Source organism: Pseudomonas sp. A25(2017) (assembly GCF_002001065.1).
Classification (GTDB): Bacteria; Pseudomonadota; Gammaproteobacteria; order Pseudomonadales; family Pseudomonadaceae; genus Aquipseudomonas; species Aquipseudomonas kilonensis.
In genome coordinates this window covers 1-55936 of record NZ_MUOA01000079.1, presented here as the reverse complement: position 1 = coordinate 55936, position 55936 = coordinate 1, and the positions used below count along the sequence as shown (strand labels likewise).

Below are 55936 nucleotides of genomic sequence, written 5' to 3'. Positions count from 1 at the left end.
CGGCAGGATCAGGTCATTGGTGGTCAGCACGTTTTCACGCACCAGCCGACGCGAGAACTCATCACGGCGGTTGCGACGCAGGCGGGTAGCAGGGAACAGACGATTGGCGGGGGTAAAGCTCACGGCAGACTCCTGAGCCCGTGCTGACGGGCGAGCGTGACAGTTATAAGCGCCCATTATGACGAAGACATTACAGTTATGTGCACCTGCGTCCTGTCGTCGCAGTTATTGTCATTGTAGGAATTGTTCACGTCGAGACACATTTCGATACTTTCCTGAATGTGCCTGAAGGGTTAGGCTGCGCGTTCATTTCGCCAGCACCCAGACAATGCTCCAACAATTTCTGCATGACTTCGGCTACTTGGCCCTGTTTATCGGCACGTTCTTCGAAGGCGAAACTATCCTCGTGCTCGCAGGTTTCCTGGCGTTCCGTGGCTACATGGACATCAACCTGGTAGTCGTCGTGGCGTTCTGCGGCAGCTACGCGGGCGATCAGCTGTGGTATTTCCTGGGGCGCAAGCACGGCCGCAAGCTCTTGGCGCGCAAGCCGCGCTGGCAGTTGATGGGGGATCGGGCGCTGGAGCACATTCGCCGGCATCCGGACATCTGGGTCCTGAGCTTTCGTTTCGTCTATGGCCTGCGCACGGTGATGCCGGTGGCGATCGGCCTGTCAGGCTATCCGCCGGGTCGTTACCTGTTGCTCAACGGCATCGGTGCGGCGATCTGGGCCACGGCGCTGGCCGCGGCCGCCTACCACTTCGGCGCAGTGCTCGAAGGTATGCTGGGCAGCATCAAGAAGTATGAATTGTGGGTACTCGGCGCACTGCTGGTGCTGGGCCTGGTCTTGTGGCTACGCCGACGCCTCAAGACTGCGCGCCTGGCCAGGAAAGTCCTCGAAGCCGAGCGCCTGGAGCAAGCCAGGTCCGGCGAACCTACGACGCCAACCGAGTAAACCGGGTACGGCAGCAATACAGCCCGATGCCGCTGAGCAGGCTGTAGCTGAGCAGCCCGGCCCAGGCCCCATGGCTCATCACAGCGCTGGCCGGCCACAACCCGGCCAGTGGCGCCAGCCATACCAGCGGCACGTTCGAGGCCAGTCGCAACAGCTCCAGCCGCAACGCCCACGGGCGATTCTCCAGGGCCACGCCCAACACGAACAGACCAAACGCCACCGCGCCCCAACCCAGCACCAAGGCGGCGACCGGCAGACTGGTTTCAAGGTTCATCAGATAACTGCCCAAGGCAATGTAGGCGCAGAACTGCAGCCCCACGTACCACTGCTGGCGCGGGTCCAACGGCACTTCGAACTTGCGGAACTGGCTCAGGTCCGGCTTGTTCAGCGGATGCTTGGCCGCGACGTCCGCCGGACGCCAACCGGTGGGCATGAACCATATCCGCAACTTGTCCCACCAGCGCTCGGCCCGCCGCGCATCGGCCCACAGCTGCGCATAGAACTGCAGGTTGGCCCACAGCGGATTCCAGCTCGCCAGCGGCGTGGTCACGCCAAAAATCACCGGATCGTTGGCGTCTTCTTCCTGAAAGGTACCAAACAGGCGGTCCCAAATAATGAACACCCCGCCGTAGTTGCGATCCATGTAGAGAGGGTTCTGTGCATGGTGGGCACGATGATTGGACGGCGTGACGAAGCACCACTCCAGCCAGCCGAGCTTGGGAATGTGCTGGGTGTGGACCCAGAACTGGTACAGCAGATTCAACGCCGCGACGCTGACGAAGACCACCAGCGGCACGCCCAGTACGGCGAGCGGGACGTAGAAGATCCAGCTCAGCAGGAACCCGGTGCTGGTCTGGCGCAACGCGGTGGAAAGGTTGTAGTCCTCGCTCTGGTGGTGCACCGAATGGGCGGCCCAGAGGATGTTGCGCTCATGGCCCATACGGTGCAGCCAGTAGTAACAGAAGTCGTAGAACACGAAAGCGAACACCCAGGTCCAGGCCTGGTCGGCGGGCCATTCAATCACCGCCAAGTGTTCGACTGCGAAGGCGTAGGTGACAAGCCCCACGCCCTTGGTCAGCAAACCGGTGGTGGTCGACAGCACGCCGGTGCTCAAGCTGTTGATCGCGTCTGCCACGCGGTAGTGGCTCACGCCGCGCCAGCGATCGGCCAGCAACTCGACGGCGATCAGCACGAAGAAGAACGGCACGGCATACAGGATGAAATTCATGACGCAACCCGGGCAGGCAAGGCAGGGAGATAGTCGGCAGATTAGGTGTAGCTGCCCGATCCCCCTATGGCAACGAGTGACAAATTAGTAGACATTTAACGCCATGAATCTGGAGAAAAGCCCATGAGCAAAAAAATTGCAGTGATCCTTTCCGGCTGTGGCGTGTATGACGGCGCCGAGATCCACGAAAGCGTGATCACCTTGCTGCGCCTCGATCAGCGTGGAGCACAGGTCCAGTGCTTCGCCCCCAACATTGCCCAACTGCATGTGATCAATCACCTGACCGGCGAGGAAATGCCCGAGAGCCGCAACGTGCTGGTGGAATCGGCACGGATCGCCCGCGGCAACGTGAAGGACTTGCGTGAAGCCAGCGCTGAGGATTTCGACGCCCTGATCGTACCCGGTGGTTTTGGCGCGGCGAAAAACCTCTCCAACTTTGCCGTCGAAGGCGCTGGCTGCACGGTCCAGCCAGAGCTCCTGGCACTGACCGAGGCCTTTGCCGAGGCCGGCAAACCGGTCGGGCTGATCTGCATCTCCCCGGCCCTGGCGGCGAAAATCTACGGCCCGGGTGTGGCCTGCACCATCGGCAACGATGTCGACACGGCCGCCGCCGTGACCAAAATGGGGGGTACTCACGAGGACTGCGCCGTCACCGACATCGTCGAAGACCGCGCGCGCAAACTGGTCAGTACCCCGGCCTACATGCTGGCGCAGAACATCAGCGAAGCGGCTTCAGGCATCAACAAGCTGGTGGACCGGGTGTTGGAGCTAACTCACGAGAACGACGTTTAACAGCAGCACCGCCAACCCAATGTGGGAGCGAGCCTGCTCGCGATAGCGACGGTTCAGCTGGCATAGCTGTTGACTGACACACCGCCATCGCGAGCAGGCTCGCTCCCACAGGGGTTATGCACAAGGCTTAAGCGATTCGGGTCAGGCGCGTCAGGATCCGATCCAGCGCATTGGCAAACCCCTGCTTGTCCCGCTCGCTGTACGCCGCCGGGCCGCCGCCCATGTGGCCCTGTTCGCGCAAATCGGTGAACAGGTTGCGCACCGCCAGTCGGTCGCCCATGTTCTGTGCATCGAACTCCTTGCCTCGCGGATCCAGCGCGGCAACGCCCTTCTTCACCAACCGGTCGGCCAAGGGCACGTCGCTACAGATCACCAATTCACCCGGTTCGGCGTGCTCCACCAGGTAATCGTCCGCCGCATCAGGGCCACTGGGCACCACGATCAGCTTCACACAGGCCAGCCCAGGCTTGATCTGCGGCTGACCGGCCACCAGCACCACCTCGAACCTGCGCTTCAAGGCGAACTTGACCACCAGTTCCTTCGCGGCCTTGGGGCAGGCGTCGGCGTCGATCCATACGCGCATTGAATGGTTTCCTCTAGATTAAAAGCATCGCGGGCAAGCCTTGCTCCCACACAAGCCTTGCTCCCACACAAGCCTTGCCCCCACACAAGCCTTGCCCCCACACAAGCCTTGCTCCCACAAGCCTTGCTCCCATAGCCTGTGGGAGAAAAGCTTGTGTGGGAGCAAGGCTTGCCCGCGATTATGAGCGCAGCGAATGCTTTTCAGGAAACCTGGACCCGACGTTTATCCGCCACCCAACTGCGCCCATACAGCACCACAATCGCCAGGATCGCCACCACTTGAGCGGCCAGCGAATAGGCATCGGCATGAATGCCCAGCCAGTCGAAGTCGAAGAACGCCACCGGATGGGTGCCGAAGATCCCGGCCTCCTGCAACGCCTTCACGCCGTGACCGGCAAATACCACCGACAGCGCGCACAGCAACGCGGCATTGATGCTGAAGAACAACGCCAGCGGCAATTTCGCCGAGCCGCGCAGGATCACCCAGGCCAGCCCCACCAGCAACACCAGCGCCGTCGCGCCACCGGCCAACACCGCGTTGTGCCCGGCGGGGCCCGCTTGCAGCCACAGGGTTTCGTAGAACAGGATCACTTCGAACAGTTCGCGATAGACCGAGAAGAACGCCAGGATCGCAAAACCAAAACGCCCACCGCCGCCCACCAGGCTGCTCTTGATGTAGTCCTGCCAGGCCGCTGCGTGGCGACGGTCGTGCATCCACACACCCAGCCACAGCACCATCACACTGGCGAACAACGCCGTCGCGCCTTCAAGCAGCTCGCGCTGGGCGCCGCTGACGTCGATCACATACGCCGCCAGCCCCCAGGTCGCCAGGCCAGCCAACAGCGCCAGGCCCCAACCAACGTTGACACTGCGCACCGCCGACTGCTGGCCGGTGTTACGCAGGAACGCCAGGATCGCCGCCAGCACTAGGATCGCTTCCAGCCCTTCGCGCAGCAGAATCAGCAACCCGGAAATGTAGCTCAGCGACCAGCTCAAGCCATCGCCGCCCAGCAAGCCGGCTGACTCCTTCAACTTGGCCTTGGCCGCGTCCAGGCGCTGTACCGCCTGCTCCACCGGCAAACCATCCTGCAACGACTGACGATAGGCCATCAGGGCCTTTTCGGTGTCCTTGCGCACGTTGGCATCGACGTTGTCCAGCGAGCTTTCCACCAGCTCGAAACCTTCCAGGTAAGCCGCTACCGACAGGTCGTAGGCCTGGTCATGGTCGCCTGCGCGATACGCCGCGATGCTTTTATCCAGGGTGGCGGCCGTGTAGTCGAGCAACTGCGCCGGGCCACGTTGCACCTGCGGCGGCTGGGCGCGCTGGGCACGGAATGTCGCCGCCGCTGCGGGGCCTTGCGCGGCGAGGACTTCGGCCGGGGTCTGGCGCGCCAGGTCAGCGAGGTTGAAGACCTGTTCACTTTTGGCGGCGGCCGGGTCGGCGCTGAAGCTGGCGATGTAGGTCGCCAGGTCCCAGCGTTGACGGTCGTCGAGCTGATCGGCGAAGGCCGGCATGTCGGTGCCTTCAATGCCCATGCCGACGGTGTTGTAGATCGCATAGAGACTCAGGCGGTCCAGGCGCTGGGCATCCCGCATGTTGGCGGGCGGCGGTTCCATGCCGACACCGGCTGGACCGTCGCCGGCACCGTTGGCCCCATGGCACACCGAGCAATTCTGGGCATACAGCGGCGCACCACGGGAGGGATCGGGGGTGATGACCGGCGCCTGGCTGACTTCATATGCCACCGCCAGCTTGGCCCCCAGTTGCCGCGCCAGGCGCGCGACATCGCCGCCCTCCTGGCGCTGGGTGATCGCACTGCGCAAGGTGCTGATGCCTTGGACCAGCTCAGTCTTTTCCGGCTTGGCCGGTAGCCCGGCGACCAACCCCTCCAGCACCTGGGTAAATTCCAGCTGCTCGCGATATTCCCCGTCGTCGATGACCTTGCCCGCCTCGACCGTCGCCGGGTAATCCGCCCCGATGTAATCCAGCAAATGCAGCGCCTGGGGGGCACTCTCGACGGTATCGGCCAGCAGCGAAGTGCTGCATAGCGCCAGCAATGGCAGCACAAGCCAGGCCAGGAAACGGAACGGCACAGTCATGAATGACTCTCGGTTGGTAATAAGAAGTAACACATTGTTCACTTCCAATGGCTTTGGCTCAAGGGCCGATGTGTTTCGGGGGCCGATTTTCATCGTATTTTCATGCTTTGGAGGTGATGTCACAAAAAAGGCATTTCGAGATTGAAAAGCCATTACATAGCCAAGCGCCATGTTTATAATCCCGCCGCCTTCTTATTATTAGACGGCATAAAAGCTCCTCTTTTTATGAGGAACCGGCAGCGTCCCGACGCTTGTCCGTGGGATCGCTCCAGCCCGACCCGCACACCCCGGCTGTTACTCAGGGAAGAAATGTTCATGGCATCCCGTGCCGTTTTTTCGGTCGCCCTCGGCGCGATCACCTTGTTGTCCGGCTGCTCGGCCTTTCGCAACTACGACAGCGAATTGGCCCAGACCAACCAGCAGTTGGCATCCGGCAACGTCGACGGCGCGCTGACCCTGCTGGAAAAGAACAACTCCAGCAAGGACAAAGACCTGCTGTACTACTTCGAGAAAGGTGAGTTGCTGCGCGCCAAGGGTGACTTGTCCGGCAGCCAGACAGCCTGGACCAGCGCCGACCAGCAGGTTGGCCAGTGGGAAGACGCGGTCAAGCTCGACACCGCCAAGTACCTGGCCCAGTTCGGCAGTTTCCTGGTCAACGATAAAGTCCGCCGCTACGAAGGCTACGACTACGAAAAGGTCATGCTGACCACGCAGATGGCCCTGAACCTGCTGGCGGTGAATGACTTCGACGGCGCGCGGACCCAGATCAAGAAGACCCACGAACGCGAAGCGGTGATCGCCGACCTGCGGGACAAGCAATACCTCAAGCGCGAGGAAGAAGCCGAGAAAGAAGGGGTCAAGACCGAATACAAGGACCTCCAGGGTTACCCGGTGGCCAGCCTCGACGCACCGGAAGTGGTCGGCCTCAAGAACAGTTACCAGAGCGCGTTCAGCCATTACCTGGCCGGCTTCGTCTACGAAGCCCTGGGTGAAAAAGACCTGGCCGCACCGGGTTATCGCAAGGCCGCCGAACTGCGTCCCAACACACCGTTGCTGGAGCAGGCCCTGCGCGACCTCGACAAACCCGCCAAGAGCGATGACAGCGACATCCTGATCGTGGTGCAGAGTGGCCTGGCACCGTCCCGGGACTCGATCCGCATTCCCCTGCCCTTGCCGATCAGCGGCAACCTGGTTATCACGCCGTTGTCGTTCCCGTTGATCAAGCCCGACACCTCCACTGCCACCTTCGGCCAGATCGGTGTGGACGGTCGTCAGTTGGACCTGACCCAGCTCAACAGCACCACTGCCATGTCCCGCCGGGCCCTGCGCGACGACATGCCGGGCATCATCCTGCGCACCACCGTGCGCGCCGTCAGCCGTGGCGTGGCACAAAAGCAGATCAACGAAACCAACCCCCTGGCCGGCCTGGCCGTGGGGCTCACCTCGGCGGTACTCGAAGGAGCCGACACCCGGACCTGGCGCACCCTGCCCGACTACACCCAGGTGGTGCGCCTGCGCCTGAAGAAAGGCGAGCATCAGGTCACCTTGCCAAGCTCGGTGGGCGGCTCGGTGGTCAAGGTCACCGTCGACCAGCGCTACCAGGTCATCACCCTGCGGGCGGTGGGTAACCAGGTGTTCGCCGGTGGCCTGGCTGCCCAGGTGATGCCAAGCGCCAACCCGACCGCCATTGCCCTCAAGCAACCTTAAGAACGGAGTCTTGTTCACATGCGTTTAAAACTGATCGCCATCGGCGCCCTGGCCTTGCTGGCCGGTTGCGCCACCCCGCCGCCACCGGAGCCGGGCAGCGCCGCCAGCAAGGTCGTGGCGATGGGCAAGACCAAGAACATCGTGGTCGGCGCCATGCGCGTGGCCCGGGAAAACGGCTACATGACCGTCAACGTGCAGCTGAGCAACACCAGCTACAACAACAAGACGATGTATTACCGCTTTGCCTGGCTGGGGTCGGAAGGCTTTCCGATCGCCGAGGAAGAAACCTGGAAAAGCCTGACGCTGTACGGCGAACAGACCAGCTTCCTGCCGGCCATCGCACCGACCTCCAAGGCGGTGGATTTCCGTTTGGAAATCAATACCCCTTGAGCCTGATCCCGGTCGGTCAAGCCAACACCAGACCTGTGGCGAGGGGATTTATCCCCGCTGGGCTGCGCAGCAGCCCTCAAACCGACGGACTCGGTATGTCAGGTAGATTTCATTCAGTTTTTTGGGGCTGCTACGCAGCCCAACGGGGATAAATCCCCTCGCCACAAAAACCCTTTATGCAGCAATTTGAGAGCACCCACATGTTTGTACGCATTTCCTCCCTCGCCCTCGCCGCCCTGCTGGTCAGCGGCTGTGCCAACAACTCGCCGGTCCTGGGCAACAAGAACATCAGCTACGGCGACACCAAGGCCGTGGAAACCGTGACCAACGAGTTCGGCTCCACCGACCTGCAAATGATCGCCGAGTCCATGACCCGCTCCCTGGCCCAGTCCGGCATCCTGCAGGGTCGCCCGGTGGTCCAGGTCTATGACGTGAAGAACAAGACCAGCGAATACATCGACACCCGTGAAATCACCACCAGCATCAAGACCCAACTGATGAAGACCGGCGCTGCCCGCTTCGCCAGCGACAACACCGCCATGGACAGCCAGGTCGACCAGCTCAAGTTGCAGAACCAGAGCGGCCTGTACAAGAAAAGCACCGTGGCCAAGACCGGTAACATGATTGCTGCCAAGTACCGTCTCGAAGGCTCCATCAGCTCGATCGTCAAGCGCAGCAGCGACTACAAGGACGTCTTCTACAAATTCAGCCTGCAATTGATCGACGTCGAAAGCGGTCTGGCCGAGTGGATGGACGAAAAAGAAATCCGCAAGACCACGGAGCGTTAAGCCATGCGCACATGGATAGGCATCATGGCCCTGGCCTGCGCATTTGGCGCGCAGGCGGCCCCGAAAGTCGCAGTGACCGACCTTGCGTACCAGGAGCGGGTGGAGGAATACATCCACACCGTTTCAGCGCAGAGCAACTTCCAGGCGAACCCCTACAGCGCCAGCGCCTCCTCGAGCTACGACGAGATGGAAGCCACCAGCAGCTACATCGAGCAGGGTGAACTGCGCAAGTTCACCGGCGACATCAAGGGCGAGATCCTGCGCAGCGGGATGTTCCAGCTGACCCAAGGCACGCCCTACACAGCGGCGTCCAAGGGCGACGTCTATGACGTGATCAAGCGCATCAAGGCCGGTAACTTCAAGGGTGCCGACTACGTGCTGTTCGGCACGGTGTCGGACATCGACTTCACCCGCGACATCAACGAGCTGGCCAATACCGACAGCTACTCGGCTGTGCTGGCGTTGACCCTGGTGGCGGACTTCAGCCTGATCAACACCAAGACCTACGAAATCACCTCGGCCTTTACGGCCATGGGCGAAGGCCAGGACACCAAGTTGATGAACCACCGGGACGTACGCATCAGCCTCAATCGTCCACGGGTGGTGCGCGAAGTGTCCAAGGCCCTGGGGGAAGACGTGGCGCGGCAACTGAGCGAACAGCTCGGCGGCCCGAGCTACCAACAACCCAGCGAACCGGTACAGCGCAATAACCTGCCTCGGGATACGGCGCCGGTGATTTTGCGCTGAATAGCTGAGCGAATGCTTGTGGGAGCAAGGCTTGCCCGCGATACAGGCGATGAGATCTTCCAGAAATCGAGTCGCCTGCATCGCGGGCAAGCCTTGCTCCCACAAAGTAACCTCGCCACAGGTTTTGCTTTACACCGCAGCCTTGCGAATCGTCGCAAGCAGCCCCGCCGCACCAATGAACATACCCGCAAAGGCACGGTTCATTCGCCGTTGCTGTTTCGGGGTGCGCAACAGCCGCAGGACTTTGGACGCCAGCCCGGTGTACCCGGCCATGACGATGAGATCGACGACGATCATGGTCACGCCCAGGATCAGGTATTGCTGGATCAACGGCGCATGGGGATTGATGAACTGCGGCAACACCGCCAGCATGAACACCAGCGCCTTGGGGTTGCTGACATTGACCAGAAAGCCGCGAAACACCAGCGCCAAGGGCTTGCCGATGGGCCGCGGGGCCGCGTCGTCAGTCATGTCAGCGGGAATTGCTCGCCACTGTTTGACACCCAGGTAGACCAGGTAGGCCACGCCGAACCACTTGATCGCATAGAACGCGGTGGCCGACGCCGTGAGAATCGCGCCAACCCCGGCGGCGACGACCACGATTTGCAACGCCAGGCCCAATTGCAGGCCCAAGGCGTTCCAGTAACCACGCCAGAAGCCGTATCGCAGCCCGCTGGACATCGATGCAATCGCGCCGGCACCCGGCGAAAGACTGATCACCCAGCACGCAGCGAAAAACGCCAGCCATGTTTCCAGCATCATTGCACTCCCCGGCCCGGATTCGTCGAAACGACTAAGCTAATGCGCCGCCAGGCCGTTGACCACCGTTTTTTGCACAAGCACTTAAGCCGGTATGAACCGTGGCGAGGGAGCTTGCTCCCGCTGGGCCGCATAGCGGCCCTATGCGTTATTCGACGAAACCACCCACCGGAAACGCCTCGCTGCCGCGCCAACGCCGCACCGAGCGCTGGAAGAACAGGCTGTTGGGCACTTGCACCATGGCGCTGCCGGTGCCGAGTTCCTCGGGTTCGATCAGCGTGGTGTACAGCAGGTTGATCGCTACCACGCGCCCCTTGATGCCGGGCTTGTCGGTGGTGTCCACCAACTCGACCACATCCCCCAGGCGAAACGGTCCGACGGTGTAGATCAAAACGGCGCAGAGCAGGTTCGACAGCACGCTCCAGATGGCAAAGAACGCCACCGCTGCCACCGCAACGAAGCCTGACAGTGCAGTCCACAGCACCGTGGCCGAGACGCCCAGGCGTTCGAGCACCACCAGCACGGCGCTGCCCATGATCAGCCAGCGCAGCACACCCCGCAGGATAATGACCAGTTGGGGTGGGAACGGGTAACGCTCACCCAGGCCGGTAAGGGTCCGCGCCACGACACGTTGCGCGACATAACCGGCCAGCAGGATCAGCAGGATTTGCACGCCCAGCCAGATCGGCTCGATCCACATGACGGGTATAGGCAACGCCAACGCTTCCATCAGGACAACGCCTCCAGCTCCGCTTGCAGATTTTCCAGCAGTTCCAGCGCTTGCATCCACGCCTCCTCGAGTTCCGCTTCCCGAACCTTCAGCTTGGCCTGCTCGGCCAACAGGTCGCGCAACTCATCCTTGCGCGCTGCCTCGTAGAGACCACTGTCGCCAAGGCTGGTTTCGATCTTTTGCAGTTTTTCATGCAGCTTGCCCAGCTCGGCTTCGAGCTTGTCGGCCTCACGCTTGTGCGGTGCCAGTTGCTGGCGCAATGCGGCGGCGGCCTGGCGCTGGGCTTTCTTGTCGGTCTTGTCCGGGTTGACCGGCGTGCTGCTGACCGGCGCGTTGCGCTGACGGTATTCCACCAGCCAACGGGCGTAGTCTTCCAGGTCGCCGTCGAACTCCTCGACCTTGCCGTCAGCCACCAGGAAGAAATTATCCGTGGTGCTCTTGAGCAAATGCCGATCGTGGGACACCACCAGCACCGCGCCACTGAATTCCTGCAAGGCCATGGTCAGGGCCAGGCGCATCTCCAGGTCCAGGTGGTTGGTCGGCTCGTCGAGCAGCAACAGGTTCGGCCGGCCCCAGGCGATCAACGCCAGCGCGAGGCGCGCCTTTTCGCCACCGGAGAAATTCAACACCGGTTCGTCGATGCGCGCCCCGCGGAAATCGAAACCGCCGAGGAAATCGCGCAGGACCTGCTCACGCTCGGTCGGTGCCAGGCGCTGCAGGTGCAACAGCGGGCTGGCCTTGGAATCCAGGGAGTCGAGCTGATGCTGGGCGAAATAGCCGACCACCGTGTTCTCGCCCCGGGTCAGGCGCCCGGCCAGAGGTTCGAGTTCGCCGGAAAGGTTCTTGATCAGGGTCGACTTACCGGCACCGTTGGGGCCCAGCAGACCGATCCGCGCACCCGGGGTCAGTTGCAGCTTGACCTTCTCCAGCACGGTCGTGTCGCCGTAGCCCAGGCGCGCGTCGGACAGGTCGATCAACGGGCTGGAAATCTTGGTCGATTCACGGAAGACAAAATCGAACGGCGAATCGACGTGGGCCGCCGACAACTCTTCCATCCGCTCCAGCGCCTTGATCCGGCTCTGGGCCTGGCGGGCCTTGGTGGCCTGGGCCTTGAAGCGGGCGATGTAGCTTTCCATGTGCGCACGTTGCGCCTGTTGCTTCTCGTAGGCCTGCTGTTGCTGGGCCAGGCGTTCGGCACGCGCGCGCTCGAAGGCGCTGTAGCCGCCGCGGTACAAGGTGAGCTTGCGCTGATCGACATGGGCCACGTGATCCACCACCGCGTCGAGGAAATCACGGTCGTGGGAAATCAGCAGCAGCGTGCCCGGGTAACTCTTGAGCCAGTCTTCGAGCCAGATGATGGCGTCGAGGTCCAAGTGGTTGGTCGGTTCATCGAGCAACAGCAGATCCGAAGGGCACATCAAGGCCTGGGCCAGGTTCAGGCGCATCCGCCAGCCACCGGAGAAGTCCCCGACCTGGCGATCCATCTGCTCATTGGTAAAGCCCAGGCCGGCGAGCAATTTGCGCGCACGGGCATCGGCGGTGTAGCCATCGGCACTGTCGAGTTCCGCGTGCAAGCGGGCCTGTGCGGCACCGTCATGGGCCGCTTCGGCCGCAGCCAGGTCACGTTGCACCTGGCGCAGGCGCAGGTCGCCATCAAGCACGTAGTCCACCGCCAGGCGCTCGAGGGTGTCGACCTCCTGGCGCATGTGGGCGATGCGCCAATCAGCCGGCAACAGGCAATCACCCGAGTCCGGGTGCAGCTCGCCTCGCAGCAAGGCGAACAGGCTCGATTTGCCGGCGCCGTTGGCACCGATGAGGCCGGCTTTGTGGCCGGCGTGCAGGGTCAGCTCGGCGTCTTCTAGCAGACGTTGCGGGCCACGCTGTAAAGTCAGGTTCTGAAGTCGGATCATAATGGCGGCGGAGTCTACCAGCTTCGCTCGCAACTGGCGCGAGTAGCACGATGTCCCCAGACCTGTGGAGCTTTTCCCTCGACCTCTATGCCAAGCCTGGCGTGGAGCCTGCCTGCCTGGCGTCACAAGACGCCGGCGCCAACGTCTGCCTGCTGCTGTGCGGCCTGTGGCTGGCGCAGCGCGGCGTGGCCTGCAATGAACACCGGCTGCAGCAGCTTCGACGATTGGCCGAGCCTTGGGATGCCGAGGTGGTGCGGCCACTGCGCACGCTTCGCCGCCAATGGAAAACCAGCGCCCTCCAGGACACGGCACTCGATAGCCTGCGCGAGCAGGTCAAGCAACTGGAGTTGGCCGCCGAACGGCAATTGCTGGAGCGATTGGAAGCGCTGGCCAAGGATTGGCCCGGGACACAACAGAACGATTCAGCGCAATGGCTGCAAGGGCTGGCGGCGAATGCCGGACCAGCGAGCCGCGACGCGCTGCATCAGCTGCGCGTCGCGGTGTCCGGCACTTAGGAAGCGCTGGTTGGGGTGCTGCTGCTCGGCGCAACGGCGGCGGATGGGCTGGTCGCCGCGGCCGGAGTGCTGGCGGTTGGAGCCGGTGCCGCGGTCGGAGCCGGTGTCGCTGGCTTGGCGGCTGGCGCAGTCGCAGGTTTTGCGGCGGCTGGCTTTTTCACGGCCGGTTTCGCTGCGGGCTTGGCGGCTGGTTTGGCGGCGGCAGGTTTGGCAGCCGTTGGCTTCGCAGCAGCAGGCTTGGCCGCAGCCGGTTTAGCAGCGGGTTTAGCCGCCGCTTTGGCAGCAACTGGCTTGGCAGCCGTTTTCGCAGCGGGCTTGGCCGCAGCCGTTTTGGTTGCCGCAGGCTTCGCTGCTGGTTTGGCAGCAGCAGGTTTAGCAGTGGCTTTTACCGCCGCTTTGGCAGCCGGTTTTGCGGCAGCGGTTTTCGTCGCGGCAGGTTTTGCAGCGGCGGGTTTAGCGGCAGGTTTGGCGACAGCTTTTGCCGCAGGTTTAGCAGCAGCTTTTACAGCGGGCTTGGCGGCAGCAGGTTTAGCGGCCGCCGTTTTTGCGGCAGGCTTGGCCGCCGCTTTGACGACTGGTTTTTTTGCCGCAGGTTTTGCAGCACTGGCAGCGACCGGTTTGGCAGCAGACTTGCTGGCAGTTTTGGCCGGTGCTTTCGCCGCAGGCTTGGCAGCGACTTTGGCCGCAGCTTTTGCCGCGACGGGTTTAGCCGCCGGCTTCTTGGCCGATACAGCGGCAGGCTTGGCAGCACGAAGCGTCAGCGCCTTGCCTGCGGCTTCTTGAACACGACCGACACCCTGGGCCAGTTTCAGGCTTTCCTGGGCATCACGCTTGAGTTGCAGAATGTAGGTGCGGGTCTCGGACTGACGATCCTTCAAGGCATCGAGCAGGTCTTCGAGTTCTTTCACGACCTCTTTGGCCTTGGCTTGTGCCTTGGCCTTGCCAGCGGTGGCTGCGTCTTGCAATTTGGTGCGCGACTTGTGCAGTTTTTCCTGCGCTTTGCCGCGTTGCTTTTCCAGTTTGGCGAGCAGTTTTTCAGCATCAGCCAGGGCTTGGGAGCAGGCATTTTCCAGATGTTCGAGCAAGCTGCCCGAGAGTTGTTGGAGCAAGTGCAACGGAGTGTTTACAGGCTTCTTGGTGGCCGACATGGTTTACCTCCTGACTGACGTGAGTGCGGCTCATACTAGACCTCTGCTTCAACCGCCGCTAGGGCATGTTGACAGTACACAAGACGTTGCGTTGCAAGGGACGAAAAATCTTCTGCGCCAGTGCCTTGGCAATCCACCTCTACAGAGATCGGCACTGGCATAATTCCTCGATTCGAGGCCGGAGAGCACACATGTCGCGTCACCTGTTTTTATTCCTGTGCATGGTTTGCTCCACGGTCCAGGCCGTTGAAAAAACCAGCGCAAACGATGCCCACGATTTGGCTTACAGCCTGGGCGCAAGCCTTGGCGAACGCCTGCGCCAGGACGTGCCGGACCTGCAGATCAAAGCCTTGGTCGAAGGTTTGCAGCAGGCCTACCTGGGCAAGCCGCTGGCCCTTGAGGACAAACGCATCGAACAGATCCTGGCCGAACACCAGGCGCAACTGAACTCGCAATCGACAACGCCGCAGATCGAAGCCGCATTGAAAACGGAGCAGAAATTTCTCAACGAAGAAAAGAACCGGCCCGGCGTCCAGCAACTCGCAGACGGCATCCTGCTGACCGAAATCAAGCCAGGCCATGGCGCGAAGGCCGGTCCTCACGGCAAGGTCCAGGTGCTGTACATCGGTCGATTGCCGGACGGCACCGTATTCGATTCCAACCACCAGGCGCAGTGGTTCAACCTCGACAGCGTGATTGACGGCTGGCGCAGTGCATTGCCGCAAATGCCGGTAGGCGCAAAATGGCGGCTGGTGATTCCATCGACCCTGGCCTATGGCGCCGAAGGGGCGGGAGATGTGATCCCGCCGTTCACGCCGCTGGTGTTTGAAATCGAGTTGCTGGGCGCGACGACCTGACGCCGACCCAATAAAAAACGGTGCGCAATGCGCACCGTTTTTTCATGACCGCGAAACCCTCAGGCCTGGACCGCGGCTTCTTCCTTGTGAGCGTTGTGCAGCACTTCGATCAGGCAGTCTTCCAGTTCGAAACGTTCGTGCAGCAAGCCGCCCAGCTCCTTGAATTTTTCCGCTACGCACTTGCCTTCATCGCACAGGTCGTTGAACGCCAGCAGCTTTTCGGTGATGACATCGATGCGCGGGTAGATCTGCTCGGCGAGCTCCAGGCCGCGCTTGTCGTTGAAGGCCTTGGCCTCGCCCGTCAGTTGTTCGTAGATCTCGAAATGACCGGCAGACACATAATCGACCAGCACACCGCAGAACTCCTGCAAGGGTTTGCGGCTTTCGCTCAGCGCTTCAGGCTTATCGCCGAGGGCATCATAGGCCCGAACCAGTTCGTGACGCTCCTGCAACCAGCGATCGATCAGCAGATGCACCCCACCCCAGCGTTCCTGAGCATTCTGACAACTTTCGAGCATGGTGATTTCTTCCCTTGTGAGTCATGCCACTCGCAGCCTGTGCACGCCTGATGACCAGGGACAAGCCAGACACAACATGATCGAGCGACACAATTCCAATAACACGTGCGGGCCAGATTATGCCCGCACGACAATGGCTTCAAGGTACGCAGGAGATAATGTTCATACAAGTGTTTAATCCACGGCCCGGAGCATCTGCGACGTATCGCCGCTGAGCGGTCGTACCAGAGCACTCCAGGCAAGGCGCAGTAGCAGATAGGTCATCGCGCTGGACACCGCGAGAAAAAACAACAGGCTCCATTCGGGGATACTCAGGTCGAACAGTGTCCAGGTGATATTCGCGCAATCGATGGCGCCGTCGAGGACACGATGCAACGCGCACCACCACGATTCCATCAGCTTGGGCTGGGCAATACAATCAGGAAACGGCTCGAACGAATGGCTTTGCATCAAGACCTGACGCCATGCCAGGGTCATTCCCCCCGCCGCAAAAACCAACCCTGCCGCACCATAGAAGAGACTGCCTCTTTGCCCTGGACCGTGTACGCATGCCACAAGGCTGTTCGCCAGGAACAGCATCAGGCACAACCGCTGCAAGACACACAGGCTGCAAGGTGTCAGGCCGACCGAATATTCCAGATAAGTACTGATGCCCAACGCCAGGGCTGCGGCGATGGAAGCCATGAGAAACAAGAAGCGTGAGCTGGCCAAAGACATGGCGGTTCCGTAACAGAAGAGACAAGCAGTTACGGTAGAGGAAAGCCCTCGGGCCTTTCAAGGCGGGCCAGCGCAGACACTTCACCGGGGGTGTAGGGAATTCCCGACAGGCCAAAGAGGATTCAGCGCGATGGGCTGTAGGACTTTACTGAGGCCATGACCAAAGCCCCAAAAACAAACGGGTATCACCAGTGGGAGCAAGGCTTGCCCGCGATGAAGACGACGCGGTCTTTCAGAAACCGAGGCGCCTGTTTCGCGAGCAAGCTTTGCTCCCACTCATGCAGGCGCGCCACAATAACTCATCTCAAGTGGACAACACCTGAGCCGGAACCGGCAACGGCGCGGCCAGCAAACGCTCATCCAACAGCCCCAGCCCCTCCTGGAACAACTGGTTGCTGCGCTCGGCATCGCCCAGTTGCGCCAGCAATCGCGCCAGTTCGGCACAGGCTTCGGGGTTGCGTTGGACGCGCAAGCTGCTTTCCAGATAGTCCCGCGCCTTGCCCCACAAACTGTTCTGCAGGCATAGGCGCCCCAGGGTCAGCAGCAGGCTTGGATCGGCCGGGTGGTCCTTGAGCCAACCTTCGGCCGCTTGCAACTGGCGGATCGGATCATTGCCACGCACCAATCCGTACAAGCGCGCCAGATGGCTGTCGTAGTGACGCTTGAGCGCACTTCGCAGTACCTCTTCGGCTTCGACCTGGGCCCCCAACTGACGCAATTGCTCGGCATAGGCCAGCACCAGCGCCGGCTCCTGGCGCTGCGCGGAGGTCAGTTGTTGCCAGGCGCGATTGAGCGACTGCAAGCCGACGCTGCCGTCCTCCTCGCGGTGGGCTGCCAGGCTGAGGTTTTCGCCCCAAGCGCGACGCTCCAGTTCAGCCAGTTCAGCCGGCGGCAGAACCTTGTCCTTGCGCAGTTCCGGCAACAGCCGGATGACCGCCGACCAGTCGCCGCGCTGCTGATGCAGTCGCTGCAGTTGGCGCAGGACCTGGACGTTATGGGGATGACGCTCATGCATGGCCTGCAGCGTGGTCAACGCGCCGTCGGTGTCGCCTCGGTCCGTCTGCAGTTGCGCGTGCGTCAGGGCAATGGCCAGTTCCGCCTGGGGCTGACGCTCCAGGGCGCGCTCGAGCAAACTGTCACTTTGTTCGTAAAGACCCTGTTCGTTGGCCGCGCGGGCGGCACCCATGTAATACAGCAGCGGCTGGCGCTCGGCTTCGGCGGCACGATGCAGGTGTCGCTGGGCACTGGCCCAGCGACCTTCGGCCAGGTCCAACTGGCCGTGTTCGATTGCCACTTGCACCCGCCGGCTGCGGTTGCGCCGCGACCACGGGTTGACCACGCCGCTGGACGTAGTCACCAGCCCGATCAGCGCCCGCAGGCCTCGCCACACCAGCCAGAGCACCACCACCAGCGCCAGGGTGACCCACAGGCCCGCTTCATAACGGAAGTTCTTGTACGCCACCAGCACGTAACCCGAATGCTCGGCAATCGCCACGCCCAGCAAGGCAGCGGCAGCGATGACCACGAACAGAATCACGTAGAGACGCTTCATGGCGTGGCCTCCTGCGCGCCAGGCGCGGGCAGCGGCTTGACCGATTCCTGGGCATTGAGGTTGCGGCGCTCAAGGTAAGCCTGGACGCTGCTCAGCGTGCCCGTCAGGTCCGGGGTGACCACCGTCACCGGCTGCTTGGACAGCTCACCCACGCGTTCGAGCATGATCTTGCTTTGCGGATTGTCCTGGTTGAAGTTGTTCTTCAACACGTCTCGGGCTTCAGTCAGCGCCTGGGTGTACACCGGCGCCTGACCATTGAGAGCGGCCCATTGCGCCTGCTCCAGCGCCAGGCTCAAGGCCAGGCGCACTTGCACAAGGCTTTGCCCGGCCAGCAGCGGACGAACATTTTCATCGGCGTTGAAGTCGATACGGATATAGCGCGAGATCTGGTCCCACCACTGTGCCCAACGACTGGCACCATCGCCATCGGCGGTCAGGCCCAAAAGCGACTCTCCACGGTCCTTGTACTCGGGCGCCAGCTCGGTCAGTTCCAGGACCTGGTCACGCAAGGCGCCCAGTTGCAGGAACAGCCCCGTGCGATCCGGTTGTTCGGTGCTGCGTAACGCGGCGAGGGTCTTGGCCAGTTGCTCGCGGGCGGCGAACGAACCGGGGTCGTTCTGCTCGCGCAGGATTTCATCAGCGCCCTGCACCAGCGCCTGGGCACTGTTGATGTCTTGCAGGGCGGAAAGACGCAGGCTGGCCAGGCGCAACAAGTGCTCGGCCTCCGCCAGGCGCCAATCCTTGCGGCTGGCACCGAGCACGGTCTCCAGGCGCTGGTTCAGATGCTGCTGGTCACTTTGCAACTGGGCCACCAGGCGCCGCCGCTCCTCCAGCTCTTCGGCCGGGGGCAATTGCGCCAGGCGCTCGCTCAGGCGTTGCTCGTTGAGCTTGAGGCTCTGGGCCTGGTCATTCAGTGCCTGGACCTGGGCGGACTGCTGCTGGTTATTGGTTTGCAGGTGACGCACCTGCCAAACGCCCCAACCGCCTACGGCGACACCGGCGGCGCCGAGCAGCAAGGCAACAACGGCCAGCCCGTTGCCGCGACGCGGCACCACTGGGGGCGGGGTTTCAACCGGCGCATCGATCGCTGGCTGGTCTAGATCTTCTTTTGGCAAGGCTGTTTCGCTCACGTATCCATCCTTTGCATTAGAAAACGGCACGGAGTGTTCCCGTAACGCCGCCAGCAAAGCCGCAGCATTGGCACCACGGCAATCCACAACTGTTCGGGCCCCGGCGGCACGGGCCATCTCGGCAACCCTTGGGCTTGGAACAAACAACGGTAACCGCGCCAGGGCCGGCCACGCATCGCCGGCCAGCCGCTGCAGATGCTCGAAGCCCTGCCCACTGCTGACCACCAGTGCGTTCAAGCGTTCCGCTTCGACTTTCGCCGGCAACACCCCTTCGCCGTAATCAGGCAAGTGGCGGCGGTACAATTCCAGATAATCGACACTAGCACCTTGCTCGCGCAAACGCTCTGCCAGCAAGCCACGCCCGCCTGCACCCCGAACGATCAACACCTTGGGGTCGGGCCGCGCAACAGCCTGGCGCAAGACCAAGTGCTCCAGCAAGGCTTCGCTGTCATCGCCGTTATCGGGATAAAACACCGTGAGGCCGGCATCGCTGAGAATCTGTCCGGTGGCCGCACCCACGCTGAACCAGGGTTGGTCTGGAGGCTGGGGCCAGTATTGGCGCAACAACTCGACGCACAGGCGTGCGGCAGGTTTGCTGACGACGATCACGGCAGAGTATTGGTCCAGCGCCTGGAATATCGCCCGCCCGGCATCGGACAGCGGGACCGGCTCGATATCCAGCAAGGGCAGGCTGCTGCTGTAGACCCCCGCTTCGGCCAGGACAGCCGCCAGCGCCGAGGACTCGTCCGCCGGCCGGGTGAGCAGCAGCCGCCAGCCCGTCACGCGTGGCCGGCCTCGCCGTAGACGGCCTTGAGGATGTCGGCAGCACCCTGGCTCAGCAGGTCCTCGGCCACCCGCACGCCCAACGCCTCGGCATCGTGGCGCGGTGCCCGGGCCTCGGCGCTGAGCAGCCGACCACCGTTGGGATCCCCCACCAGGCCGCGCAACCAGACCTTTTCGCCTTCCAGCACGGCGTAACAGGCGATCGGCACTTGGCAACCGCCATTGAGGTGTTTGTTGAGGGCGCGCTCGGCGAATACCCGCGTAGCGGTGTCTTCATGGTGCAGCGGCGCCAGCAAGGCGTGGATGTCGCTGTCGGCGCTGCGGCACTCGATACCCACCGCCCCTTGCCCACCGGCCGGCAGGCTGTCGTCAACGCTGATGGCCGAGGTGATGCGATCTTCGAAGCCCAGCCGGATCAGGCCGGCGGCGGCGAGGATGATCGCGTCGTACTCACCGGCATCGAGCTTGGCCAGGCGCGTATTGACGTTACCGCGCAGGAAACGGATTTGCAGGTCCGGGCGGCGAGTCAGCAACTGTGCCTGGCGACGCAGGCTGGAAGTGCCGACCACGCTCCCGGCAGGCAGTGCTTCAAGACTGGAAAACGTGTTGGAGACGAACGCATCGCGTGGGTCTTCCCGCTCGCAGATGCAGAACAGGCCCAGGCCTTCGGGGAAGTCCATGGGCACGTCTTTCATCGAATGCACGGCGATGTCGGCTTCGTTGTCCAGCAACGCGGTTTCCAGCTCCTTGACGAACAGGCCCTTGCCGCCGATCTTCGACAGCGGCGAGTCCAGCAGCTTGTCACCGCGACTGACCATGGGCACCAGGGTCACGATCAGGCCTGGATGGGCCGCTTCCAGGCGGGCTTTGACGTATTCGGCCTGCCAGAGGGCCAGGGCACTTTTACGGGTGGCGATGCGGATCTCGCGAGGGGACATGGATCAATCCGTACTTAAAAGATACGGCAGATAATAACAGCTCAGCCAAAACCGCTTTGATTTGAATCACGACCCCAAGGCCTCCCTGGCCGCCAACTCCTCGAAATGAAACGTATGGAACGCCTTGGACCCGCCGCGCTAAAGCTGCTGCATCATCTTGCGCACGCCGGCCACGTGCCGCCGGCTGACAATCAGCGCATCGCCATTGAGGCCCTTGAGGAACAGTTGGAAATGCCCAAGGGGGGTGCGTTGCAAACGCTCGATCCGCTCGCGGGCCACGAGGGCGTTGCGGTGGATGCGTACGAAACGTTCGCCGAACTCGTCTTCGAGGGCCTTGAGTGGCTCATCCAACAACACCTCGCCACTCTCATGGCGCAGGGTCACGTATTTATGGTCGGCTATAAAGTAGACCACCTGGTTCAACGGGATCAGCTCGATGCCTTTGCGGGTACGCGCACTGATATGGCTGCGCGGGCCGCTACCGCTTTCGGCGGCCGGACGGGTCAACGCCGCCAGTTGCACACGGTTGGGCCGCTCAGCCTTGCGCAAGGCTTCGAGCAACGCCTCGGCCGCCACCGGCTTGACCAGGTAGCCCACGTCACCGGCCTGCAACACCTCGGGTGGGAAGTCATCCCGGGTGGTACAGAACACCACGGCGGGTGGTGACTCTCGTTCGCACAACTTCGCCGCCACTTGCAGGCCGTCCAGCCCTGGCATGCGAATGTCGAGCAGCACGATATCCGGCTTGTGGCTGTCAATAAGGGCCAATGCCTCTTCGCCATTGGTGGCGCTCGGCTCCAGGACACTGTAACCCTCGAGTTCGCCAACCATTCGGCTCAGGCGCTCGCGGGCCAGTGGTTCGTCATCAACGATCAGGACATTCATATTGCGCTGGATTCCTGCGTGAGTCTCGCACAAGGATAGCGTAGACAGGGGAAGTGACATCCGTCACCGCGATCCACGCTAAGACTCGTTCGAGGGCCAAAAAGTGCCGCGAGGCGGTTGCCTATCTTTACCAGCGCTTGCCGACCGATGCCCGAGGCCCGTTGTCGCACGGCGTCGCCGTAGGGATTGTTAACTGTCGATCTGACCAATATGAGCTCCCCCTTCTTATCTATATCCGCTGCGCCATGGGTGGAAAAAGCAAAAGTCCTACAGTCCACTGTAGACGGTTGCCACGACGATATTGCTCAATCGAAAAATATCGTTGCGCGAAAACCCGGTTGGATCCCAGGGGTCTATCGAAAAAACCTGCCGACCAGTGCCAGCGCCAGTCCCGGCAACCCTGCTATCATCCGCCGCAGCCTTTAACCGCTACTTTCTCTACAGCCGATCACGAGCGAATTCATGAGCACTGACAAGACCAATCAGTCCTGGGGCGGCCGCTTCAGTGAACCCGTCGACGCCTTCGTCGCCCGCTTCACCGCCTCCGTCAACTTTGACCAGCGCCTGTATCGCCACGACATCATGGGCTCGATCGCCCACGCCACCATGCTGGCCAAGGTCGGCGTGCTGACCGATGCCGAGCGCGACAGCATCATCGACGGCCTGAAGACCATCGAGACTGAAATCGAGGCCGGCCAGTTCGACTGGCGCGTCGACCTTGAAGACGTGCACATGAACATCGAAGCGCGCCTGACCGACCGCATCGGCGTGACGGGCAAGAAACTGCACACCGGCCGCAGCCGCAACGACCAGGTCGCCACCGACATCCGCCTGTGGTTGCGCGATGAGATCGACCTGATCCTGGCCGAAATCACTCGCCTGCAAAAAGGCCTGCTGGAGCAAGCCGAGCGCGAGGCCGAGAGCATCATGCCGGGCTTCACGCACCTGCAAACCGCCCAACCTGTAACGTTTGGGCATCACATGCTGGCCTGGTTCGAAATGCTCAGCCGCGACTACGAGCGCCTGGTGGACTGCCGCAAGCGCACCAACCGCATGCCCCTGGGCAGCGCCGCGCTGGCCGGCACCACGTACCCGATCGACCGTGAATACACCGCGCAGTTGCTAGGCTTCGACGCCGTGGGCGGCAACTCGCTGGATAACGTCTCGGACCGCGATTTCGCCATCGAATTCTGCGCCGCCGCGAGCATCGCGATGATGCACCTGTCGCGCTTCTCCGAAGAGCTGGTGCTGTGGACCAGTGCGCAATTCCAATTCATCGATTTGCCCGACCGCTTCTGCACCGGCAGTTCGATCATGCCGCAAAAGAAAAACCCCGACGTGCCGGAACTGGTGCGGGGCAAGAGTGGCCGGGTGTTCGGCGCACTGATGGGCCTGCTGACCCTGATGAAAGGCCAGCCGCTGGCCTACAACAAGGACAACCAGGAAGACAAGGAACCGCTGTTCGACGCCGCCGACACCTTGCGCGACTCGCTGCGGGCCTTCGCCGACATGATCCCGGCCATCAAGCCCAAGCACGCGGTGATGCGCGAAGCGGCCCTGCGCGGCTTCTCCACCGCCACGGACCTGGCCGATTACCTGGTGCGCCGTGGCCTGCCGTTCCGCGACTGCCATGAGATCGTCGGCCATGCCGTGAAGTACGGCGTGGACAGCGGCAAGGACCTGGCGGAAATGAGCCTGGACGAACTGCGCCAGTTCAGCGACCAGATCGAGCAGGACGTGTTTGCCGTGCTGACCCTCGAAGGCTCGGTCAATGCCCGTGACCACATCGGCGGCACCGCGCCGGCGCAGGTCAAGGCAGCCGTAGTACGCGGCCAGGCGTTGCTCGCCAGCCGCTAAAAGCCAAAAGCCAAAAGCATCGCGAGCAGGCTCGCTCCCACAGTGGATCTTCAGTGAACACATATTTTGTGACCATGGAGATCAAATGTGGGAGCGAGCCTGCTCGCGATGACTCACTTCAAAACACCTCAAAACTCACTTCTTGGCGGCAATCATCGCCAAAAACGCCGGCATCTCTGCCTCCCGATCCGCAGCGATCCGCCGCACGTTCGGATTCTGCTCCAAGCGCTCCATCAGCGCCTTGGCCGCCGGCATGTCTGCCAGCAGGTCGATATCGAACAACTTCCTGCCCACCTGGCAGGCCGGCGAGACGCTGTAGAAGAAATACAGATCGGCAATGGTCAGACTATCGCCCGCCACGTAGGGCGCGAATTTGCCGTGCCGACCGAGCGAGGCGAACCCCTGCCGCAATTCGTCTTTGCTCTTTTCCTTGATGGCATCGGGCACCGTCATGCCGAAAAATGCCTCGGCAAAGCAAGCCCGCGCCGGCAACTCGATGTACAACTCGATCTCCCTGCACAAGGCCAATACCTGGGCGCGCTCGAACGGGTCACTGGGCAGCAGGGCCTTGCCTGGCTGGGTTTGCTCGATGTACTCGAGGATCACGCTGGTTTCGTTGATAAACCCCTGCTCGGCTTTCAACACCGGCACCTTCCCGCGCGGGCTGATGGCCCACGCTTCGGCGGTCTGGTTGGGGTAGAACGGCACTTCTTCGAAGGGCAGGCCCTTCTCCAACAGCGCCAGCTTGACCATGTTGTAATAGTTACTGACAGAGAAACCATAAAGCTCGATCATTACAAAGCCTCCAGGCCGTGCGGGGTTGGCAGCATTGCGTTATAGACCGTCGGGGTATTTCTTGCCAGGCGCATCACGCCGCTGAATGCAGGTAAACTGGCGACCTTTCTCCCAGGAGCCTGCCATGAGCGAGCCAACCGACATCGACAACGACGAAGAAGAATTCGTCGAGAACACGCTGATCCAGGCCATCGAAAACCAGATCGAAAGTGACAATCCGCCCGCAGCCAAGGCCACTTTCAACAAGTTGACCCTGGTCGGTTATGAGCGCGAAGAAATCCTCAACCTGATGGCCCATGTGCTGGCGGTGGAGATCGATGCGATCCTGGAAGAGGATCGCCCGTTCAATACCGAGTGGTACGAAGCCGCCTTGCGCGCGTTGCCTGAGTTGCCGCCAGAGAAGAAGTGAACGGTGCTTGCTCCCGCTCGGCTGCGCCCTGTTGGAGCTGCCGAAGGCTGCGATCTTTTGATCTTGATCTTTCGCTCTCGACTCAAGTGTCTGGGACAAGATCGCAGCCTCGTTGCACTCGTCAGCTCCTACGCTGCTTCTGCGGGGCCACAAAAAATGCTTTCAAGCAAAAAAGCATGACACTGAGACTGGACAGGCCGGCCGAGTGCGCTCACCTTAGTGACGCTGTCGACCAAATTCCTAGAAAGTCTGGAGTCCTTATGTCGCTTACCCCTGAGCTGGTTGCCGAACTGGAAATCCTCGCACTCTTCAACCTGGACAGTTCCCAGGAAGGCCTGAAAATTCATCAGACCGCTGCCCCTAAAGCGATTGCCGCTGCCCAACGCCTGTTCGAAAAAGATCTGATCACCCAGCCCGACGGTGGTTACCTGACCAGCCTGGGCCGAGATGCCGCCCAAAACGTACAAACCGTCCTGACGATACTCAGCGTGCAAGAAGCCGCCTGATCCCCCCTGTCGCCCACGGAAATCTCCTTTACGGGATTTCCGTAGGCGCACGGGTGCCTTGCGTAAAAAACCGGCATCCGAATTCTGTTTTCAGCTTAAGAATTCCCAAGATCGGGCGCTAACCTGCCATCACCCCCACGTTCGACGCCGCGAGCCGGTTTGAGCTGACATGACCCGCAATCACGAAATACGCCCCGATCTGGACGAGGGAATCGACCGCAAGGTCTTGAGCCAGTTGCGCGCACGTTTTCTCAAGCTCAACACCGTGCGGATGGAGCGCGCCCTCGAAGGCCTGTCGCCGCGCCAGCAAGGCGTGCTGACGTTGCTGCCGCTGTTCTTCCACGTCAACCATCCGCTGCTGCCCGGCTACGTTTCCGGCAGCACGCCTGCCGGGCTGTCGAACTACGAGCCTGACGCCAATATCCTTGCCGAAGCCCAGCGGCTGACCCGTTCGTTTTCCTACAAGCCCCGGCACGGCAGCAACCCGCCACGGCCGATCCTTGGCCTGTTCCTGATGGGCAGCCTCGGCACCCTGGCCCAAGCCGACCAGAGCGACATGGACGTGTGGGTGTGCCACGGGCCGGACCTGAGCGACGATGAACTGGCCGAGCTGCGCAAGAAATGCCAGTTGCTGGAGATCTGGGCCGCGACCCAGGGCGCCGAAGCCCACTTTTTCCTGATCGACCCGGCGCGTTTCGTAAGGGGTGACCGTGACAACCAGCTCAGTTCCGACGATTGCGGCACGACCCAGCATTACCTGTTGCTGGACGAGTTCTACCGCACCGCGATCTGGCTGGCCGGGCGCACGCCGATCTGGTGGCTGGTGCCGGTCTATGAAGAAGAGAACTATGAGCAGTACACCCATACGCTGATGTCCAAGCGTTTCATTCGCGCCGATGAAACCCTGGACCTGGGGCACCTGGCCTACATTCCGCCAGGCGAATTCGTCGGTGCCGGGCTCTGGCAGCTGTTCAAAGGTATCGAGTCGCCCTACAAGTCCGTGCTCAAGCTGCTGCTGACCGAGGTCTATGCCAGCGAACACCCGAATGTCCGCTGCCTGAGCTTACGCTTCAAACAGGCCGTGTTTGCCAATCGCCTGGACCTCGAAGAGCTGGACCCGTACATGCTGGTCTACCGCCGCATCGAGGAATACCTCAATGCCCGCGGCGAATCCGAACGCCTGGAGTTGATCCGCCGCGCGCTGTACCTGAAGGTCAATCGCAAGCTCACCGGCCAGACGCGCAGCAGCGGCTGGCAACGGGTACTGCTCGAGCGACTGGCTCGGGAATGGGCCTGGGACCAGCGTCAACTGGCGCTGCTGGACAGCCGCAGCCAATGGAAAGTCCGCCAGGTCAGCCACGAGCGACGGGCCCTGGTCAACGAGCTCACCCACAGTTACCGCTTCCTGACTCAGTTCGCCCGCACCGAGAAAACCGTCAGCCTGATCAATAAGCGCGATCTCAACGTGCTTGGCCGGCGGTTGTATGCGGCCTTCGAGCGCAAGGCCGACAAGGTCGAGTTCATCAACCCTGGCATCGCGCCGGACTTGGCCGAAGACACCCTGACGCTGGTCCAGTCGCCCAACAAGAAAGAACCGGGGCAGAACCAGTGGGCGCTGTACAACGGCAGCCTCAACGCCCTGGAGTGGGAGAATTTCGCGCCGATCAAGCGCTGCCGCGAGCTGCTGGAACTGCTGACCTGGTGCCATCGCAACGGCGTGATCGACAGCAGCACGCGCCTGGCGCTGCACCCAGGCGACAGCGACCTGAGCGAGTTCGAACTGTTCAACCTGCTGGGCAGCCTGCAGCAGTCCATCGCCCTGCCCTTGACCACGGTGGATGAAGCACAGTTGCTGCGCGCCAGCGTGCCCAGCGAAGTGCTGATTCTGGTGAACGTCGGCGTCGACCCGCTCAAGCACCACCGCGACCTGAATATCCTGATGACCACCGAGCGCACCGACTCCCTGAGTTATGCCGGGGTCCGGGAGAACCTGGTGCTGACCCTCGACCAGGTCACGCTCAACAGCTGGAATGAGGTGCTGGTCAACCGTTTTGACGGCGAACACGCCCTGCTCGACTGCCTGCGCGATTACCTCAACGACCTGCCCGTCACCCAGCACCAGCCACGCTTGCAGGTGCGCTGTTTCTGCCACAACCGCGCCCAATTCATTGCGCGGCGCGTCGAGGAAGTCATCGACACGGCGCAGACCCTGCTGCTGAGCAGGCTCAATCACCGCTATCTGCTTCAGGTCCAGCAGCACTATCACGTGCTGGAACTGGTGCCCGGCCAGGTCAATCACGTGGCGCTGGGCAGCCTGTCGGCGCTGATGGATTACCTGGGCGAGGAACTGACGGCCTACAGCCCCTTGCACCTGGACCCGATGGCCCTGGAAGACCACGACCTGGCGCTGATCCTGCCCATGGGCCAGCCCGAGTGCATCCAGGTGTTCTACCGGACCAACGAAGACGAAGCCGATCTGTATGTGCTCGATGAGTTCAACGCACTGTGGCAGCAACACGTGCCGTATCACGACGAACAAAGCCTGCTGGTGCCGCTGCAGCGCTTTTTGCAATCGGTGCTGTACCGTCGCGATGCCCTGCTGCCGCTGGATGTCGCCCAGCCGCTGACCCTGGAAACCCTGTACTACCAGTTATTGCCCTCAGGCAGCGGCCGGGCGCGACGGATCGAAGCGCGGCAAGCCCCGCAGATGCTGGTCAACAAGCCGTTCTATGACGTGCAGGCGATCATCGGCAAAGCGGCGCACGGGCAGGTACACGTCACCCTGTATTGCGATCAGCAGGAGTTTTCCGAACTGGAACATGGCGACCAACTGTTCCGCGTGGTCGCCAGGGAGATCGTCGAACAGCGCCGCGAAGCCCAGCGCTATCGCTGCTACATCACCGACCTGGATCTCTCGGGCCTGGTGGGCGACGGCGCCTGTTCAAGCAATTTGTACCTGCGCTACAAGGCCGACCTGGAACGCGCCCTGAACGAGGCACTGAACCAGGTCTGAGACGGGTTCAGAACGCGCAGTCGCCGCCATTGACCGGCTGCGACTCGACCTCCAGCAACGTCAGCTTCAGCGTCTTGCCACCCGGGGCCGGCCAGTCGATGTGCTGGCCGACCTTCAGGCCCAGCAACGCACTGCCCACTGGCGCCAGGATCGAAATCCGGCCTTCGTCGGCATTGGCGTCCTGTGGATAAACCAGCGTCAGGTGATAGTCCTTGCCGCTGCTTTCTTCGCGGCAGTGCACGCGCGAGTTCATGGTCACGACATCGGCAGGCACTTCTTCGTGGCCCACCACGTTCTCGGCGCGATCCAGTTCGGTTTGCAGCGCAATCACGCCCGGCAGCGTTTCATCAAGGCTGTCGATCAGGCGTTCCAGACGCTGTACGTCCAGACGGGTAAGGGTAATGGAAGGTGCGGTCATGATCCTGGCAGACTCCTTTCTTCTGCACAAAAAAAGCAAAACCCCGCCACAAAAAGGCGGGGTTTTCACGGGCCTCGATAAGTGGAGGCGTAGCTGGACACTACCACAGCTCAATAAATAAACAACTCGGGACAAATCTACCCATTGTCATGGGGAGCAGAATTACTGTGGCGAGGGGATTGTGGGAGCAAGGCTTGCCCGCGATGAATACAGCGAGGTCTCTCTGGAACCGAGGCGCTTGTATCGCGAGCAAGCTTTACTCCCACAGGGTTGCTAGGCAAGCCTTGCTCCCACACAGTGGGCGATCACACCAGAGATTTGCGTTTAGCCGCCTCGGCGCAGATGACCCGCCGACGTTCGTCGTCGGCCGAGCGCCATTCGCGGATATCTTCCACGTGGCGCAAGCAACCGAGGCAGACCTTCTGTTCATCCAGCTTGCACACGCCGGTACACGGCGACGGCACGGCCGGGCTGACGTTGCTGTAGAGCGGCTTGGGAGGCCGTATCGGGGCTGTCTGGCTCACGCCGTCACAGGCCTTCGAAATCGAGTTCCGCGCCAGCCTGCTGCTTGACGATGCGCTCGAGCATCTCGCCCAACTGCTCTTCGCTCTTGTCGCACATCCAGCGTTCGCTTTCTTCGTCGTAGTCGAAATGAAAGCCACCGGAGACCGCCGCCAGCCACAATTGCCGCAACGGTTCCTGGCGACTGAAAATCAACTGGCTGCCGTTTTCGAACTTGACGGTGAGAACACCGGCGGAGATTTCCAGGTCAATGTCCAGGCCACTGTCATCGAACACATCCTCCAGCGTTTGCTGGGTCGCATCGACCAGGTCGTGGAAACGGGCTTCAGTCAAACTCATTGCGGCAACCTCGAAAATGTCTGCTCATGCTCAAGCGCCGCAAGATACGGACGCTTCCCGGCGATTGCAAAGGATATACCCACTGACGACCACCAGCGCCGCCGGACGGGCGCCCCGTTGCATAGGCAAGCTGACGGGTGGCCGGTATACTCCGGCGCAATTAAAGCATTTTCAAGGATTTCGCCATGAAGCGCCTGATCTCTTCCCTTGCTGCGCTCGTCGCGGTTGCCTGCCTCGTGACAGCCTGTGGTCAAAAAGGTCCGCTGTACCTGCCTGATGACAGCAAGTCTCCCGAAGAACAAGCAGAACAGGCCAAGTCGTCGCAATCCAAGTCGCACTCGCACGATACCCACACCACTTACTAAGGGAACGCCATGGACGCTTTTAACTACCGTGGCGGGGAGCTGTTCGCGGAAGGGGTTGCCCTGTCCGCGATCGCCGAACGTTTCGGCACGCCGACCTATGTCTACTCCCGCGCTCACATCGAAGCCCAGTACCGCACGTTCGCCGATGCCCTCGAGGGCATGCCGCACCTGGTGTGTTTCGCTGTAAAAGCCAACTCCAACCTGGGTGTGCTCAATGTCCTGGCGCGCCTGGGCGCCGGTTTCGACATCGTCTCCGGTGGCGAGCTCGAACGTGTGCTGGCCGCTGGCGGCAGCGCCGACAAGATCGTGTTCTCCGGCGTCGGCAAGACCCGTGAAGACATGCGTCGCGCCCTGGAAGTTGGCGTGCACTGCTTCAACATCGAGTCCACCGACGAACTGGAGCGCCTGCAAATCGTCGCCGCCGAGCTGGGCGTCCGCGCGCCGGTCTCCCTGCGCGTGAACCCGGACGTCGACGCTGGCACCCACCCGTACATTTCCACCGGTCTCAAGGAAAACAAGTTCGGCATCGCCATTGCCGACGCCGAAGATGTGTACGTGCGCGCCGCCCAACTGCCGAACCTGGAAGTGCTGGGCGTCGATTGCCACATCGGCTCGCAACTGACCACCCTGGAGCCTTTCATCGATGCCCTCGACCGCCTGCTGGCGCTGGTCGACCGCCTCGGCGACTGCGGCATCTACCTGCGTCATATCGATTTGGGCGGCGGTGTCGGCGTGCGCTACCGCGACGAAGAGCCGCCGCTGGTGGCCGACTACATCAAGGCCGTGCGTGAGCGCCTCGACGGGCGTGACCTGGCGCTGATGTTCGAACCGGGCCGCTACATCGTCGCCAACGCCGGCGTGCTGCTGACCCAGGTCGAGTACCTCAAGCACACCGAGCACAAGGATTTCGCCATCGTCGACGCGGCGATGAACGACCTGATCCGCCCGGCGCTGTACCAGGCGTGGATGGACGTCACCGCCGTGCGCCCTCGCGACACCGCGGCACGCAGCTACGACATCGTCGGCCCGATCTGCGAAACCGGTGACTTCCTGGCCAAGGGTCGGGAGCTGGCGCTGGAAGAAGGCGATCTGCTGGCCGTGCATTCGGCCGGTGCCTACGGGTTTGTCATGAGTTCCAACTACAACACCCGCGGCCGCTGCGCCGAGGTGCTGGTGGACGGTGATCAGGCATTTGAAGTGCGTCGCCGCGAGACGGTAGCCGAGTTGTTTGCCGGCGAAAGCCTGCTGCCGGAGTAAGACCATGCTGCTGCGTTTTACCAAGATGCACGGCCTGGGCAATGACTTCATGGTCCTCGACCTGGTCAGCCAGCACGCGCACATCCTGCCCAAGCACGCCAAGCAATGGGGGGACCGGCACACCGGTATCGGTTTCGACCAATTGTTGATCGTCGAGGCACCCAATAACCCGGACGTGGATTTCCGCTATCGGATCTTCAACGCCGACGGTTCGGAAGTGGAGCAATGCGGCAACGGCGCGCGCTGCTTCGCCCGCTTCGTGCTGGACAAGCGCCTGACCGCCAAGCGGCAGATCCGCGTCGAGACCAAGAGCGGCATCATCGAACTGGATGTGCGCAGCGACGGCCAGATCGGCGTCAACATGGGCGCTCCGCGCCTGGTACCGGCGGACATTCCCTTCCAGGCACCTGCCCAGGCCTTGAGCTATCAGGTGGATGTCGACGACACCACGGTGGAACTGGCAGCGGTCTCCATGGGCAACCCCCATGCCGTGCTGCGCGTGACAGATATCAACAGTGCCCCGGTGCATGAGCTGGGGCCGAAAATCGAGCATCATCCGCGCTTCCCCGCGCGAGTGAACGTCGGTTTCCTGCAAGTCATCGACCGCCACCGCGCACAATTGCGCGTCTGGGAACGCGGCGCCGGGGAAACCCAGGCCTGCGGTACCGGCGCCTGTGCGGCCGCAGTCGCTGCGATCAGCCAGGGGTGGATGGATTCGCCGTTGTTGATCGACCTGCCCGGCGGGCGCCTGTCCATCGAATGGGCAGGCCCTGGCCAACCGGTGATGATGACCGGCCCGGCAGTGCGCGTATACGAAGGACAAATTCGTCTTTGAGTGAGCCAAACCCATGACCGACCAGCCACAGGTTCCAGCCCCACAGCCCGACGAATCCCCCAGCCTTCCAGAAACCGCAGCTGTGGCGGCTTACCTGGAGGCTCATCCGGACTTCTTCGTCGAGCATGAAGAACTGCTTGCGACGATGCGCATCCCCCACCGGCGCGGCGATACCGTGTCGCTGGTTGAGCACCAGATGAAAATCCTGCGCGAGCGCAACATCGAAATGCGTCATCGTCTTTCGCACCTGATGGACGTGGCCCGGGACAACGACCGACTCTTCGACAAGACCCGTCGGCTGATCCTGGCGCTGATGGACGCCAACACCCTCGAAGACCTGGTCATGAGCGTCGAAGACAGCCTGCGCCAGGATTTCCAGGTACCCTTTGTCAGCCTGATCCTGTTCGGTGACAACGCCATGCCGGTGGGCCGCTGGGTGACCCACGCCGAAGCGCAGACGGCCATTGGCGGCCTGCTCACGGAAGACAAAAGCGTCAGCGGCAGCCTGCGCGAACATGAGCTGGACTTCCTGTTTGGCGAAGAACAACGCAAGCAGATCGGCTCCACCGCTGTCGTCGCCATCGCCCACCAGGGCGTGCATGGCGTGCTGGCCATCGCCAGCCGCGATCCGCAGCACTACAAGAGTTCGGTGGGCACGCTGTTTTTGAGCTACATCGCCGAAGTCACTGGTCGGGTGCTGCCAAGGGTCGCCGGTTCGCTGCGCTCGGTACGCGGATGATGGAACGACAACTGGACGCCTACTGCGAACACCTGCGCAGTGAGCGCCAGGTGTCGCCCCACACGTTGTTGGCCTATCGCCGCGACCTGGAAAAAGTGCTGGGCTGGTGCCAGAAGCAGAACATCGGCAGCTGGTCGGCCCTGGACATCCAACGCCTGCGCAGCCTGATCGCCCGCCTGCATCAACAGGGGCAATCCTCCCGCAGCCTGGCGCGCCTGCTGTCGGCGGTACGCGGCCTGTATCACTACCTCAATCGCGAAGGCCTGTGCGATCACGACCCGGCCACCGGCCTGGCGCCGCCCAAGGGCGAACGCCGATTGCCGAAGACTCTCGACACCGATCGCGCCCTGCAATTGCTTGAAGGTGCCGTCGAGGATGACTTCCTGGCACGGCGCGACCAGGCGATTCTCGAGCTGTTCTATTCTTCCGGCCTGCGGCTTTCAGAGCTGACGGGGCTTAACCTGGATCAACTGGACCTGGCCGATGGCATGGTCCAGGTGCTCGGCAAGGGCAGCAAGACACGCCTGTTGCCCGTTGGCCGCAAGGCCCGTGAAGCCCTGGAGCAATGGCTGGCGCTGCGGGCGCTGACCAACCCTGCCGACGACGCGGTCTTCGTCAGCCAACAGGGGCGACGTCTCGGCCCGCGGGCGATTCAGTTGCGGGTCAAAGCTGCCGGCGAACGGGAGCTGGGACAGAACCTGCACCCGCACATGCTCCGGCACTCCTTCGCCAGCCATCTGCTGGAGTCCTCCCAGGACCTGCGCGCCGTTCAAGAGCTGCTGGGGCACTCGGACATCAAGACCACACAGATCTACACCCACCTGGATTTCCAGCACCTGGCAACGGTCTATGACAGTGCCCACCCCAGGGCCAAACGCATCAAGGGCGACGAATCATGACCATCGAGCTGATCACTTTCGACCTGGACGACACCCTGTGGGACACCGCCCCGGTGATCGCCAGCGCCGAAGCCATACTCCGCCAATGGCTCACCGACAACGCACCAAACCTGGGCGGCGTGCCGGTGGAGCATCTTTTTTCGATTCGCGAGCAGGTGTTGCGCGAAGAGCCCGGCCTGAAGCATCGCATCAGTGCGTTGCGCCGGCGGGTGCTGTTCCGTGCCTTGCAGGAAGCCGGCTACGATCAGTGGCAAGCGTCTGAGCTGGCGGACCAAGCCTTCGAGACGTTCCTGCACGCCCGCCATCAACTCGAAGTCTTTCCCGAGGTGCAGCCCACCTTGGAGATCCTGGCCAACCATTTCGCCCTCGGTGTGGTCACCAATGGCAACGCCGACGTGCGGCGCCTGGGGTTGGCGGACTATTTCAAGTTCGCCTTGTGCGCCGAAGACATCGGCATCGCCAAGCCTGACGCCCGGCTGTTCCACGAAGCCCTGCAACGCGGCGGCGCCACGGCGCAAACCGCCGTGCACATTGGCGATCACCCGGGCGACGACATCGCCGGCGCCCAACAGGCCGGCCTGCGCGCCGTATGGTTCAACCCGGCAGGCAAACCCTGGAATGCCGACCACGCGCCGGATGCAGAAATCCGCAGCCTGACCGAACTGCCGGGGTTATTGGCAGGGTGGCATCGCCAGCACTGAACCCCCGCCCTGCAGCCCTACAACCTCTGTGCGGGCTTGCCCGCGAAGGCGGCGGCACACCCAACATCAATGCCAACAGACCCACCGCTATCGCGAGCAAGCTCGCTCCCACAGGTCCGAGACTTTATCTGGCCCATGAAAAAGCCCGCAGCGACGGCGGGCTTTTTCAGCAAGCAATGAAGCCGATACTCAGATAGGGCGGCTGCCGTACTTGTTGTCAGGCTTCTTGGGCGGATCAGCGACCACGTTGGCCTCCACTTCCTGCACCTTACCGCCCCTGGCCAGGAACTCCTCCATGGCCTTGGCGAGCGCATCACGCTCCTTGTTCTTGGCCTCTACACTCGGCAACTCGTCAACCGACACGGCTGCCTTGGCCTTGCCTTTGGCGGTAGGTGCCGGAACATCGGCCCCATCGTCGTCGGCAACGTCTTCCGCTGCCGCTTCAAGGCCTTCTTCGGTCTCGTCTTCGTCGCCTACTTCGAGGTCGTCGTTTTCCAGATCATCGTCGCTCATGTTCTACCTCATGACTTGCGAAAAGCAGATTAGTTATAGCCCAGCTTCGCCATCTGTTCGAAGGCTGCCAGAAAAAATTCAATATCCGCCGGCAATCAGCGGTTATGCCCCTTCACCGTACAAGGTGGCGAGGACTTTACGAGCACCACCATGATCGCGGTGCTCGCCCAGATAAACACCTTGCCAGGTACCCAATGCCAGCCGTCCTGCCGTGACCGGCAGGCTGACCTGGCAACCGAGCACACTGGCCTTGAAGTGCGCCGGGAGGTCGTCCAAGCCTTCGTCGTTGTGCTCATAGTCGGCGGTTCCTTGTGGGATCAGCCGATTGAAAAATCGTTCGAAGTCTCGACGTACCGCCGGATCGGCGTTCTCGTTGATGCTCAACGAAGCCGAGGTATGCTGCAGCCACAGATGCAACAGACCGACACGACACGCCTGGAGTTCAGGCAGGCCGGCAAGCAACTCGTCCGTCACCAGATGAAAGCCCCGGGGCCTTGCCCGCAGGGTTATCAGCGTCTGTTGCCACATACAGATCTCCGCACGTTCGGCGCGCATTCTAGCGCGCTCAGGGAAAAAACAAAGGGCCTAATATTCTTGCTTCGGTGTAAGCCTTTGGCGGTATAAAACCCCATGTCGCATCCACAACAAAAGGCGTCGGAAAAACCACTGCACCTTGTGAGCAATGACAAATTCCAGGCAAAAAAATGCCCGGCGAACCGGGCATTTTTTATTGCGCGTGCTTACAGGTTGTAACCACGCTCGTTGTGCTGGGCCAGGTCCAGGCCCACGGCTTCTTCTTCCTCGGTGACACGCAGACCCATGACGGCGTCCAGAACCTTGAGGATGATGAAGGTGACGATCGCGGTGTAGACCACCGTGAACGCCACGCCTTTGAACTGAATCCACACTTGCGCGCCGATATCGGTCACGGTGCCGAAGCCACCCAGTGCCGGAGCTGCGAACACACCGGTCAGGATCGCGCCGAGGATACCGCCGATGCCGTGTACGCCGAAGGCGTCCAGGGAGTCGTCATAACCGAGTTTGCGCTTGAGGGTGGTGGCGCAGAAGAAGCACACCACGCCCGCCGCCAGGCCGATGACCAGGGCGCCCATCGGGCCCACGGTGCCGGCAGCCGGGGTGATTGCAACCAGACCGGCGACCACACCCGAGGCAATGCCCAGTGCGCTTGGCTTGCCGTGGGTGATCCACTCGGCAAACATCCAGCCCAGCGCCGCCGCGGCGGTCGCGATCTGGGTCACCAGCATCGCCATGCCAGCGGTGCCGTTGGCGGCGACAGCGGAACCGGCGTTGAAGCCGAACCAGCCGACCCACAGCATGGCCGCGCCCATCAGGGTGTAACCCAGGTTATGCGGCGCCATTGGCGTGGTCGGGAAGCCTTTGCGCTTGCCCAATACCAGGCACGCCACCAGGCCTGCGATACCGGCGTTGATGTGCACCACGGTGCCGCCGGCGAAGTCCAGCACGCCCCAGTCCCACAGCAGGCCACCGTTGCCGGACCAGACCATATGGGCAATCGGTGCATACACCAGGGTGAACCACACGCCCATGAAGATCAGCATGGCGGAGAACTTCATCCGCTCGGCAAATGCACCGACGATCAGGGCCGGGGTAATGATGGCGAAGGTCATCTGGAAGGTGATGAACACCGCTTCAGGGAACAGCGCCGCCGGGCCGGTCAGGCTGGCTGGCGTGACGCCCGCCAGGAAGGCCTTGCCCAAACCGCCGACGAAGGAGTTGAAGTTGACGACGCCCTGCTCCATACCGGTGGTGTCGAACGCAATGCTGTAGCCATAGATGACCCACAGGACGCTGATCAGACCGGTAATGGCAAAGCACTGCATCATCACGGAAAGAAGGTTTTTCGACCGAACCATGCCGCCGTAGAACAGCGCCAGGCCAGGAATGGTCATGAACAGTACAAGAATCGTTGCCGTGAGCATCCAGGCGGTGTCGCCGGAGTTCAGGACTGGGGCTGCCGCTTCTTCTGCCATGGCCAGGCCAGGCATTGCGAAGGACAACAGGGCTCCTAGCCCTGCGAATTTACGCAGAGTCATATTGTTTTCTCCTGGGGCGTTGGGTTTGGCGGCTTAGATGGCGTCGGTATCGGTTTCGCCGGTACGGATGCGAATAGCCTGTTCCAGATTGACCACAAAGATCTTCCCGTCACCGATCTTGCCGGTGTTGGCAGCCTTGGTGATTGCCTCGATCACCCGATCAAGATCCTTGTCGTCAATGGCGACATCGATCTTCACCTTGGGCAGGAAATCGACCACGTATTCCGCGCCACGATACAGCTCGGTGTGACCTTTCTGCCGACCGAAGCCTTTGACCTCAGTAACGGTAATGCCCTGCACGCCGATCTCGGACAACGACTCGCGCACGTCGTCCAACTTGAACGGCTTGATGATGGCAGTGACTAGCTTCATGAAACTTTCTCCCGAATTGGTGGACTTGCCCCAGGAAAACAAACCCGACTCAAGTCTAAGCGCAGTGCCTGGCTTTGTAACGCGTCGTCGGCCCAAGTTGCCCGACAGGTGCCAGTTAACCGATCCTGGCGAAACTCCCCGTTCCGCCTGCTGCACTGCATTCGTCACAGCGACTGCATCAGTGCATGGGTCATCAGCCTCTAAGCAGAAACCTTGCCATCTGCACCCAAACCCTCTGATTTCAGTCTCTTGGCCACCTGCTCGACGTGCACTGCGCCATGAACCGCAGCGATACGCACAACAACAGTGCAGCGACGCCCGGCCTCATGCGCGAAAAGCGTGCATCCCTTGCTTGCGAATTGACTATAGACACTGCGTGATACACTGCCCGCCATTGTTTCCAGGACACCTGCACATGCTTGCGCCCAAAGACCTCCTCGACGCCCTGAGCGGCCACGCCTCCCGTATCTTGAGCGGTGACACGCCGCTGTCCAAAAGCGAAATCGAAAGCCAGTTCAAAGCCCTGCTGCAAAGCGGCTTCAGCAAGCTGGACCTGGTAAGCCGGGAAGAATTCGACAGTCAGATGGTCGTGCTGGCCCGGACCCGGGCGCGGCTTGAAAGCCTGGAGGCCAAGGTTGCCGAGCTTGAGGCGAAGATGAATACATCTATCGAATAACGTGTACCCCTGTAGGAACTGCCAAAGGCTGCGATATTTTGATCGCTATCCTTTCCAACATCCCGGCAAAATCCTACAAGCCTCAGCGCCTCCGTCCGATTGCGCCGCCGTGTCCAGGTTCCTAAGCTCGCTCGATGCTGAACATTCAGCACCGGGTTTGGCGACCCGAGCAGCTTAAGGCGCACACTATCCGACGGCGGACTTCCTTTCCGCCACATCGAGTCATGGCGGTTGTGCGTGGGAGACCCTCGGGTCTGCCGGGTTCCTTTTGCTCCGGTTCGCCAACCCGCGCACAACTGCCACCCAATCGTTTGGCGACGATTGATGGCAGCCCTTAAGCAAAAGGAGCTGTTCAATGAATCACGATGACGCTTATCTGATCCCCCACGTCTTCATCCGTCACAAGCTGCACCTCCATGCCCTGCTACTGCAAAACCAACCCTGGTTCAGCGCTCGCGATCTGGGCCGGTTCCTTCGGCTTTTTCTTGATGACCGAGCGCTACGCAAACTCGATCCTGACCAATACCAAAATTTACAAATGCTTATTCACGGCACTATCGAGAACGTACTGCTGATCAGCGAATCCGGTATCTATGCGTTACTGATCTATCACTATTGCCCCGAATATCGTGGCCTGCGGGAATGGCTCACTCACGACGTAGTCCCAACCCTTAGAGACGCGCAACAGTTAGCCCCAGCCGAACGCCCAATTCTGAGCGTGCTGAACTGGCCAGATATGTCTTTGAATTTACTGCACTGGAATAACCAGCCTTGGATTCGGTTGCAGGATGTTCCGCAATTGCTGCCGTATGAGGAGCAACCACGAAATGCGGTTAATCCGCCATGGTGGAAGCGTGCTTCGCGCGCGCTGCAGTTTTTTTAGTTTGGTCAATGATGATCATGAAGCCCTTCGATTTGGTGGAGTTCCATTGGGTTACCGAGGTCCTTCACCGATCCAGGCTCGCTCCTACAAGGAGAAGCTCCCGCGGCTGATTACCTCGGCGATCCTGCATCTCTTACGATTCAGCGACGCCAAGAGTCCAGAGGAAACCAAATGAGCCTCCAGAAATACAAACCAAATCGGGATAAAGAGCTATACCACGATTAATGCCTCAGCCTAGCGTCGCACAGGCTCCGCGCGTATTACATCGCTGGTTGCCAAACTGCTTGCATCTGATATCAATGTGCAACGATCAAACCTCAACGCGCGCATACCTCACAGGGACCGTTATGGCAGCACCAGACTTCCGCCTCATAGCCTCAGCGAACAGTGGCCAAAGCGGTCATTTCGACGACATCGGCGCAATAGGAAAGACGATCACTCCAGAGATAGTCATCGCCCTATGCGGACCCATGGGGACTCCCTTGCACGATGTTGCACAGACTTTCCAAGACTTACTGCTCAGCAATGATTACAGCTACGAAAAAGTTAACATCATCCGACTGAGTGACGAGATTCGTAAGCAAAAAGCACTGACCGGCGAAAAATCAATTCTTAAGCTGATTGAGGCGGGAAATGAGCTTCGTGCTGAGTATGGCAACGAAATCCTGGCTCGCTTTGCAATTAGACGGATCACCTTGGAGCGCGAGGAAGCCCAGCAAGCATCAGAAAAAAATCTCGAGCCCGATTTATTCGAAGATGCAGAATCATCGGTCGTCCCTAAGGTGACCGTTCGCTACTGTCACATCATCGACTCAATCAAACATATCGATGAGTTGAAGCTGTTGCGGTCTATCTATGGAGATATGCTCCATGTAGTGGGGGTGTACTCACCCATTGAGATGCGCATTGCCAGGCTTGAACGCTCCAAAGGTCCCGGCGATCACATCCACGATCTGATCGACAGGGACTCTGGCGAGGAAATAGATCACGGTCAGCGAGTCGAAGACACGTTTCCCCAAGCTGACTTTTTCCTACGCGTGGAAAAGACTACAGACACACATCGTAAAGGGCGGGTAAAACGCTTTCTCGACCTCATGTTGGGGACGGTGATTGCAACCCCAACCCTGAATGAACGGGCCATGTATACGGCATTCTCAGCCGCACGGAATTCAGCGTGCCTTTCGCGACAGGTCGGCGCCGCTATCACCAGTGCTGATGGGGAGATCCTAGCCACCGGATGGAACGATGTACCCAAAGCTTTCGGTGGGCTCTATCAGACAGAAACATACGGTAGCTCACCCGATGAAGACCGGCGCTGCTGGAACCTTGGGGGCGGCTTTTGCTCCAACGACCAAGAAAAAAGAGCCATTTCCAATGCGATAGTCGATCTCTTGACCAGCGAAGGCCTCATCGAAGAGGCCAAACGAGATCAGGTCTACCAAGTCATCCGCAAGAAGTCGCAGTTGAAGAGTTTGATTGAGTTTTCGCGCGCTGTGCACGCTGAAATGCATGCATTGTTAAGTGCTGGCGGTACTGATGGAGGGAAGATCCGGGGCGGGAAGCTATTCGTCACCACCTATCCCTGCCACTCTTGCGCTCGACACATCGTTGCAGCAGGAGTCCGGGAGGTTTACTTCTTGGAACCATACAGAAAGAGCCTTGCTACCAAGCTTCATGAGGATGCTATAACTGAAAATGAAAACGAGACAGATAAGGTCAGAGTGATGCCCTTTGACGGTGTGGCTCCCTCACGATTCCTGCGCTTTTTCTCCGCTCACCCCAAAGGCCGGAAAAACGCCGAAGGAAATATGCATACCAGGGAAGCCCATCCCGTCGCCTTCGTTACAATAGAAGCCATTCCGACCCTTGAATCTCTCATCGTACAGGGACTATCCTCCCGCGGCATTTAAGGTCATCTGGTGAGCTGCTAGCAGCAGTGGAGAATTTTATGAAGAACGTTGACGAGTCTGGTAAACCAGAAGTCGGAATACAGTTGGCGCTCACCTTTGATTCCTTCGATTCCAAGGACCAGTCGTACCTGCCGGTACCAGCGTTCATTGAATCTGCGAAAGTGTTCCGCCTCACTGAGAACAAGGTGATAGCGTTTCCCAAGCAGCGGATTTCCTCCGCTGAAGCAGGTTTAATCGCAAGGATCTTGCACAGAACCAGACATTTCGTCTGAGACCCTTATTGCTTTTACATGTGACTCAAGCGCGGCGCTCGGCCTGCTCCCCCGGTTATCCGCAGTGCCTGTAACACTTCGTGTCCTAGGCCTCGATCTGACAGCTCAACCATCCGCCGCCCGCTGAGACGGGGCCAGTGCCAGCGGCAGCTCCAGGATAAACAACGCGCCGCGACCCGGCCCGGCGCTCTGCACGGTCAGATCGCCGCCCATCTCGTGCGCAGCCAGGATGCAGCTGTGCAGGCCAAAGCCGTGACCGTCGACACGCGTGGTGAAGCCGTGCTCGAACACCCGCGCAAGATTGTCCTGCGAAATCCCCTCGCCATTGTCCTCGATCTCGACCCGCACGCGCTCATCGTCAATGGTCTTCAGGCGCAGGATGATCTGCGGCGGCCGGTTCGTACCCGCGTCCAGCGCCTGCTTGGCGTTGTTGATCAGATTGACCAGGATCTGCAGCACTCTGTGCTTGTCCAGCGGCATTTGCGGGATATCACTGAATTCCTTGATCAGGGTGATGTGGTGGCGGGCCAGGGACACATCACAAATGCGCACGACATCCTCGACCAGCTCTCGCAACGAGCCCGGCTCCAGCACGCTGGCGTTGCCGGCATAGGATTGCTGGGTGGCGACGATTTCCTTGATGTGGTCGATTCGGCGAGTCAGCTGCGCCAACTCGGCGATCATGCCCTGCTGCTCGACGGCCAGCGCGTCGGCCAGCTTGTCGAGATAGTCGGGTAGCGCGCGCCCTTTCGGATCGCTGCTGATGAAGTCACCAAGATCATCGGGATGCTCCTTCATCAACTGAGCGACCTTGGCCACCCCTGGCCCCTTGGACGTATGCACCTTCTCGTAGAGGACCTGGGCTGACACATTCACGCTATTGAGCACATTGCCCACGTTGTGCAGCACATTGGTGGCGATCTCCGCCATGCCGGCCCGGCGCGCGGTGGTGACCAGTTCGGCCTGTGCCTCGCGCAACTCGTCGTTGACCTTGGCCAATTGCTGCGGACTGGGGATCTTCAGGGCCGCCGGCACCAGCCGGACCAGCAGGATGGCGGTAATCACCGAGGCAATCGCGGTGATCACCTTGACCAGCGCCATCAGCCAGTAATAGGGCTGCCAGATGGTCAGGATCTCCATCACATGGCTGGTCCCGCAGGCCAGGATAAACACGCCAAAGGCCGCGAGCATCCAGTCGAACGGCACGTCCTTGCGCTTGTGGATAAAGTACAGGAGGGTGAAGGGGATGGTGACGTAGGACAGGGCGATCAAGCCATCGGCGATCACATTGGTCCACAGCAGATCCGGACGCCACATGTAGCAATGCCCGTGGGGCATGAAGCGCTTGTCGGTTAACAGCGCCAGCAGATCGTTCATGGCCACTTCCTCGTTGTGCCGTTGATACCGCCAAGTGCCGACTGGGCAAATCGCAGTCTAGCAGAGGGTCCTTCCCGGGCATTTTGCGTGGCCAGGTGAGGCGGTGGTATCGGCTACCGCATCCCGCTTGCCGCCCCTTGGCTGTCACTTGCCCTCGAAACATCCTGCCAAATTTTCCCCCATCAATTTCCGCGCCCAAGTTCGTCCCCACGACTAACCTTCCAGAGCCGCAGGACGCGGCGCCCTATTCACTCAAGGAATGATTCATGTCGCTTGCCATCGTCCACAGCCGCGCCCAAGTAGGTGTCGAGGCTCCTGCTGTTACCGTTGAAGTCCACCTGGCCAATGGCTTGCCGTCGCTGACGATGGTTGGCCTGCCGGAGGCGGCGGTGAAGGAAAGCAAGGATCGGGTGCGCAGCGCGATCATCAATTCGGGGCTGAACTTCCCGGCACGACGCATCACCCTGAACCTGGCGCCGGCAGACCTGCCAAAGGACGGCGGACGCTTCGACCTGGCCATCGCCCTGGGGATCCTGTCGGCCAGCGTGCAGGTGCCAACGCTGACGCTGGACGACGTGGAATGCCTTGGTGAACTGGCCTTGTCCGGCGCGGTGCGCCCGGTGCGCGGGGTATTGCCCGCGGCGCTGGCGGCGCGCAAGGCCGGGCGCATGCTGGTGGTGCCGCGGGCCAATGCCGAGGAGGCCTGCCTGGCCTCGGGGCTGAAGGTGATCGCCGTGGACCATCTGCTCGAAGCGGTGGCGCATTTCAACGGCCACACACCGGTAGAGCCGTTCGTTTCCAATGGGCTGCTCTCGGCCAGCAAGCCCTACCCCGACCTGAATGAAGTACAAGGCCAGGCCGGGGCCAAGCGGGCCTTGCTGATTGCCGCCGCGGGGGCTCACAACCTGTTGTTCAGTGGGCCACCGGGCACCGGCAAGACCCTGCTGGCGAGCCGTTTGCCAGGGCTGTTGCCACCGTTGGCCGAAAGCGAAGCCCTGGAGGTCGCGGCCATCCAGTCGGTGGCCAGTTGCATACCGTTGAGCCACTGGCCGCAACGCCCGTTTCGCCAACCACACCACTCGGCGTCCGGCCCGGCGCTGGTGGGTGGCGGGTCAAAGCCGCAGCCAGGGGAGATCACCCTCGCCCACCATGGCGTGCTGTTTCTGGATGAGCTGCCGGAATTTGACCGCAGGGTACTGGAGGTCTTGAGAGAGCCGCTGGAGTCTGGACACATCGTGGTGTCTCGCGCCCGTGACCGAGTACGCTTCCCGGCGCGTTTCCAGTTGGTGGCGGCAATGAATCCTTGCCCCTGTGGATATCTTGGCGAGCCCAGCGGACGCTGCTGCTGTACACCGGACATGGTGCAGCGCTACCGCAACAAACTCTCCGGGCCGCTGCTGGACCGCATCGACCTGCACCTGACCGTCGCCCGGGAAGCCACGGCGTTGAACCCCAAGCGCGAATCCGGAGACGATACCGCCACGGTCGCCGAACAGGTGGCCGAGGCCCGGGAGCGTCAGCACAAGCGCCAGGGCTGCGCCAACGCCTTCCTCGATCTGCCGGGGTTGCGTCAGCATTGCAAGTTATCCACAACCGATGAAACCTGGCTGGAAACCGCCTGCGAACGGCTGACCCTGTCGTTGCGCGCCGCCCATCGCTTGCTCAAGGTCGCCCGGACGCTGGCGGACCTGGAGCAAGCGGGGTGTATCCGCCGCGAGCATCTGGCCGAAGCATTGCAGTATCGGCCGACTAACCCCTGAACCGCCTTATGGTTTGCTCAGGTCCACCAACGGTGTTTCCCGGACTTCGGTTTTCTGACCGTTCTGGATGGCGTCGATGCGCGTGAGCGCCTTATCCACTGCGCCCTTGTCCGCCAACAGGCTGTAGTGGATCTGGAACTGCTTGTGCTCTTTCGGCGCGATGGTAGGAACCAGACCCAGGGGGCGCTGATACCGGCGGTTATAGGAAAAACTGGTGCCTGGCTCCAGCCCGGTCACGTAGCCCTGGCCCTGGGTATCGGTGTTTTTCCACAGGGAGAACACCGGAAGCGTGCTGGTGTTGAAGCCCACAGACACACCGAGGCTACCGGCCTTGTTGTGCAGCACGGTGAGTGTGTCGCCCTTGGCGTCAGCGTATGGCACGACGTTGTAGACGGTTTCGTCGTAATCCTTGGTCGGGCCCCGGTAGGTTTGCCAATCGGACAAATCGCCCTTGGCCTTGTCGTTGAACGGCGAAACCTGCTTGACCGGTGCCACGAAACGGGCGCCCTGCTCCAGGAACGGCGTACTGAAGTTGCTGTGGTAGAGCGCTTGGTATTCCTTCGGATAATCGCCGTTGTTGGTCAGCGTATCGCTGAGCGCGAACGTCACGCTGCCGGGTTCGGTGACCAGTTCGGTCTGCACCGAGAAATCGACCTTCTTGAACGCCTGCTCCTTCAACTCGCCCCGCAGGGTGATAGCGTAGGGCGGCTTTTCGTCGATGTGCAAGGTGACTTTGTTGGCAGGAATATTGGCGGCGCGACCATGCAGGGTCAGCAGCTCACCGTTGTCCATGCCGGGATGGCCGACCCACTCGTAGCCGCAACGGGTGACCAGCTCATTGAAACCTTCGAGCCAGCCCAACCCACCTCGACCGTTGAGTTCGATGAACGCCGGATTGACCACTTCCTTGACGGGCGAATCCCAACCCATGCGCACATTCCCGACCGAAGCCTGCAGCACGTTCATGCCACGGGTCGGGACGACCGAAAGTTTCAGGGTGCCATTGTCGATGTCGACGATGCTGACGCCTTCCTGCCGACCGCCGTGCAGGGTGCGCATCGTCACGGAAAAGGGCTTGTCGGTTTTCACCCCGAGTTGCTGGCTGGTGATTTGCCAGGGTTGGGCGGCTTTATCCGTATCCAGCAGGACGTAATCCCAAGCCATCGCCTGGGAGGCAGCGCCCAAGGCGCCAAGGGTAACGAGGAGTTTGAGCGGAGTCATGGTCACGACCTTTTATTGGAGTTGTGCGGTTTTTATAGACTTGAAGAAACGTTTCAGCAAGCTTAAAAACAGCAATATCCTTAAAAAGGGAGATTCACAAGAATGGGGCTTTTGTGGGAGCGGGCTTGCTCGCGAAAGCGGTGGGTCAGTGAGCAGAGATGTGGCTGGAGAGCCGCCTTCGCGAGCAAGCCCGCTCCCACACTGATTCCGGGCGGACGCCAGGAGCGGGATCACCGCAAATTCCCTTGTGGGAGCGAGCTCGCTCGCGATAGCGGTGGGTCAGATTGAGATGATGTTGGCTGGGCAGCCGTCATCGCGAGCAAGCTCGCTCCCACAGGGGTATGGGTGAACTTGCTCGTGACGGGACGCTTCAGCGGAACCGATCAACCTCTTGGCGCAGGTCCTGGGCCAGTTTTTCCAGTTCCTTGGCGGTGAGTGCCAGGTTCGAGACCACCTGGCGCTGTTCGCTGTTGGCCATGGCAATGCTTTGCAGGTTGCTGCTGAGCAAGGTCGCGGTGCTGCTTTGTTCCTGGGTGGCGGTGGTGATCGCCGCAAATTGCTGGCCGGCCGAGCGGCTTTGCTCATCGATGCGGGCCAGGGCCGTGGCCACGTTGGCGTTGCGCGACAGGCCTTCCTGCATCAACACATTGCCCTGCTCCATCGTGCTGATGGCATTGCCGGTTTCCTGCTGGATGCTGTTGATCATGCTGGAAATTTCGTCAGTGGCCTGGCGAGTGCGGGAAGCCAGGCTGCGGACTTCATCGGCCACCACGGCGAAACCACGGCCCTGCTCGCCTGCGCGGGCAGCTTCGATGGCGGCGTTCAAGGCCAGCAGGTTGGTCTGCTCGGCGATCGAGGTGATCACACCCACGATGCCGCCGATTTCCTGGGAACGCTGGCCCAGGGTGTTGATGACCGTGGCCGTGCTGTTCAGCGCACCGGCAATTTGCTCCAGGGACGACGACGCTTCGTCCATCGAGGTCCGGCCAATGCGGGTTTGCTGGGCGTTTTCCTGGGCCAGGCGCTCGGTGTTGCCCATGTTGTCGGCAATGTTCAATGAGGTCGCACTGAACTCTTCCACCGCGCCGGCCATGCTGGTGATTTCGCCGGATTGCTGCTCCATGCCTTCATACGCCCCGCTGGACAACCCGGACAGCGCCTGGGCGCGGCTGTTGACCTCCTGGGAGGCCTTGCGGATGTGCTCGACCATGGTCGACAAGGCCTGGCTCATCTGGTTGAAGGCACGGGCCAACTGACCGATTTCATCATGGCTCGACACGTTCAGGCGCACGCTCAGGTCGCCGGCGCCCAAGGCTTCGGCCTGGCGTACCAGGTCCCCAAGCGGCGCCAGTTTGCTGCGCAGCAACCACATTGCCGAGCCGACCGCCAACAACATCGCCAGCAGGCTGCCAATGGCCAATTGCGTACCGACGCTCCAGGTCACGGCGCGAATCTCGGTTTTCGGCATGCTCGCCACCACCGCCCATGGCCCGCCTTCGAACGGTGCGGCGACGCTGTAGAACGCTTCCGCGGTGTCGTCCCAGAACGCACCCTTGCCCGGTTTTTTGATCAAACCGGTGATGGCCGCAGTAGCGTTGTCCAGCGCCTGTACGCCCGCCGGCGGCACCAGCCATTTGTTTTGTTCATCCAACAATGCCAGCGAACCGGTCTGGCCGATGCGGAAACGCTTGAGGTTCTCGAACTGCGCGTTCTGCGCATCGGTGTAGTCGAAGCCTACATACAACACGGCAATGATCTTGCCGCCGCTGTCGCGTACAGGTGTGTACTGCGACATGTAGAAGCGTCCAAAAAGCAAGGCTCGACCGATGTAGCTCTGCCCGCTGATCACCGGACCATAGGCTGGACCGGCGCGGTCGAGCACGGTACCAATGGCCCGCGTGCCGTCCTGTTTACTGACGGAGGTACTGACGCGGATGAAATCGTCGCCGCTGCGCACGAATACCGTGGCAACCCCGGCGGTCATCGCCTTGAAGTCATCCACTTCCTTGAAGTTGTTATTCAACACTTCGCTGCCCAGGTTCAAGCCTGGGGTCTGTACGCCCGCCACCGTCACCGGCTGGTCCGGATGCACGGTCAGGCCCGCGCTGAAGCGCTTTTCGAACAGACCGGCCAACCGCTGCGTGCTCTCGCGCAAGGAGCCGTGGAACGTATTGAGCTGATCGGCCATCAGACGCGCTTCGCTGGCCAGGTGTTCTTCACGGGTGGCGAGGTTGGCAGCGTCCAGCGAACGCAGGGCGAAGACGGTACTGCCGGAGATCACGATCGCCAATATCACAGCGAGGGCAAGGCCTAGCTGTGAGGCGATCCGGGCACGGGGTTGAGACATGACGGCTCCTGGCCGAGAGACCGGATCATCCTGATCACGCTCGCACGCTCGGCATTTTTCGAGTGAGGTGTAAGTTGGTCCTTTCTGCACGAAGGTTCCATCCCCACACATTCGGCGGCAAAACCAAATACTTGAGCGGCTTGGAAGGATTAATGTCAATTGGCTATCACGCCAACTGCAACGCTTCAGCCCAAACGCTGCACGTCGGGCAATTGCATGGCCTTCACCTCACCCTGGAGGAAGTCGCTGAGTCGGCGCAAACGTTCACCTCCCGGTCGGGTTTTCGGCCAGACCAGGTAATAGTGTTCACCGCTGGCGACAGCCGTCGGCCAGGGTAGGCTCAGGCGCCCCTGAGCGACGTCCTCGGCCACCATCAGCAGGTCGCCCATGGAAACCCCATAGCCGCGTGCCGCTGCGATCATGCCCAGCTCCAGGGTATCGAACACTTGGCCCCCCTTGAGCGAGACCTTGTCAGACAGGCCCATGCGTTGCAGCCAATTGCGCCAGTCCCGGCGATCCGGCGTGGGGTGCAGCAATTCAGCGCTGGCCAACCGCGCCACATCCCAAGGCTGGTCGTTCAGCAGGTTCGGCGCGCCCACCGGGATCAATTCCTCGGGAAACAGCAAACTGGCCTCCCAGTCCGCCGGGAAATGCCCGTTGCCCAACAATACGGCGCAATCGAAGGGCTCGACGTTGAAGTCCACCGAGTCGATGTCCATCCAGGCACTGGTCAGTTGCACCTCGTTGCCGGGCTGCAAATGCCGGAAGCGACTCAGGCGCGCCAACAACCAGCGCATGGTCAGCGTGGAAGGCGCTTTCATGCGCAGGATGCCATCCTCGCCATGCAACGTATGGCAGGCGCGCTCCAGCGCCATGAAGCCCTCACGTACGCCCGGCAACAACAACCGCGCCGCCTCGGTCAATTGCAGGTTACGGCCGCTGCGCAGGAACAGCCGGCAGGCAAAGTGATCTTCCAGCGTGCGAATGTGCCGGCTGACGGCGCTCTGGGTGATCGACAGCTCTTCAGCGGCCCGGGTGAACGAGCTGTAGCGCGCCGCGGCTTCGAATGCCCGCAGCGCATAAAGAGGAGGAAGACGACGAGGCATCGCAGAAGCTCCATGGCGTTGTTCGCAAACCCTACCAGAAACCCATCCAGCATGAGTTTTAATCATGCCAGCGATCTTTTTTATCCCTTTGTGCAATCAGCCGAGAGCGCCGAGAATCGTTGCTTTACTGCCTTGTTTGAACATGGAGCGTGATGATCATGCGGCATCCAGCGCGTACCGAACTCTGGGCCATCCTGCGGCTGGCGGGGCCGTTGATTGCCTCGCAGTTGGCGCACATGCTGATGGTGCTCACCGACACCGTGATGATGGCACGCCTGAGCCCCGAAGCCCTGGCCGGCGGTGGGCTTGGGGCGGCCACCTATTCGTTCGTATCGATCTTCTGCATCGGCGTGATCGCTGCGGTGGGCACCCTGGTCGCGATCCGCCAGGGCGCAGGCGATGTCGAAGGCGCCACCCGGCTGACCCAAGCCGGACTGTGGCTGGCCTGGTTGATGGCGCTGATGGCCGGGTTGCTGTTGTGGAACCTCAAGCCGGTGCTGCTGATGTTCGGCCAGACCGAAACCAACGTGCTGTCCGCCGGACAGTTCCTGCTGGCGCTGCCATTCGCCCTGCCCGGCTACTTGAGCTTCATGGCCCTGCGCGGCTTCACCAGTGCCATCGGCCGGGCCACACCGGTCATGGTGATCAGCCTCGGCGGGACGGTGGCCAACTTCCTGCTCAACTACGCGCTCATCACCGGCATGTTCGGCCTGCCAAAACTCGGCTTGATGGGTATCGGCCTGGTCACGGCCATCGTCGCCAACTGCATGGCCCTGACGCTGGCCTGGCATATCCATCGGCACCCGGCCTACCGTGCCTATCCGCTGCTCGACGGCCTGTCGCGGCCCAATCGCCAGTACCTCAAGGAGCTGTGGCGCCTGGGCCTGCCGATTGGCGGCACTTACGCGGTGGAGGTCGGGCTGTTTGCGTTCGCTGCGCTGTGCATGGGCACCATGGGCAGCACGCCGTTGGCAGCCCACCAGATCGCGCTGCAGATCGTCTCGGTGGCGTTCATGGTGCCGGCGGGAATGTCCTACGCCATCACCATGCGCATCGGCCAGCACTATGGCGCCGGGCAGTTGCTGATGGCGCGCCTGGCGGGTCGGGTCGGGATTGGCTTTGGCGCGGTCGCCATGCTGGCGTTCGCCATGGTGTTCTGGTTGCTGCCCCATCCATTGGTCGGCTTGTTCCTGGACCACGACGACCCGGCGTTTCGCGATGTGATCAACCTGGCCGTGAGCCTGCTGGCGGTGGCGGCGTGGTTCGAGCTGTTCGATGGCACGCAAACCATCGCCATGGGCTGCATTCGCGGGCTCAAGGACGCCAAGACCACTTTCCTGGTCGGTCTGGGTTGCTATTGGCTGATCGGCGCGCCAGCGGCGTGGTGGATGGCGTTCCACCTGAACTGGGGACCGACCGGTGTCTGGTGGGGCCTGGCCCTGGGGCTGGCCTGCGCGGCCGTGAGCCTGACGGCGGCGTTTGAATGGAAGATGAAGCGGATGATTCGCAGTGAGCCTGGGCTGAGGCGTTTCGAAAGCATCCAAGCCGACTGAGATTCCCTATGTGGGAGCGGGCTTGCTCGCGAAGGCGGTGTATCAGCCAGACATATATCGACTGACCCACCGCCTTCGCGAGCAAGCCCGCTCCCACAGGGTTTTGTGTCAGCTGATTTCCAGCATCGACTGCTGATCACCCTCGAAGGTCAAGTACTCAACCAACTCCGGTAACGGCAACGGCTTGCTGATCAGGAAACCCTGCACCTGGTCACAACCGAAACCGCGTAGCAGGTCCAGTTGCTCCCGGGTTTCCACACCTTCGGCCACCACTTCCAGGTTGAGGTTGTGCGCCAGGTTGATCATTGCGTGCACCAGTTTGCGGTTCTCTTCGCGCTGCTCCATGCCGCCGACGAAGCTCTTGTCGATCTTGAGCAGGGCGATGGGCAGGCTGTTGAGGTGCACGAACGAGGAGAATCCGGTACCGAAGTCGTCCAGGGAGAAGCGCACTCCCAGGCGGCCCAGGGCATCCATGGTCTGCTTGACCAGCTCGCTACGGCGCATGACGGCGGTTTCGGTGAGTTCGAACTCCAGCCATTGGGCCTCGACACCCCGCTCGGCGATCAACCGGCTCAGGGTCGGCAGCAACTGGCTGTCCTGGAACTGCCGGAACGACAGGTTGACCGCCATGTGCAACGGCGCCAGCCCCCGCTCGCGCAGGGCCTGCATGTCCCGCAGCGCGCGGGAAATCACCCAGTAGCCCAGCGGCACGATCAGGCCGCTCTGTTCGGCCAGCGGCACGAACTCACTGGGTGGCAGCAAGCCACGTTCGCCGTGACGCCAGCGCACCAGGGCTTCGAGACCGACGATGTGGCCGCCATCGAGGTTCAGCCGTGGCTGGTAATGCAGTTCCAACTCGTCACGGCGCAGTGCCCGGCGCAGCTCGCTTTCCAGGTCGGCGAGGCTGCGGGCATTGCGATTGATGCGCTCGTTGAAGATATGAAAGGTGCAGCCCTGGGTGCTCTTGGCCTGCTGCATGGCGATATGGGCGTGCCACATCAGTGGATCGGCGCCGGCCTGGGCGCGGGCGTGGGCAACGCCCAGGCTGCAGCCGATCAGCAGGCTTTCACCGTCCACCCAGTAGGGCTCGGCCAAAGCTTCGGTAATACGCTCGGCCATCCACTCGGCCCGCTGTGGTGCGCGGCGGGTGTCGATCAACAGGGCGAATTCATCACTGCCCAATCGCGCCAATTGATCGCCGGCCTCGAGCGAGCTCTTGAGCCGCGACACCACTTGCAGGATCAAGCGGTCACCGGCCTGGTGGCCGAGGGCGTCGTTGGCGTGACGAAAGTTGTCCAGGTCCAGGTGACCGAGCGCCAGGCCACGGCCGTCGTTTTCCGCCAGGCGCGCCGCCAGCAGCGTCTGGAAACCCTGGCGATTGGCAATGCCCGTCAACGGGTCCTGTTCGGCGAGGCGCTGCAAGGTGTTTTCCAGCACGCCGCGTTCGCGCACATGGCGCAGGCAACGACGCAGGGTCGCGCTGTCGAGCACGTCGCGCACCAGCCAGTCGCTGACGCCGTCGGGGGCAGCCGCCGGCTCGTGCTCGAGCAACAGGATGGTCGGCAGGCTGCAACGACCCGGCGCCGGTTGCAACGTCGCAACGGTCAGCAACACCGCGTTGCGATTGTCTTCGAACAGGCTGCTGACGGACTCCCAGCTCGGCGCGCTGATCAACACGACCGAGGGCCCCAAGGGCACCAGGCACTCGCGCAAAATTGCTGACCACGCAGGCTCTTCGGCCAATAACAGCAAACGCAAGGGTTCGACAGGCGTTGACAAGCTGACTCCCTAGACTCTGCAAGGTGGTAGGCGCCGGGCATTATGACCTGCCCATGGGCAATGACCAATGCCAATGGTTCTCAAACACGCGGTTTAGGTGGTTTTTTTCCACTCCAAATCCTGCGCGGGACGCGATTGGCCCCACATCCTGCGTGAAAGTAACAAAAGCGGCAAATGACAATGCGCTGTGCGTCACAAGTCGGACAGAGCAGCACAATTCTCAGAGCCTGTTAAAATGCCGGCCCATTTCGCAAACGACTCCCTGACTCTGTCATGTCCCGACTCAATCCCCGGCAGCAAGAAGCCGTGAACTATGTCGGCGGCCCTCTTTTGGTGCTCGCCGGTGCAGGCTCCGGCAAGACCAGCGTAATCACCCGCAAGATCGCGCACCTGGTCCAGAATTGTGGCATCCGCGCCCAGTACATCGTCGCCATGACCTTCACCAACAAAGCCGCCCGGGAAATGAAGGAACGGGTCGGCGGCCTGCTGCGCGCCGGCGAAGGCCGCGGCCTGACGGTCTGCACCTTCCACAACCTGGGCTTGAACATCATCCGCAAGGAACACGCGCGGCTGGGCTACAAACCGGGCTTCTCGATTTTCGACGAGACCGACGTCAAGGCCCTGATGACCGACATCATGCAAAAGGAGTACTCGGGCGACGACGGCGTGGATGAGATCAAGAACATGATCGGCGCCTGGAAAAACGACCTGATCCTGCCGCCCGAGGCCCTGGAAAACGCCCGCAACCCCAAGGAGCAGACCGCCGCCATCGTCTACACCCACTACCAGCGCACGCTCAAGGCGTTCAACGCGGTGGACTTCGACGACCTGATCCTGTTGCCGGTCAAGCTGTTCCAGGACCACGCCGACATTCTCGAGAAATGGCAGAACAAGGTCCGCTACCTGCTCGTGGACGAATACCAGGACACCAACGCCAGCCAGTATTTGCTGGTGAAGCTGCTGATCGGTACGCGCAACCAGTTCACCGTGGTAGGCGACGACGATCAGTCGATCTATGCCTGGCGCGGCGCGCGGCCGGAAAACCTGATGTTGCTCAAGGAAGACTACCCGTCGCTCAAAGTGGTGATGCTGGAGCAGAACTACCGCTCCACCAGCCGCATCCTGCGCTGTGCCAACGTGTTGATTTCCAACAACCCCCACGAGTTCGAAAAGCAACTGTGGAGCGAGATGGGCCACGGCGACGAGATCCGCGTGATCCGTTGCCGCAACGAAGACGCCGAAGCCGAGCGCGTGGCCATGGAAATCCTCAGCCTGCACCTGCGCACCGACCGGCCGTACAGCGATTTTGCGATCCTGTACCGCGGCAACTACCAGGCCAAGCTGATCGAGCTGAAACTGCAGCATCACCAGATCCCTTATCGCCTGTCGGGGGGCAACAGCTTTTTCGGACGCCAGGAAGTGAAGGACCTGATGGCCTACTTCCGTCTGATCGTGAACCCGGACGACGACAACGCCTTCCTGCGGGTGATCAATGTGCCGCGCCGGGAAATCGGTTCCACCACCCTGGAAAAGCTCGGCAACTACGCCACCGAACGCAAGATCTCGATGTACGCCGCCACCGACGAAATCGGCCTGGGCGAACATCTGGACAGCCGCTTCACCGACCGCCTGGCGCGCTTCAAGCGCTTCATGGACAAGGTTCGCGAACAGTGCGCTGGGGAAGATCCGATTTCGGCGCTGCGCAGCATGGTGATGGACATCGACTACGAGAACTGGCTGCGCACCAACAGCTCCAGCGACAAGGCTGCCGACTACCGCATGAGCAACGTCTGGTTCCTGATCGAGGCGTTGAAGAACACCCTGGAAAAAGACGAAGACGGCGACATGACGGTCGAGGACGCCATCGGCAAACTCGTGCTGCGCGACATGCTCGAGCGCCAGCAGGAAGAGGAAGACGGCGCCGAAGGTGTGCAGATGATGACGCTGCACGCCTCCAAGGGCCTGGAATTCCCCTACGTGTTCATCATGGGCATGGAAGAAGAAATCCTGCCGCACCGCTCCAGCATCGAGGCCGACACCATCGAGGAAGAACGGCGCCTGGCCTACGTCGGGATTACCCGGGCCCGTCAGACGCTGGCCTTCACCTTCGCCGCCAAGCGCAAGCAATACGGCGAAGTGATCGACTGTGCCCCCAGCCGCTTTCTCGATGAACTGCCGCCGGACGACCTGGCCTGGGAAGGCAACGACGACACGCCGACGGAAGTTAAAGTCGTTCGCGGCAACAGCGCCCTGGCGGATATACGCGCGATGTTAAAGCGCTAGAATCGACTACTTTTTTACCGACTTCAGGCGCTCACGCGTCATCAGAGGAGGCTTCATGGAAGCCCTGCACCAGAAAATTCGTGAACAAGGCATCGTGCTTTCCGATCAGGTCCTGAAAGTCGACGCGTTCCTGAACCATCAGATCGACCCGCAGTTGATGAAACTGATCGGCGACGAATTCGCTGCGCTGTTCAAGGATTCGGGCATCACCAAGATCGTCACCATCGAAGCCTCAGGGATTGCCCCGGCGATCATGACCGGGCTGAACCTGGGCGTACCGGTGATCTTCGCCCGCAAGCAACAGTCCCTGACCCTGACGGAAAACCTGTTGTCGGCCACCGTGTATTCGTTCACCAAGAAAACCGAAAGCACCGTCGCCATCAGCCCGCGTCACCTGACCAGCAGCGACCGGGTGCTGATCATCGACGACTTCCTGGCCAACGGCAAAGCCTCCCAGGCGCTGATCTCCATCATCAAGCAGGCCGGCGCCACCGTCGCCGGGCTGGGGATCGTGATCGAGAAGTCATTCCAGGGCGGGCGTGCGGAACTGGATGCCCAGGGCTATCGCGTCGAGTCATTGGCCCGGGTCAAGTCACTGGCGGGTGGGGTCGTGACCTTCATCGAATAACCCCCTCATACCCCTGTGGGAGCGGGCTTGCTCGCGAAGGCGGTGTATCAGTTAGCATTGATGTGGCTGACACACCGCCTTCGCGAGCAAGCCCGCTCCCACAGTGGAATGTGCACGCTGCTAAGGCGCAGTCGCCTTAAGCCCCGCCAGCAACAACCGCTGAAACAACTCCTCCTTCAGCCCTTCAGGGCTGGCCAGCTGCATCCGTTCCAGATGCCCGGCAAACTCCCAGGGCTGCGGCGCATCGAGCGCGGCCTTGCCCAGCTCCAGGATCTCGGTGAGCTTGAATTTGCTCTTGAGCCAGTTCAGCGCCCGCAGCAGGTCCCGCTCGACCTCATCGAAATCACACCCCAGCGGGTATTCGGGAAACAGGTTCGGATGGCGTGCCTGGATCGCCTGCAAGCGTTCCGATGTGTTGTCGGCGAAGCGCGGGTCGAGGCGGAAATCCTTCGGCAACTTGCCGGCACTTTGCGCCTGCTCGATCAACCCGGGCTGGAAGCGTGAATCGCTGATATTCAGCAACGCCTCGATCACCGCAGCGTCGGTCTTGCCTCGCAGGTCGGCGATGCCGTACTCGGTCACCACGATGTCGCGCAGGTGCCGGGGAATCGTGCAATGACCGTATTCCCAGACGATGTTCGAGCTGATCTCGCCCCCGGCCTCACGCCAACTGCGCAGCAGCAGGATCGAACGTCCGCCCTCCAGCGCATGACCCTGGGCAACGAAGTTGTACTGCCCGCCCACGCCGCTGAGCACCCGCCCGTCTGCCAACTGATCGGCCACCCCGGCCCCCATCCG

General features: G+C 61.4%; 54 protein-coding genes and 3 pseudogenes (1 of these 57 cut by a window edge). 26 read left to right on the top strand and 31 right to left on the bottom strand.

What is annotated here, in order from left to right; all coding sequences use genetic code 11:
- Positions 1 to 123: the start of a porphobilinogen synthase gene (gene hemB / locus B0E42_RS20950; RefSeq protein ID WP_053190061.1), read on the bottom strand. The gene continues 891 nt to the left of window position 1, outside the view; 123 of the gene's 1014 nt are visible here — the first part of the coding sequence; its start codon is at positions 121 to 123; the stop codon falls past the left edge of the window.
- 205 nt (positions 124 to 328) lie between these two features.
- On the opposite strand from hemB, the gene B0E42_RS20945 reads away from it, so the two are divergent.
- Positions 329 to 952, top strand: coding sequence for a DedA family protein (locus B0E42_RS20945; protein WP_077507219.1), 624 nt, complete (start codon positions 329 to 331; stop codon positions 950 to 952).
- Here B0E42_RS20945 and B0E42_RS20940 read toward each other — a convergent pair.
- Positions 933 to 2180: a sterol desaturase family protein gene (locus B0E42_RS20940; RefSeq protein WP_077507218.1), complete on the bottom strand. Its 1248-nt coding sequence runs from the start codon at positions 2178 to 2180 to the stop codon at positions 933 to 935. The two genes, B0E42_RS20945 and B0E42_RS20940, sit on opposite strands and share 20 nt — an antisense overlap.
- Positions 2181 to 2303: 123 nt before the next feature.
- Here B0E42_RS20940 and elbB point away from each other — a divergent pair, with 123 nt between their 5' ends.
- Positions 2304 to 2972, top strand: coding sequence for an isoprenoid biosynthesis glyoxalase ElbB (gene elbB / locus B0E42_RS20935; protein WP_077507217.1), 669 nt, complete (start codon positions 2304 to 2306; stop codon positions 2970 to 2972).
- Between the two features lie 127 nt (positions 2973 to 3099).
- On the opposite strand, the gene B0E42_RS20930 is transcribed toward elbB, so the two are convergent.
- Both B0E42_RS20930 and B0E42_RS20925 read right to left on the bottom strand, forming a co-directional pair.
- Entirely contained in the window at positions 3100 to 3555 is a 456-nt protein-coding gene (locus B0E42_RS20930; RefSeq protein WP_018610690.1) for a YaiI/YqxD family protein, read from the bottom strand.
- A gap of 200 nt (positions 3556 to 3755) precedes the next feature.
- Complete coding sequence (locus tag B0E42_RS20925; protein WP_077507216.1) at positions 3756 to 5654, bottom strand: FTR1 family protein; 1899 nt, start codon at positions 5652 to 5654, stop codon at positions 3756 to 3758.
- 315 nt (positions 5655 to 5969) lie between these two features.
- On the opposite strand from B0E42_RS20925, the gene B0E42_RS20920 reads away from it, so the two are divergent.
- From B0E42_RS20920 to B0E42_RS20905, 4 genes are all read left to right on the top strand, one after another.
- Positions 5970 to 7361, top strand: a complete 1392-nt coding sequence (locus B0E42_RS20920) for a COG3014 family protein (RefSeq protein WP_033062779.1) — start codon at positions 5970 to 5972, stop codon at positions 7359 to 7361.
- Positions 7362 to 7379: 18 nt separating this feature from the next.
- Positions 7380 to 7751 carry a YcfL family protein gene (locus B0E42_RS20915; RefSeq protein WP_077507215.1) on the top strand — a complete coding sequence of 124 codons (372 nt, stop codon included), beginning with the start codon at positions 7380 to 7382 and terminating at the stop codon, positions 7749 to 7751.
- A 200-nt stretch (positions 7752 to 7951) separates the two neighbouring features.
- Positions 7952 to 8539: a penicillin-binding protein activator LpoB gene (gene lpoB / locus B0E42_RS20910; RefSeq protein WP_003177333.1), complete on the top strand. Its 588-nt coding sequence runs from the start codon at positions 7952 to 7954 to the stop codon at positions 8537 to 8539.
- Positions 8540 to 8542: 3 nt separating this feature from the next.
- The gene (locus tag B0E42_RS20905) at positions 8543 to 9286 is read left to right on the top strand and encodes a hypothetical protein (protein ID WP_033062772.1); all 744 of its coding nucleotides are present in this window, start codon (positions 8543 to 8545) and stop codon (positions 9284 to 9286) included.
- A 129-nt stretch (positions 9287 to 9415) separates the two neighbouring features.
- Here B0E42_RS20905 and rhtB read toward each other — a convergent pair whose 3' ends face one another.
- The 3 genes from rhtB to B0E42_RS20890 form a co-directional block, all read right to left on the bottom strand.
- Positions 9416 to 10048 carry a homoserine/homoserine lactone efflux protein gene (gene rhtB / locus B0E42_RS20900; protein WP_033062773.1) on the bottom strand — a complete coding sequence of 211 codons (633 nt, stop codon included), beginning with the start codon at positions 10046 to 10048 and terminating at the stop codon, positions 9416 to 9418.
- A 145-nt stretch (positions 10049 to 10193) separates the two neighbouring features.
- Positions 10194 to 10775 carry a mechanosensitive ion channel family protein gene (locus tag B0E42_RS20895; RefSeq protein ID WP_024619577.1) on the bottom strand — a complete coding sequence of 194 codons (582 nt, stop codon included), beginning with the start codon at positions 10773 to 10775 and terminating at the stop codon, positions 10194 to 10196.
- Positions 10775 to 12685, bottom strand: coding sequence for an ATP-binding cassette domain-containing protein (locus tag B0E42_RS20890; RefSeq protein WP_077507214.1), 1911 nt, complete (start codon positions 12683 to 12685; stop codon positions 10775 to 10777). The genes B0E42_RS20895 and B0E42_RS20890 overlap by 1 nt, the downstream gene beginning before the upstream one ends.
- 50 nt (positions 12686 to 12735) lie before the next feature.
- On the opposite strand from B0E42_RS20890, the gene B0E42_RS20885 reads away from it, so the two are divergent.
- A complete protein-coding gene (locus tag B0E42_RS20885) occupies positions 12736 to 13200 on the top strand; it encodes a TIGR02444 family protein (protein WP_053182947.1) in 465 nt (154 codons plus the stop codon).
- Here the strand turns inward: B0E42_RS20885 and B0E42_RS20880 are convergent.
- The gene (locus tag B0E42_RS20880; RefSeq protein ID WP_053182950.1) at positions 13197 to 14348 is read right to left on the bottom strand and encodes an AlgP family protein; all 1152 of its coding nucleotides are present in this window, start codon (positions 14346 to 14348) and stop codon (positions 13197 to 13199) included. The two genes, B0E42_RS20885 and B0E42_RS20880, sit on opposite strands and share 4 nt — an antisense overlap.
- A gap of 191 nt (positions 14349 to 14539) precedes the next feature.
- Here B0E42_RS20880 and B0E42_RS20870 point away from each other — a divergent pair, with 191 nt between their 5' ends.
- Positions 14540 to 15205 carry an FKBP-type peptidyl-prolyl cis-trans isomerase gene (locus B0E42_RS20870; protein WP_077507212.1) on the top strand — a complete coding sequence of 222 codons (666 nt, stop codon included), beginning with the start codon at positions 14540 to 14542 and terminating at the stop codon, positions 15203 to 15205.
- Between the two features lie 59 nt (positions 15206 to 15264).
- On the opposite strand, the gene B0E42_RS20865 is transcribed toward B0E42_RS20870, so the two are convergent.
- The 8 genes and pseudogenes from B0E42_RS20865 to B0E42_RS31540 all read right to left on the bottom strand — a co-directional run.
- On the bottom strand, positions 15265 to 15723 hold the full coding sequence (locus B0E42_RS20865) for an Rsd/AlgQ family anti-sigma factor (protein WP_003206770.1): 459 nt from the start codon (positions 15721 to 15723) through the stop codon (positions 15265 to 15267).
- A gap of 174 nt (positions 15724 to 15897) precedes the next feature.
- Positions 15898 to 16440, bottom strand: coding sequence for a disulfide bond formation protein B (locus B0E42_RS20860; RefSeq protein WP_053190068.1), 543 nt, complete (start codon positions 16438 to 16440; stop codon positions 15898 to 15900).
- A 304-nt stretch (positions 16441 to 16744) separates the two neighbouring features.
- Entirely contained in the window at positions 16745 to 17992 is a 1248-nt protein-coding gene (locus B0E42_RS20855; RefSeq protein ID WP_024618148.1) for a heme biosynthesis protein HemY, read from the bottom strand.
- A complete protein-coding gene (locus tag B0E42_RS31550; protein WP_029866858.1) occupies positions 17989 to 19122 on the bottom strand; it encodes a uroporphyrinogen-III C-methyltransferase in 1134 nt (377 codons plus the stop codon). The genes B0E42_RS20855 and B0E42_RS31550 overlap by 4 nt, the downstream gene beginning before the upstream one ends.
- A 36-nt stretch (positions 19123 to 19158) precedes the next feature.
- Positions 19159 to 19905, bottom strand: a pseudogene (locus B0E42_RS31545) (uroporphyrinogen-III synthase); the annotation flags it as partial.
- Positions 19902 to 20843, bottom strand: coding sequence for a hydroxymethylbilane synthase (gene hemC, locus B0E42_RS20845; protein WP_077507210.1), 942 nt, complete (start codon positions 20841 to 20843; stop codon positions 19902 to 19904). The gene hemC and the pseudogene B0E42_RS31545, both read right to left, overlap by 4 nt.
- Positions 20844 to 20981: 138 nt before the next feature.
- Positions 20982 to 21728 carry a LytTR family DNA-binding domain-containing protein gene (locus B0E42_RS20840; protein ID WP_014340814.1) on the bottom strand — a complete coding sequence of 249 codons (747 nt, stop codon included), beginning with the start codon at positions 21726 to 21728 and terminating at the stop codon, positions 20982 to 20984.
- A pseudogene (locus tag B0E42_RS31540) lies at positions 21725 to 22056 on the bottom strand (sensor histidine kinase); the annotation flags it as partial. The gene B0E42_RS20840 and the pseudogene B0E42_RS31540, both read right to left, overlap by 4 nt.
- A gap of 134 nt (positions 22057 to 22190) precedes the next feature.
- Between B0E42_RS31540 and argH the strand changes: the two are divergent.
- Positions 22191 to 23585 carry an argininosuccinate lyase gene (gene argH / locus B0E42_RS20835; protein ID WP_014340815.1) on the top strand — a complete coding sequence of 465 codons (1395 nt, stop codon included), beginning with the start codon at positions 22191 to 22193 and terminating at the stop codon, positions 23583 to 23585.
- Positions 23586 to 23720: 135 nt separating this feature from the next.
- Here argH and B0E42_RS20830 read toward each other — a convergent pair whose 3' ends face one another.
- Complete coding sequence (locus B0E42_RS20830) at positions 23721 to 24380, bottom strand: glutathione S-transferase family protein (protein ID WP_077507209.1); 660 nt, start codon at positions 24378 to 24380, stop codon at positions 23721 to 23723.
- A 124-nt stretch (positions 24381 to 24504) separates the two neighbouring features.
- On the opposite strand from B0E42_RS20830, the gene B0E42_RS20825 reads away from it, so the two are divergent.
- The 3 genes from B0E42_RS20825 to B0E42_RS20815 all read left to right on the top strand — a co-directional run bounded on the left by B0E42_RS20825 (position 24505) and on the right by B0E42_RS20815 (position 28308).
- Positions 24505 to 24789 (top strand): hypothetical protein, encoded by a 285-nt coding sequence (locus tag B0E42_RS20825; protein WP_024618144.1) that lies wholly within the window; start codon positions 24505 to 24507, stop codon positions 24787 to 24789.
- A gap of 260 nt (positions 24790 to 25049) precedes the next feature.
- The gene (locus B0E42_RS20820; protein WP_018605410.1) at positions 25050 to 25295 is read left to right on the top strand and encodes a TIGR02647 family protein; all 246 of its coding nucleotides are present in this window, start codon (positions 25050 to 25052) and stop codon (positions 25293 to 25295) included.
- A 169-nt stretch (positions 25296 to 25464) separates the two neighbouring features.
- On the top strand, positions 25465 to 28308 hold the full coding sequence (locus B0E42_RS20815; RefSeq protein WP_077507208.1) for a class I adenylate cyclase: 2844 nt from the start codon (positions 25465 to 25467) through the stop codon (positions 28306 to 28308).
- A 7-nt stretch (positions 28309 to 28315) separates the two neighbouring features.
- Here the strand turns inward: B0E42_RS20815 and rnk are convergent, their stop codons facing one another.
- From rnk to cyaY, 3 genes are all read right to left on the bottom strand, one after another.
- Entirely contained in the window at positions 28316 to 28726 is a 411-nt protein-coding gene (gene rnk, locus B0E42_RS20810) for a nucleoside diphosphate kinase regulator (RefSeq protein ID WP_014340819.1), read from the bottom strand.
- A 305-nt stretch (positions 28727 to 29031) separates the two neighbouring features.
- Complete coding sequence (locus tag B0E42_RS20805) at positions 29032 to 29250, bottom strand: DUF1289 domain-containing protein (protein WP_018605415.1); 219 nt, start codon at positions 29248 to 29250, stop codon at positions 29032 to 29034.
- 4 nt (positions 29251 to 29254) lie between these two features.
- The gene (cyaY, locus tag B0E42_RS20800) at positions 29255 to 29587 is read right to left on the bottom strand and encodes an iron donor protein CyaY (RefSeq protein ID WP_018605417.1); all 333 of its coding nucleotides are present in this window, start codon (positions 29585 to 29587) and stop codon (positions 29255 to 29257) included.
- Between the two features lie 185 nt (positions 29588 to 29772).
- Here cyaY and B0E42_RS20790 point away from each other — a divergent pair, with 185 nt between their 5' ends.
- The 6 genes from B0E42_RS20790 to B0E42_RS20765 are packed head-to-tail and all read left to right on the top strand — an operon-like array spanning position 29773 to position 34383.
- Positions 29773 to 29952, top strand: coding sequence for a lipoprotein (locus B0E42_RS20790; RefSeq protein ID WP_018605419.1), 180 nt, complete (start codon positions 29773 to 29775; stop codon positions 29950 to 29952).
- Between the two features lie 9 nt (positions 29953 to 29961).
- Positions 29962 to 31209 (top strand): diaminopimelate decarboxylase, encoded by a 1248-nt coding sequence (gene lysA, locus B0E42_RS20785; RefSeq protein WP_018605421.1) that lies wholly within the window; start codon positions 29962 to 29964, stop codon positions 31207 to 31209.
- Between the two features lie 4 nt (positions 31210 to 31213).
- The gene (gene dapF, locus B0E42_RS20780; protein WP_053182966.1) at positions 31214 to 32044 is read left to right on the top strand and encodes a diaminopimelate epimerase; all 831 of its coding nucleotides are present in this window, start codon (positions 31214 to 31216) and stop codon (positions 32042 to 32044) included.
- A 13-nt stretch (positions 32045 to 32057) separates the two neighbouring features.
- Entirely contained in the window at positions 32058 to 32783 is a 726-nt protein-coding gene (locus B0E42_RS20775; protein ID WP_018605426.1) for a DUF484 family protein, read from the top strand.
- The gene (gene xerC / locus B0E42_RS20770) at positions 32783 to 33682 is read left to right on the top strand and encodes a tyrosine recombinase XerC (protein WP_053182969.1); all 900 of its coding nucleotides are present in this window, start codon (positions 32783 to 32785) and stop codon (positions 33680 to 33682) included. Before B0E42_RS20775 ends, xerC begins: the two co-directional genes overlap by 1 nt.
- A complete protein-coding gene (locus B0E42_RS20765; protein WP_053182972.1) occupies positions 33679 to 34383 on the top strand; it encodes an HAD family hydrolase in 705 nt (234 codons plus the stop codon). Before xerC ends, B0E42_RS20765 begins: the two co-directional genes overlap by 4 nt.
- Positions 34384 to 34572: 189 nt before the next feature.
- Here B0E42_RS20765 and sutA read toward each other — a convergent pair whose 3' ends face one another.
- The 4 genes from sutA to glnK all read right to left on the bottom strand — a co-directional run bounded on the left by sutA (position 34573) and on the right by glnK (position 37343).
- Positions 34573 to 34896, bottom strand: a complete 324-nt coding sequence (gene sutA / locus B0E42_RS20760) for a transcriptional regulator SutA (RefSeq protein WP_014340827.1) — start codon at positions 34894 to 34896, stop codon at positions 34573 to 34575.
- Positions 34897 to 34998: 102 nt separating this feature from the next.
- On the bottom strand, positions 34999 to 35424 hold the full coding sequence (locus tag B0E42_RS20755; RefSeq protein ID WP_018605435.1) for a secondary thiamine-phosphate synthase enzyme YjbQ: 426 nt from the start codon (positions 35422 to 35424) through the stop codon (positions 34999 to 35001).
- Between the two features lie 212 nt (positions 35425 to 35636).
- Entirely contained in the window at positions 35637 to 36971 is a 1335-nt protein-coding gene (locus tag B0E42_RS20750) for an ammonium transporter (protein WP_018605437.1), read from the bottom strand.
- Positions 36972 to 37004: 33 nt separating this feature from the next.
- Positions 37005 to 37343 carry a P-II family nitrogen regulator gene (gene glnK, locus B0E42_RS20745; RefSeq protein WP_002555808.1) on the bottom strand — a complete coding sequence of 113 codons (339 nt, stop codon included), beginning with the start codon at positions 37341 to 37343 and terminating at the stop codon, positions 37005 to 37007.
- Between the two features lie 415 nt (positions 37344 to 37758).
- Between glnK and B0E42_RS20740 the strand changes: the two genes are divergently transcribed.
- From B0E42_RS20740 to B0E42_RS20725, 4 genes are all read left to right on the top strand, one after another.
- Positions 37759 to 38019 (top strand): accessory factor UbiK family protein, encoded by a 261-nt coding sequence (locus B0E42_RS20740; RefSeq protein ID WP_077507207.1) that lies wholly within the window; start codon positions 37759 to 37761, stop codon positions 38017 to 38019.
- A 355-nt stretch (positions 38020 to 38374) separates the two neighbouring features.
- Entirely contained in the window at positions 38375 to 38902 is a 528-nt protein-coding gene (locus B0E42_RS20735) for a Bro-N domain-containing protein (protein ID WP_077507206.1), read from the top strand.
- A 347-nt stretch (positions 38903 to 39249) separates the two neighbouring features.
- Entirely contained in the window at positions 39250 to 40812 is a 1563-nt protein-coding gene (locus B0E42_RS20730; RefSeq protein WP_077507205.1) for an anti-phage dCTP deaminase, read from the top strand.
- Positions 40813 to 40850: 38 nt separating this feature from the next.
- On the top strand, positions 40851 to 41084 hold the full coding sequence (locus B0E42_RS20725) for a hypothetical protein (RefSeq protein WP_072343086.1): 234 nt from the start codon (positions 40851 to 40853) through the stop codon (positions 41082 to 41084).
- 105 nt (positions 41085 to 41189) lie between these two features.
- On the opposite strand, the gene B0E42_RS20720 is transcribed toward B0E42_RS20725, so the two are convergent.
- Entirely contained in the window at positions 41190 to 42461 is a 1272-nt protein-coding gene (locus B0E42_RS20720) for a sensor histidine kinase (protein ID WP_077507204.1), read from the bottom strand.
- Between the two features lie 266 nt (positions 42462 to 42727).
- Here B0E42_RS20720 and B0E42_RS20715 point away from each other — a divergent pair, with 266 nt between their 5' ends.
- Positions 42728 to 44221, top strand: a complete 1494-nt coding sequence (locus tag B0E42_RS20715) for a YifB family Mg chelatase-like AAA ATPase (protein ID WP_053190074.1) — start codon at positions 42728 to 42730, stop codon at positions 44219 to 44221.
- A gap of 6 nt (positions 44222 to 44227) precedes the next feature.
- On the opposite strand, the gene B0E42_RS20710 is transcribed toward B0E42_RS20715, so the two are convergent.
- The 4 genes and pseudogenes from B0E42_RS20710 to B0E42_RS20700 form a co-directional block, all read right to left on the bottom strand.
- Positions 44228 to 45442: an aldose 1-epimerase family protein gene (locus B0E42_RS20710; protein WP_053182981.1), complete on the bottom strand. Its 1215-nt coding sequence runs from the start codon at positions 45440 to 45442 to the stop codon at positions 44228 to 44230.
- Between the two features lie 370 nt (positions 45443 to 45812).
- Positions 45813 to 46535: a methyl-accepting chemotaxis protein gene (locus B0E42_RS31820; RefSeq protein WP_371915900.1), complete on the bottom strand. Its 723-nt coding sequence runs from the start codon at positions 46533 to 46535 to the stop codon at positions 45813 to 45815.
- Between the two features lie 180 nt (positions 46536 to 46715).
- A pseudogene (locus B0E42_RS31815) lies at positions 46716 to 47630 on the bottom strand (Cache 3/Cache 2 fusion domain-containing protein); the annotation flags it as partial.
- A gap of 344 nt (positions 47631 to 47974) precedes the next feature.
- Positions 47975 to 48895: a LysR substrate-binding domain-containing protein gene (locus tag B0E42_RS20700; RefSeq protein ID WP_053190077.1), complete on the bottom strand. Its 921-nt coding sequence runs from the start codon at positions 48893 to 48895 to the stop codon at positions 47975 to 47977.
- A gap of 158 nt (positions 48896 to 49053) precedes the next feature.
- Here B0E42_RS20700 and B0E42_RS20695 point away from each other — a divergent pair, with 158 nt between their 5' ends.
- Positions 49054 to 50448 carry a NorM family multidrug efflux MATE transporter gene (locus tag B0E42_RS20695; protein ID WP_077507246.1) on the top strand — a complete coding sequence of 465 codons (1395 nt, stop codon included), beginning with the start codon at positions 49054 to 49056 and terminating at the stop codon, positions 50446 to 50448.
- A 108-nt stretch (positions 50449 to 50556) separates the two neighbouring features.
- On the opposite strand, the gene B0E42_RS20690 is transcribed toward B0E42_RS20695, so the two are convergent.
- Positions 50557 to 52227: a bifunctional diguanylate cyclase/phosphodiesterase gene (locus B0E42_RS20690; protein WP_018602594.1), complete on the bottom strand. Its 1671-nt coding sequence runs from the start codon at positions 52225 to 52227 to the stop codon at positions 50557 to 50559.
- A gap of 273 nt (positions 52228 to 52500) precedes the next feature.
- Between B0E42_RS20690 and rep the strand changes: the two genes are divergently transcribed.
- The gene (gene rep / locus B0E42_RS20685; RefSeq protein ID WP_014340843.1) at positions 52501 to 54510 is read left to right on the top strand and encodes a DNA helicase Rep; all 2010 of its coding nucleotides are present in this window, start codon (positions 52501 to 52503) and stop codon (positions 54508 to 54510) included.
- Positions 54511 to 54565: 55 nt separating this feature from the next.
- Positions 54566 to 55138: a xanthine phosphoribosyltransferase gene (locus tag B0E42_RS20680; protein ID WP_018602593.1), complete on the top strand. Its 573-nt coding sequence runs from the start codon at positions 54566 to 54568 to the stop codon at positions 55136 to 55138.
- A 120-nt stretch (positions 55139 to 55258) separates the two neighbouring features.
- Here the strand turns inward: B0E42_RS20680 and B0E42_RS20675 are convergent.
- On the bottom strand, positions 55259 to 55936 hold a 678-nt coding region (locus tag B0E42_RS20675), incomplete at its 5' end, for an acetyl-CoA hydrolase/transferase C-terminal domain-containing protein (RefSeq protein WP_305886506.1).

Coding starts and splice junctions, on each gene's coding strand:
- B0E42_RS20945 (WP_077507219.1), top strand. CDS start 329: ATGCTCCAACAATTTCTGCATGACTTCGGCTACTTGGCCCTGTTTATC.
- B0E42_RS20940 (WP_077507218.1), bottom strand. CDS start 2,180: ATGAATTTCATCCTGTATGCCGTGCCGTTCTTCTTCGTGCTGATCGCC.
- elbB (WP_077507217.1), top strand. CDS start 2,304: ATGAGCAAAAAAATTGCAGTGATCCTTTCCGGCTGTGGCGTGTATGAC.
- B0E42_RS20930 (WP_018610690.1), bottom strand. CDS start 3,555: ATGCGCGTATGGATCGACGCCGACGCCTGCCCCAAGGCCGCGAAGGAA.
- B0E42_RS20925 (WP_077507216.1), bottom strand. CDS start 5,654: ATGACTGTGCCGTTCCGTTTCCTGGCCTGGCTTGTGCTGCCATTGCTG.
- B0E42_RS20920 (WP_033062779.1), top strand. CDS start 5,970: ATGGCATCCCGTGCCGTTTTTTCGGTCGCCCTCGGCGCGATCACCTTG.
- B0E42_RS20915 (WP_077507215.1), top strand. CDS start 7,380: ATGCGTTTAAAACTGATCGCCATCGGCGCCCTGGCCTTGCTGGCCGGT.
- lpoB (WP_003177333.1), top strand. CDS start 7,952: ATGTTTGTACGCATTTCCTCCCTCGCCCTCGCCGCCCTGCTGGTCAGC.
- B0E42_RS20905 (WP_033062772.1), top strand. CDS start 8,543: ATGCGCACATGGATAGGCATCATGGCCCTGGCCTGCGCATTTGGCGCG.
- rhtB (WP_033062773.1), bottom strand. CDS start 10,048: ATGATGCTGGAAACATGGCTGGCGTTTTTCGCTGCGTGCTGGGTGATC.
- B0E42_RS20895 (WP_024619577.1), bottom strand. CDS start 10,775: ATGGAAGCGTTGGCGTTGCCTATACCCGTCATGTGGATCGAGCCGATC.
- B0E42_RS20890 (WP_077507214.1), bottom strand. CDS start 12,685: ATGATCCGACTTCAGAACCTGACTTTACAGCGTGGCCCGCAACGTCTG.
- B0E42_RS20885 (WP_053182947.1), top strand. CDS start 12,736: ATGTCCCCAGACCTGTGGAGCTTTTCCCTCGACCTCTATGCCAAGCCT.
- B0E42_RS20880 (WP_053182950.1), bottom strand. CDS start 14,348: ATGTCGGCCACCAAGAAGCCTGTAAACACTCCGTTGCACTTGCTCCAA.
- B0E42_RS20870 (WP_077507212.1), top strand. CDS start 14,540: ATGTCGCGTCACCTGTTTTTATTCCTGTGCATGGTTTGCTCCACGGTC.
- B0E42_RS20865 (WP_003206770.1), bottom strand. CDS start 15,723: ATGCTCGAAAGTTGTCAGAATGCTCAGGAACGCTGGGGTGGGGTGCAT.
- B0E42_RS20860 (WP_053190068.1), bottom strand. CDS start 16,440: ATGTCTTTGGCCAGCTCACGCTTCTTGTTTCTCATGGCTTCCATCGCC.
- B0E42_RS20855 (WP_024618148.1), bottom strand. CDS start 17,992: ATGAAGCGTCTCTACGTGATTCTGTTCGTGGTCATCGCTGCCGCTGCC.
- hemC (WP_077507210.1), bottom strand. CDS start 20,843: ATGTCCCCTCGCGAGATCCGCATCGCCACCCGTAAAAGTGCCCTGGCC.
- B0E42_RS20840 (WP_014340814.1), bottom strand. CDS start 21,728: ATGAATGTCCTGATCGTTGATGACGAACCACTGGCCCGCGAGCGCCTG.
- argH (WP_014340815.1), top strand. CDS start 22,191: ATGAGCACTGACAAGACCAATCAGTCCTGGGGCGGCCGCTTCAGTGAA.
- B0E42_RS20830 (WP_077507209.1), bottom strand. CDS start 24,380: ATGATCGAGCTTTATGGTTTCTCTGTCAGTAACTATTACAACATGGTC.
- B0E42_RS20825 (WP_024618144.1), top strand. CDS start 24,505: ATGAGCGAGCCAACCGACATCGACAACGACGAAGAAGAATTCGTCGAG.
- B0E42_RS20820 (WP_018605410.1), top strand. CDS start 25,050: ATGTCGCTTACCCCTGAGCTGGTTGCCGAACTGGAAATCCTCGCACTC.
- B0E42_RS20815 (WP_077507208.1), top strand. CDS start 25,465: ATGACCCGCAATCACGAAATACGCCCCGATCTGGACGAGGGAATCGAC.
- rnk (WP_014340819.1), bottom strand. CDS start 28,726: ATGACCGCACCTTCCATTACCCTTACCCGTCTGGACGTACAGCGTCTG.
- cyaY (WP_018605417.1), bottom strand. CDS start 29,587: ATGAGTTTGACTGAAGCCCGTTTCCACGACCTGGTCGATGCGACCCAG.
- B0E42_RS20790 (WP_018605419.1), top strand. CDS start 29,773: ATGAAGCGCCTGATCTCTTCCCTTGCTGCGCTCGTCGCGGTTGCCTGC.
- lysA (WP_018605421.1), top strand. CDS start 29,962: ATGGACGCTTTTAACTACCGTGGCGGGGAGCTGTTCGCGGAAGGGGTT.
- dapF (WP_053182966.1), top strand. CDS start 31,214: ATGCTGCTGCGTTTTACCAAGATGCACGGCCTGGGCAATGACTTCATG.
- B0E42_RS20775 (WP_018605426.1), top strand. CDS start 32,058: ATGACCGACCAGCCACAGGTTCCAGCCCCACAGCCCGACGAATCCCCC.
- xerC (WP_053182969.1), top strand. CDS start 32,783: ATGGAACGACAACTGGACGCCTACTGCGAACACCTGCGCAGTGAGCGC.
- B0E42_RS20765 (WP_053182972.1), top strand. CDS start 33,679: ATGACCATCGAGCTGATCACTTTCGACCTGGACGACACCCTGTGGGAC.
- sutA (WP_014340827.1), bottom strand. CDS start 34,896: ATGAGCGACGATGATCTGGAAAACGACGACCTCGAAGTAGGCGACGAA.
- B0E42_RS20755 (WP_018605435.1), bottom strand. CDS start 35,424: ATGTGGCAACAGACGCTGATAACCCTGCGGGCAAGGCCCCGGGGCTTT.
- B0E42_RS20750 (WP_018605437.1), bottom strand. CDS start 36,971: ATGACTCTGCGTAAATTCGCAGGGCTAGGAGCCCTGTTGTCCTTCGCA.
- glnK (WP_002555808.1), bottom strand. CDS start 37,343: ATGAAGCTAGTCACTGCCATCATCAAGCCGTTCAAGTTGGACGACGTG.
- B0E42_RS20740 (WP_077507207.1), top strand. CDS start 37,759: ATGCTTGCGCCCAAAGACCTCCTCGACGCCCTGAGCGGCCACGCCTCC.
- B0E42_RS20735 (WP_077507206.1), top strand. CDS start 38,375: ATGAATCACGATGACGCTTATCTGATCCCCCACGTCTTCATCCGTCAC.
- B0E42_RS20730 (WP_077507205.1), top strand. CDS start 39,250: ATGGCAGCACCAGACTTCCGCCTCATAGCCTCAGCGAACAGTGGCCAA.
- B0E42_RS20725 (WP_072343086.1), top strand. CDS start 40,851: ATGAAGAACGTTGACGAGTCTGGTAAACCAGAAGTCGGAATACAGTTG.
- B0E42_RS20720 (WP_077507204.1), bottom strand. CDS start 42,461: ATGAACGATCTGCTGGCGCTGTTAACCGACAAGCGCTTCATGCCCCAC.
- B0E42_RS20715 (WP_053190074.1), top strand. CDS start 42,728: ATGTCGCTTGCCATCGTCCACAGCCGCGCCCAAGTAGGTGTCGAGGCT.
- B0E42_RS20710 (WP_053182981.1), bottom strand. CDS start 45,442: ATGACTCCGCTCAAACTCCTCGTTACCCTTGGCGCCTTGGGCGCTGCC.
- B0E42_RS31820 (WP_371915900.1), bottom strand. CDS start 46,535: ATGGCCGGCGCGGTGGAAGAGTTCAGTGCGACCTCATTGAACATTGCC.
- B0E42_RS20700 (WP_053190077.1), bottom strand. CDS start 48,895: ATGCCTCGTCGTCTTCCTCCTCTTTATGCGCTGCGGGCATTCGAAGCC.
- B0E42_RS20695 (WP_077507246.1), top strand. CDS start 49,054: ATGCGGCATCCAGCGCGTACCGAACTCTGGGCCATCCTGCGGCTGGCG.
- rep (WP_014340843.1), top strand. CDS start 52,501: ATGTCCCGACTCAATCCCCGGCAGCAAGAAGCCGTGAACTATGTCGGC.
- B0E42_RS20680 (WP_018602593.1), top strand. CDS start 54,566: ATGGAAGCCCTGCACCAGAAAATTCGTGAACAAGGCATCGTGCTTTCC.